The following is a 57,671-nucleotide window of genomic DNA, read 5'->3' on the forward strand; positions in this document are numbered from 1 at the left end:
GGCGGAAAAATGATGTACCTATCGAGCATCCTCGATTTATATAATGGAGAGATCGTAGCTAGCAGTCTATCAGATACGCAAGACACGGCCTTTGTTCTGGATACACTCAATCAATTGCCAGCTGTGCCAGGTGCGATCCTCCATAGCGATCAGGGCAGCGTCTACACGTCGCAGGGGTATCAAGAAGTTGTAAAAGGAAAAGGCATTACCATGAGCATGTCCCGCAAGGGAACGCCCGCTGATAATGCCCCCATTGAATCGTTTCATTCCACACTAAAGTCTGAAACGTTCTACCTCGAAGGGCTAACCCATACAACGACTGCAATCGTTGAACAGACCGTTCGAGACTACATCACTTACTATAACGCAATTCGTATTCAAACGAAACTAAAGAACCAGTCGCCGATTGATTACAGGCGACTGGCCGTTTAAACTTGAAAGGTGTTTTGATCCCTGTCTCACAAAAGGGGGTCAGTCCCCGTGTATACGACCCCGCTGCTGTACCCACACAAAGAAGGCCGGTCTGCCCCCTCCTCGTGGGATTGGCTAACTGGCTCTTATCACTTTTAACGTTTCTTCTTACTCTTTTGTTTTTTGTCTCCATCTCTCACATCAAAGATGTTTATCTTATTCTCTGTTCCATGTCTGGCAATAGCATCATCCAATTCATTGTCTGTCCTAGCAATCATAAATTCCGAAACAGGTCCATCCTATTTATGCTTGTCTTGCTCGATGTTTACTCTTTAATTTTATATCGTGCTGTTTTCTTTGGCAAGCGTTTCAAAGGCCTGTAGACCCTTCCCATACTTCCATTTCCCTCCCATCGCCCACCACACAGGATCTCATCCGAATGCAATGTTACGACGATTGATACTCCTATCGCCTTGAAAGCAGTTTCTAACAAGAGATTTCCTAGACCTCTGAATTTTCTAAAATTTTTAATTGTGAAGAAAATCAACAAGGAGGCTGGCGATTATGCGAGGTTGTATCTCTAAACGAAAGAACGGAACGTACGCCTACACGATAGAAATGGGCAAGCACCCGGAAACAGGGAAAAGACGACAAAAGATGAAGGCGGGTTTTACCTCAAGAAAAGAAGCTGAGGCGGCGCTTGCCCACGCCCTCTCCAAACTCGGGCGTGGTAACTACATTGAGCAGACCAAGGAAACTGTGCAAGAGTATTTTACAAAGTTTCTTGCTATGAAGCGTCCGAACCTTAGACCAGGTACAGTCAAGGTCTACAAGTGGCTGATCAACTATCACATCATCCCAAAACTTGGGCAAATCCCGCTTGTTATGCTTACTCCTCGCCATCTCATCGGCATGTACGAGACACTTCGGGTGGAGAAGCAACTTTCTCCGCAAACAGTAAATCATGTCACAAGGTTATACATGACGGACTCGCTACAGCCGTTCGGCATGAATCGCTACATCGTAACGTTGCCGCACTCGTCCAACCGCCAAAAGTACCAAAAACCAAGATAAACGCGTGGACAGATGAACAACTTGTAGAATTCCTTAACTACGCTAAGCAATATCGCTACTACATGATCATTTTGTTAGCGGCTACTTGCGGTTTACAACGCGACGAAGCTATTGCTTTTCGCTGGGAGGATATAGACCTTGCCAAGGGGACGATCACAGTAGTTCAGTCATACACTCGCGGGGAACGTGGTCATATCTTCCAAGAACCAAAAACAAAGGCGGGAATCCGTACTATCGCCTTGCCACAAATGACGATAGAAGCTCTAAAAAAGCAAAAGGTCCTGCTTGCGCAGGACAAATTTGCCGCTGGAGCAAAGTATCAGGATCATGGGCTGGTTACACAAACCAAGTTTGGCTTCCCAGTAAATCCTTACTATTTTGAATCTCGCTGGCGCGATATGCTTCAGAAGTCTGGACTACCTAAAATTCGGTACCACGATCTTCGCCATACGCACGCGAGCCTTCTGCTCCAGCAGAACGTACACCCTAAGCTGGTTAGTGAGCGGCTCGGTCATTCAAGCATCGGCATTACTTTGGGTAGGTACAGCCATACGTATGGTGTAGACTATAAGGCTGCTAATGAGTTAAACCACTTACTCACCATCAGGCAAAATAGCTAAAAGAACTATCGAATGTAACGGCTTGAGTTGGCGAGCGTAGGCTGATCGTCAAAGCGAAAACGGCCCTTGTACCACTTCGTCCATTGCGGGAGCACCGGACCCAGCTCAAGCTGCGACAACATATACCTTATACCAATGCATTGTTCCTTTTATCAATAGCTTCTCTTATACTTATTGGTAATGAAGAGTAAAGATCATTGATTAAATTGTTCCTAGTTATCCTATCTTCCACTACATAATTTAATAGATGAAATAGAGAATACCCTGTATCAACATCATCCTTTAAATCCATTTTACCAGCATGGACAGCTTGGTTCCCTATTACTCTGAGACTATCTAGTGCCTGCTGTACAAGCTCTGGCAAACCAGCCTTCACCAATTCTTTTATTGCATCATTAATGTTCTCCGAATCTCCAACCAGTTGCTTACAAAGTTTTTCAACACACAATCTCAGCAGAGCAGAAGCACCTCTAGGAGAGATATTCACTATTTTTGATGCCTCAATATAGTCTGCTTTAATATCCTCGGGCATATCTTTGTGAGGTTGTGGCACATTTCCACCCAGAGGGTAAAATAACTCTTTCGATATCCATATCGAAAACTTTTTGCATTTTTGACACAAATTTGACTGCCAATCTTCTAATACCTCTCCCATTTCACTATCAGTATTCCAAGTAAGATTTCCCCATGTTTGCTGTGAGTATGTATTGCAATGGGGACAATTGAATGCGCCACTTTGAAATACAGGTTTATAATAATTATACATTCATCATTCCACCTTAATTGTTATCTTCTACCTTGCCTCAAACGAAGCTTCTTATGTAAGCCAAAGTGCACAATTATTTTTCCATTTGAGTTCCATTTTAAGGTATGATCCTTATATTTAAATGCCCATGTTGTATTACGAACAAGTGTCCCAATGGCCCCAAAGTCAAATAATGTTTCTAATATGTGTTCTTCAGATTTATTGTTATTCTTCATCCAATCACGAATAACTCTATCTTTGCCTAATTCTCTTCTTAAGTCATCAACATTCATCATTCCCTTCCCTACTCTTGTTAAGCAGGATAGTGCTTCTCCCCATACACTTAAATGTGCTTGTATTTCGTCACGCAATTCATTATAAAACCAATCAGAATATTCATTCTCTGCTTCTCTAACAACTTTAAATAATAGTTTTGGGTTTGCATTTTGTATTGAATTACAATACTTTAAAAATTTCAATAAATCACGTGGTCTTTCAAATGTACGATTAGATAAATACTTCCATACTGTGGCAACTGAAGCTGGCAACTCTGAATCACTGTCAACAACTATATCTTTCCAAGAATCATCAGTTACTGTTCCTAGGGAGGCTTTTATACGAGCATTAACAACCGATCGCAAAGAGTAAGCGGCGGTTGGACTCGAATTCCAGCGTAATTTTATTAAAGCATCATCTAATTTATTCAAATCGTTATCTTCTAAGTTTTGATAGATATCAGATCTTAATACTACAAGGAACCTATATGCGGTTTTTATTTCTTCTCTCTGCAAAATTACTGACAGCTCTTCTGTAGATCTTAACAACGCTAATAATATGAGCCTTAAACTACTATCCCCAGCAGAGTAACCCTCATCAAGCTCATCCATCAATATGAAATATTTGGAGTCAGAATTGATTTCTTTTAATTCATCTATCAACCAAGGTATTACTTTCTCGAAACGTACAGAAATCATTTCTTCCCCCAAAGTGGGATTAATTAATGAAGCATTCATAATGATATTCCCATTTTGCTCTTCCAACGACTGCAATGTTTCAGAAAAACTACCGAACGGAAAATTAGAGTAAAGAAATGTCTTTAATCTCACTGTTTGTGTTGAAAGAGTATGCATCGGATCATTTAATACTAATCTTGACATTTCAATAAGCATCAGAAACTTCCATATTGGGACATATTGTGATTTATCTCTAAAGGAACGATTTCTCAAGACTCGAAAAGACCCTATTGGAAATCCTCTTAGTGATAAATTAGCAGTATGCCATTGATGATTTAACTTGCTTTCTATTCTAAGCTTCTCACATATTGCTGTTTTTCCGGTCCCTTTTCTTCCAATTACATATCTTTTATTACCATTTAAAATATCTTCAAAACCGGGTATTGGATAGAAGTATTCACTCAGTTTTTCATCGCCATTTGCCTCATCTTTTCCCCAATCTACATTGTAAAAGGACATTTGAACTCCTCATTTCTTTGATCATTTATACTGTTTCAAGTATATTGTTTGCCCATTTATGATATTAGTAATGATGGAAAGAGTCTACTGCATCTACCTTAATTAACAAATTTATACACACTTACTATACCATAGTTTATCAATATAGTCCTTAAGGAGTAGAATAACAATTCCAAAGTACTATGAATCCCTCTGCCTCATTACAAGGTATACGCGCTTTAGGTTTTCACTTACTTTGTTTGGTTACAGATAACCATTAATATGAAAACTTTTATTTAATGTAATGTTGATTCTATGTTGACTAAATAATCTTTTCATAGCACGTTGATTCAATAAACTTGAAACTATGAATTTTTGCCCACACTAATACAGATGATAAAAGCATCAGCCACTCCCAAGAGGAGGGGCAGACCGGCTTTTTTTGTGTGGGTACAGCAGCGGGGTCGTATGAACGCGAGGGCCTGTACGATACGTGACGAAGCATAGAAACAAGCGCTCGGTGCGGAGCCTTCTGAAAGTGTGTACAGGAAGCAAGCGTTGACTCCGTGCTGACTTTGGGCATAAAAAATACATCGCCCAAGGCACTCGGCCCACATGGCGATGTATTCAAGATCCACATACTATACACAGGTCTAAGCCTTCTCCTCGTCACCGACAGCTACAGGATTCCCCTCAACCGAAATCCAATCGCTCCAGCTCCCTGCATACAAGCGCACTTTCGTGAAGCCTGCTTCCTGTAGCGCAATGACGTTTGGCGTGGCCGTGACGCCGGAGCCGCAATACACGATCAGATCGCCGTTCTTCTCCAGATCATGGAACCGATCAGATTGAGCAGAGACGTCCTTCCACACGCCGGATTCCGTTAGACTGTCTTTCCAGAACCGGTTAATCGCGCCCGGAATGTGGCCTGCGACGCGGTCGATCGGCTCGACCTCGCCGCGGTAGCGAGGTGCTTCGCGCGAGTCGATGAGCGTTACTCCCTCGCTACCCAGCAGTTCCCTGACCTCAGCCATTTCCACCAGCATATTGTGCTGCACCGTTGCAAGGTATGTCGCAGGCTGCACCACTTCCTTCTCAGTTGCTACAGGCAACCCTTGGTTGAGCCAAGCCGAGAAGCCATTGTCTAGCACATAGACCTGCTCATGCCCCATATACTTCAGCAGCCACCACAGCCGGGAAGCCATCGCTCCGCCTTGATCATCATAAGCGACCACAATCGAATCGTTGCTTATGCCAGCCCTGCCGAGCGTCACCGTCATCGCAAAAATATCCGGAAGCGGATGACGTCCGCCATGCTCCTCGACCTCGCCGGACAGGTCCTTCTCCAGGTCCATATAAACAGCCCCCGGAATATGCGACTCCCCGTATGCTCTGAGCCCAGCACCCGGATCGTCCAAGCGAAAACGGCAATCCGCGATGACTAGTTTCGGCTCACCCATTTTCTCCTTCAGCCATTCCAACGACACGATGTTATTCATTACAACTCGCCTCTTTCGTTCATTTATGTAATCCATTCTGGCTTCTTTAACCTGAGATTGCTCCGTTAGCCTTCCTATCTATAGTATATGGTGTGATTCCAATCTTCAATGGATGCTTCAACCTATTATAAAACAAAGACCGGGAGTTTCTCCACTAAGGAGGCTCCCGGCCTGCTATTCCTAATGCTAGATCGCTTAGTTGCAATCGCGATCGTTCTCATCGTCCCGCAGCCTACCCCCACAGAGATCCAGCCGGCGGTTACTATTATTTAATCATCTGAAATACTTGCTCGACATCTTTGTCTCCGCGGCCGGAAAGGTTAATGATCAGGATCTGGTCTTGATCCATCGTCGGCGCCAGCTTCTTGGCATAGGCAACCGCGTGCGCGCTCTCCAAGGCAGGAATAATCCCTTCCGTACGGGAAAGTTCTTGGAACGCTTCCAGCACTTCCTCATTGGTAACCGTCGCATACTCGGCGCGCCCCGTCACTTTCAAGTGGCTATGCTCCGGCCCGATGCCCGGATAATCGAGCCCCGCGGCAATTGAATATGTCTTCCGCGGCTCTCCTTCCTCGTCCAGCAGTACCAAGCACTTGAAGCCGTGAATCATGCCCGGCACGCCTTCCGTTAAGGTCGGGGCTTGATCGGGTTCAACGCCGATCAGGCGAACGCCCGGCTCGTCGATGAAATGAGCGAATGCGCCAATCGCATTACTGCCGCCACCCGCACAGGCTATCACCGCATCTGGCAAACGGCCTTCCTTCTCCAAAATCTGCTGCTTCGACTCTTCGCTGATGACCGCCTGAAAATGCTTGACCATTGTCGGAAACGGATGCGGACCAACCGCGGAACCGAGCAAATAAAACGTATTTTTATAATTGCGAACCAGATCGCCGAGCGCTTCGTCCACGGCGTCCTTCAGTCGTCCCTGCCCCTTATCAACCGGCACGACAGTAGCACCGAGCAGCTCCATCCGGAACACGTTGAGCGCCTGACGGCGCATATCTTCGGCTCCCATATAGATGACGCATTCCATATTAAACATGGCGCAAGCCGTAGCCGTTGCTACCCCATGCTGTCCAGCGCCCGTCTCAGCAATGATCCGCTTGGCGCCCATCCGCTTGGCAAGCAGAATCTGACCAATGGCGTTGTTGATCTTGTGCGCCCCCGTATGGTTCAGGTCTTCGCGCTTCAAGTATATTTTGGGTCCTCCCCACGCTTTGGACAGCCGCTCCGCATACGTCAGCGGGCTCTTGCGGCCAACATATTCACGCAGGTAATAGCTAAGCTCTTCCTGGAATTCCGGATCGTCTTTGAACTTGTAAAATTGCTCGCTCAAATAATTCAGCACTTCCTGCAATTCCGGCGGAACGAAGCTGCCTCCAAACTCCCCGAAGTACCCCTCTTGCTGCAACTGTTGGTCCATAAGTAAGCGCCTCCATAAAATAAGATGGTCAATCTATCAAAACTATATTATCATAAATTCCATTTATATTTTATATACGCGATTTGTTATCCGATAGAGTTATAACAAAGGTCGCAACCGGATTCTCGCTATACCAACTCCAATCACTCCAGCTGTCGGATTCTCCTTGAAAATGCCTTCAGGAAGTACATCGAGACTACCGGAGATGCTGCTCCGGGACACTTGCCATTGTTCCGTTAGACTCATTATGCCGAACGGCGACAAGTGCCGGGGCGTTACTTTGCTCCGGGGAGAGTCATTATCGGGGCGGAGGAGCGTCAGCACCATTGGTTGGCGAAACAGAGAAATGCCGAGAGTGTACAGGCCGAGGATGGATGGATGGGGCCAGCCTACCGACCAACCAAGAAACACCTGACGACCACGCTCTCGTTAATGCAATAGACATAAAATAGCGGAGCATGTCCTGCTCCGCCTAATAAATCATTATGTAACGATGATAATGCCTGCATATATCAACAAACTTCGTAGTTTCAAGTTTAAGAGCACGCGGGACACTTGTACCGTCCTCAAAAAGTTCGAGGTAAAAGGAAGAGCTATCGTTTGGTCGTAGTCGAGGAATGTCTTCAACTTGTAATCTTCCACGTTTTACGGCTTGGAACATCGTAACATCCTTACTCATGAACGAGATGTTCGCCGGAACACTGATGTTGAGGTTTGTCTTAGGACCGTTTGCGTTCTTTTCCATGTTATCTCTAATACGAATGAGTCCAAAATCACTTGTAGCAATAGCGATGTTGTGAATCTGTGTTGGATAGTGAGAAAGGAGTAGGTAGGCAAGAGTCAAAATGGAAACTTCTCCGGCATTTTTCCTCGTCGTTTTTGTTTCTGCTTCTTTCATCGGAAAACCCTCATCGTAAAATTGGTTGATCCAGTCATCCCAATTGATAAGGTCTTTCCTCGACAAGAGGGATAAGAACTTCAAAGCTTCACCATGAGGAGCAGAAAGCTTAAACAGCTCCATCAACCGTCTCGCATCGTATGAGATCATTGCCGGATAGTCTTCTGCCTCTTCAAGAATAATCACATCGATTGGAATGGAAGCTACGTATTCGACCTTGCCCGTATGATGCCCATATTCCGCTTGAACCCATCCAGGGATTAACACTAAATCGTATCCTTCAAATACCTCATCTTGTTTGAGTACATCTTGATGCAGATAAAGGAATTGAAGCTTGCCTGAGTCGAGAATCAAGACTTTCGCTTCTGTCGCGTTTCGAAGCTTGTCCTCTAGTGCTTCGTAGTTAGCCATCGAAACGCTCCTTTACGATTTATTTAATTCACGTTTAAATTCTTTCTCCCATCCTTCAACAACTCGGAGGTTCTCTGCGAATAACTCCACATCGGAATGTTGTTTGATCTCTTCCTTAATGGGTCCTTTTATCGCATTCAAATTTGTGACATTCGAAGGTTTGATTAATGTATCGTCCAAAGAGTATTCTTGAAATAGACTTTCCCATGTTTGAGTCGTCAATTGCTTATCGAAATGAGACTTAATCACTTCTTGAAGAGCCTGATTTTGATTCTTTTTGGCAAGCTGATAGAGCTGAATAAGGACAGCTTTATAGGGAGACTTATATGACTTCATGCAATGAGCAATTTTAACGTAGAAGTCTTCAAATTCCAAGGTGTGATAGTAATCATACAGTTCGCCGTTACCGAAGATCATTTGGCTTGCAAAGTAATCTGCCTTACGCTCGGTTAAATCGAATTCAATGGAAATGTCATATCCATTCCCATGAAGTTTTAACTCTTCACTTTCGGTAAGGTGATAGATTTCATGCCAATAGATAAAGTATTGATACACGCGAGGTTGGGCAGTATTAATAATAGGCACGTTTTGCCCGTTAGGAAACCTGCGAATAGCTCCTCCCCAATTGAGGTCAGGAATAGGGACCTCAATTAATTGATTTAGCTTTAAGATCTCAAACGCTTGTTGCTCAATAGGGAAGGTACGCCATTTAATTAGACGTTTTTCTATATACGCAATATGGTCTTCAACTTCTTTGCTTATTTGAGCATTTAGTTCAACTGTTTCATCCAAGTTTGCACTCGTAATTCTCACTCGATATCACCCTTTCTTATTTCTGGTAAAGGGCATAGATGTCCAGAATATTGTCCAGCCCATCCAACAAATGCTGTGCTCTTTCGCTTCTTGCTTCGCCAATTCCGTGGTCGGAATATGCATATACTGGTTCAGGAGGCGTTATTATAATTCTGCTCTCCAAGAAGTAATTTTCCGGCAAGTCAAACCTTTGATTGATCGTAGCAATTTGGTTATTATAGATGGTGGAGTTTGGGCTTTCTGCTTTCAGGATTAGATCGATGGTTGGTCGCGATATACCTGTTAGTTTAGACAGTGAAATCTTGGTGTAACCTTTGAACCTCATAAACGCCTTGATGTTCTCTGCAATTTGCGTCCGGTGGTCGAAAAAGTTGATCGTCATTATAGCCACCTCTTTTCTAATTTATACATTCATTATACAGGACTTAGGTAAAATGTAAAAGCAATTTTTACACTATGTAAAAATGTTATATTCATTCCCGTATTTTTTATAACTTATACGTCCATTAGACAACATTCCTTCCGTTTAAACCCACATAGGGAATTTGTTCCTTATTAGACGCACACAAACGGCTCCCTTAGCCTTCCCAGGGAGCCGTTTTGTTATTACTCAACCACGATCTTCAAGTCTTTAGAATCGAGGACAAGCGTCTGCCGGACGCATCAACCAAAGCACGGATTGGAGCCATCCAAACGCCATCCTTATTCGTATTTCCGCAAAGAGACTGGCTTCATCTGCATTGTAAGTTACCGTATCTTTGCCGAGTTCATAACTAAGCGTGTGGTTCTTAAATTTGAACAGTCAGCTTGCTGTCGGTAATCGATACAGTGCCACCAAGTTCTTCTTTACTGCAGGTTGACTCCGCGTTGGCTTCGACTCATAAAAAATAAAGAGCAACGGCATGAACTGACCGTACTCTTTATTCCACATGCATACTTGTTGATTTTCTGTTGATCGTTGTTTGCATCTCACAGAATTATTGACTCGTATCAGCAGGCTGGGTTTGCAGCACCGCTATGACTCAGGCCCTTGTCAGTCTGTATCGCGTATTGTGAAGTATATTCGGGTTGACCGTTCTGTAAGTACTTTCAGGAGCCGAATGTTGACTACGTGTTGACTTCGGAGAATAAAAATACATCGCCTGAGCCAACTGGCTACATAGCGATGTATTCATTGTGAAAGTACTACTATATGTCCTTCGGGATTTCCTCATTGCCAACAGCCACCGTATTCCCCTCATAACTACTCCAATCACTCCAGCTGCCTGCATATGTTATAACGTCGGATTATCATGACGCCTATGTTACACTAGGGTGACAAAGGAGGAGGCATTATTGAATAAACAAAAAATCGTGATTATTGGCGCAGGGATTGTCGGGGCGTCCGTCGCCTATCATCTGGCCAAACGAAATCAAGATGTAACAGTTATTGAACGACACTCCTCCGCGGCGCGTGAAGTCACGGAAAAATCTTTTGCCTGGATACATACGACTCATAGGGTGGCTCCCGAATATTGGCATTTGTACGATACGGCTTTGGAAGAATACCATACGCTTCAGCAAGAGCTGTCCGAACTGAAAATTCATTGGCATGGAGCGCTGACTTGGGGTACTCCGCCCCTAAGGGAGCAACTTCACTTTCAAAAATTAAACCGGGAGCAGCTTGAGGCATTGGAGCCGAATCTGAAGGAATATCCGGATGAAGCGATGTTTGTCAGCGAAGAAGGTGCATTGGACCCTATAGGGGTAACGGAGCTGTTGCTCAGCAAAGCGCGGGAGTACGGAGCGAAGGTTCAGTTCGGTACCAACGTTACACAGCTGCAGCAAGAAGATTCCCGTCTAGTCGGCGTCCATACGTCCAATGGTTTTCTGGAGTCTGATGTCGTGGTATTGGCAGCAGGTACAGGCATACCCGAACTTTGCAGCCCGTTAGGTTGTCGCGTGCCGGTAACGTCGTCGCCTTCCATTCTGATTCGGATGAAAACTGCGAATAAACTAATAAGCACATTAATCTCAAATGCGCAATTTGAAGCGCGTCAACTGACAGATCATACGCTGCTGGCTGCGGAAGATTATATCGACGAGTCGGAGGAAAACGGACCAGAGGCGGTCGGTAAGCGAGCGTTCGACACGTTGCGCCGCAGTCTGAAAGACGGGGATCAACTGGAACTGGAAAGCATAAAGGTCGGGATGAGACCAATGCCTGAAGACGGCTATCCGATCGTGGGCTTCCACGATCATATAAAAGGACTTTATCTGGCGGTGATGCATTCTGCAATTACGCTGGCGCCGCTGATTGCGCATCTGGCTGCAAGCGAAATAATCGATCGGGAATCAAGAAGTGAATTAGACCCTTGTCGACTCTCCCGATTTTAGGACTACTCGAGGGATGTTCCCGTTGCTTCTCGCGCGTGAGGTCTTTAATCAGTACGTGAAGTGCTGTAGTGCAATATAAAGCTCCAGCATGACGATGACGGTCGTCCGACCACGAGCAAACCCAACATTACCGTTTTGTAAGCACGTTCACCCCCATTCGTTGACTCCGTGTTGACCTCGATACTCCTTGGAATAACGCAAAAGAGTACATCGCCACATCAACGATGTACTCCAAATTACATACTGTATATCTGCTTAAGCCTTCTACTTTTCCCCAGTCGCAATAGAATTCTTACTGTAAGAAATCCAATCGCTCCTGCTAAAGCTCACTTGAACTACTGCTTTTAGAAGGATCGAGTCATGAAGAACAGTAACGTATGCATTCTTTTACTTTAGGTGCTCATGGCAATCATTTTTGAACGAAAGGAAAATACTTGGACGCCTTTAAGTAAGCTTAGTAGCCTCCAATCCCCCCGCTTACGTTTTTACTTCCTTTAATATTGTCCTTTAATGACAAAAAACGAGCCCCGAATGGTTCCAGCTAGTTTAGACTTCTGCCTAGCAAACTTAAACTTCCCTTCCAACTCCTTTGGTACCTCCATACCCTCAGCAAGCTTAAAACCAACGGCCCGCTTCTTAGGGTCATCAACCGTATACATGACATTAATTCCAAGACCATCCTCATAAAAGACGTAGGTAAATTGGATATTTTCCACTTGAAAACGCGACGTTTCTAAAGGTTTGGCCGTAAACACTATATCACGCTCTTTCAAAATGCGGTTCACATACTCAAGGTTTTCCTGACTTTCGCTTGCGGGTACGATCGTAAATTCATGTTTGTATTTGTTCATAAAGTAACGGGCTTCATTCGCACGTAAACCAGCTAACGCTTCTGCTACAGGTGAAGACTCTAAACCCACCGTAGATACATTTTTGAAATCAACGATATAGGACATTCTCATCTCTCCAATGAATTCGTTTATTTTCTAACAACTGGAATCCATACTTCACCATAGACGAGGCCGTCTCGCTGCCCCATCTCAACCGTTGCATTGGGTCCACCAACATAGGCGAAAATTTGGGCTTCTGGCAAGACTTGACCAAAGGCAATACCTGTAAGCTTATTGCTCATCTCTTCGGCCGTATTTCCTTCGCCTTTAACGACAAGGTATTGCCCCTTCGGGAATTGAATAACTCTGTGCTCTTCCGGTACCGATGCTTCTGTCATCACACCGGCATAATACATCATCCTGTGATTTACAGCTTCGTTCACGGCAAAAATGTAGTCATTCGTGGCAATGGCCTTTAAAGCGTTAAGCCTTCCATCCTGCTCCACTGCCCGCCAAAAGTTTTCCTTTTCCTTATTTATGCCGGCATAATCTGTGTAATCACTCTTCAACTCCGTGCCAATACCTAGAACGATAAAGCTGTCTTTTTCCTCAAGGGTATACACTGCCATGATCAACACTCCTTTTTTTGAATGGATCAAATGATTTGTTTTTCACTTGATGCGTTTATAATAACTATTAATCATGTCAAATTATGAAGCTGTTTAAAGGGCCCGATGACATGTCTGCTATTGCGTCAGATATATCCCGCAACTGAATGTTCTCTTCCACAGCGCCACTTCCTAATATTAGTGCTTTAGGTAGTAGAAGTCTATTGGAGCCATAAATGGGCAGCGTTAATTTTACTACCCATTAAAGTTTGCGGCTTTTCGGACGCAGTGCCCAGGAGGCAATGCCAAGCGCTGCATAGAAAAGCGGAAGAATAATATGGAATCCGTAGTCGCCATAATCATTAGCGAACGCATGAGACAGGGCCGCACCCGTCATTAGAAAAAAGATACCGCTATAAGCCCATTCCTTAAGCCGTGGAAAACCTGGCATTACGATCGCAATGACTCCAAGCAATTTCCAACCTCCGAGAATGTTCGTGACATATAACGGGAATCCAATATCCGTCACTAGATCGGCATTCCCCCCATATCGCATCAGTTGCCCGATACCGCTTAATGCAATTGAGAATGCCAGTATTATTGTGACAGTCCAATAAGCGACCATCCTTCCAATAGGACGGTATCCTGCTTTCGCGATTTTTTCATTTCCCACGATCGTACTCATTTTCATTCCTCGTACATCCTCTTGTGATTTACAGCTTCGTTCACGGCAAAAATGTAGTCATTCGCGGCAATGGCCTTTAAATCGTCAAGTCTTCCATCCTGCTCCACTGCTCGCCAAAAGTTTTCCTTTTCCTTGTTCATACCTTTATAATCCGTGTAATCGCTCTTTAGCTCCGTTCCAATCCCTAGAATAATAAAGCTGTCTTTTTCCTCAAGGGAATACGCTACCATGATCGACACTCCTTTTTTGAATAAATTAAATAATTTGTTATTTCACTTGATACGTTTATAATAGCTATAAATCATGTCAAAATATGATACTGTTTAGAGGGCCACATGAAAAAAGTTGAACGGATTAACATCATCATGCGGTACATCAACAACCGCGCCCACTTTACCATTTCTGAAATCATGCGAGAATTCAACATTTCTCGTTCGACGGCGATTAGAGATGTCAGAGAAATTGAAGCGATGGGAATGCCGCTTGTCGCCGAAGTCGGGAGGGACGGGGGTTATTTTGTCATGAATAGCTCTGTCCTACCCACTGTCCGCTTTACCGATAATGAAATTAAAGCTCTTTTTATTGCCTTTATGGCTACAAGAAATCAACAACTCCCCTATCTTAAAAGTCGCCAATCTTTAGCGGAAAAAATACTCGGCCTCATCTCGAATAACCAGCAGGATGATCTTGTTCTGTTAAATCAAATTTTGCTGTTCGAAGGAACCAACCCCCACAATCCCGACCTGCTTGATCTGACAGATCTGCCCCATCCTATGTTAGAACAACTCATCCAAATCCTTCTTATCGACAGCTATTTAGTGGTTTCCGTCGAAGAAGGAAGAGAAATAAAGTCTTATCCCATTTACCTCATGCATCTATATCGTGAAAAAAGCTCATGGCAAATTGAAGGCTTTGACTTAGATGAGGAAAAGAGGCGGATAATTTCTGTCGATAATCTCACCGATGTCAAACCATACCCTGAGAAAAAAAGAATAAGCAAGAAGAAGATTGTCGAACAATTAAGCAAGCAGGAAGAAGCCATCAACCTAGTCCTCGAACTCGGTCCAAAGGCGATTGCCCAGTACAAAAAATACTATCCTTTACATATTTCCATTTCATACACAAATCCTTATCAAACTACAGCTGTTCTAAAAACATTTATCAATGTTCATCATGCGGAGGAATTGGCTGAAATAACAAATTGGCTGCTTTTTCTAGGTAGTGACATCAAGGTTAGGGAGGTGCCGAAAGAGATTTTGGAGAGTTTGCAGGAGAGGGTGGATGTTTTAGGGAACAGCAAGCGGATAAAGCGCTGGAGTAAAGAGAAGCAAGACCTGGAAGGGGAAAAATTTTGCTGATCGCAAACTCCATCTAACAACGAAACAACACGAGTGCATAGCGTACTACGTGTTGTTTTCTTTATCCACATCGAATAACCCTAACCGATCGTATGGTTAGGCATTTCCAAAAAATTCGCCCTACTTATGATACGGTTCCCGCAATGTATCTAAGCACAAAGTACAATTTGACCATAATATGATAATGGAGTGGTTTCTTTAACAACTTCTCTTTTATTACACTAATGTCTCCGTTACTTTAATGACTTTTCTCTACCTATGATTGCTTCAAATACTTTTTTACCTGTAGCGTCTATCATAATTCCTTGAGAAGGCTCTTTTTTAGTAATCCATTTTATTAATTGAGCAACATAATAATCCATAAGAGAATTCGAGAAAAAAGAATAATTGGATAGCAATACAATTCCTACACGGAGTTCCTTGTTGAAAGCTAGATAACTGTTAAAACCAGCTGAACCCCCGTTATGCCAGAGGATACCTTTATCTAGAAGTTTATCCTCACCCCAGCCAAAATAACGGTTTGAATCTCCGATCCATATAGGGATATGACTTTTTTGCAGTGTAGAGGCTATCGGATTATCATCATTTAGATTGGCTTGGACAAATAAACTCAAATCGTTAACCGATGACTTAATCCCCCCAGCTCCTTCATGTATAGAGAGATCCCAGTGAGGGACTCTCTTCCCAGTTGAAGCATGTCCATTCAAAAACCTTCTATTCTGTTCTGAATCAAGTGTAACGGCTGTCTCATTCATCTTTAATGGGCTCGTTATGTATTTTTTCAACAGTTCATCATACTTGCTTCCTGACACCTTGCATAGAATATTCCCCAGTAAGCCCACACCGATATTGGAATATCCAAATGAACCAATACTATCCGTGTAGTCAGCATTAGATAGAAAAGCAGTTAAATCTTGCTCGGTATACATTGAATAAGGATTCGATCTTTTTTTAGCCAGATTGTGGTTTGTTGCCAATACAGGTAAACCAGAGGTATGAGTAGCAAGGCTTTTCAAGGTAATCTTATTCAAATAATCGTTTTTAACGTTTGGCACAAACTTACCAACCATGTCATCCGAGGAAAGCCGTTTTTCCCGTTCCATTTCTAATAAGAGAATGGATGTGAAAACTTTGGTTATGGAGCCGATTTCAAACAACATATGCTCAGGAGGAATCGTACTTCTCTTTTGATTATTACTGAACGAAAAGTATTCAATACGGCCCTCTCTAATAATCCCGATGGCAAGATGTAAATGTTTCTTATCTTTCGTGTAATCTGAAACAAAATTATGTAAATCCTTCATAGTAACAGCTACTCCTTTTAGTTTTATAATGCTTTCATTACTCGAATGTTGAAATCACGTTAATCAACCAAGTACAGCAGCCAGAGCTTGCGGCTTCGGCAGCGGGTGGCGGCCGCCCTCTCCATTCGGACGCTTCGGCGCTGAAAGATCATGACTTAAACTTACATAATAAGCGCCTGGAATATGCGCTTCCGCATACGCCCTCTCGCCCGCTTCTGAATCGTTTAGCGCGTACCTCGCATCGACGATAACCGCACCTTCTACGCCTAACTGCTCAAGCACCCAATCCGCTTTTTTATAATAAGTCATTACAGCCAGCTTCTCTGCACTTTATTAAATATCAATCGCGAGTTTTCATATCTTTCCTATTATCATTCGCCTGCAGCAGCCCGCTTCAACAACGGAGCAAAAAAAGCGCCCGTCAGCGCAATCGCTCGCTCCAAATCATCGGTCGTCCCAGCAAAAGGATGCACCGCGCCGAATGTATGGGTCGCCCCCTCCAGCGTCGCAAAGCGATGGTGCGGAGCTGCCTTTTGCAAGCTGCGGTAGCCCTCAAGCAGCCGCTCCGAATCCTGCGTGCCTTGAATGAACAACACGGGCGTGCGAAGCGCCGCCGCTTTGGCCGTAATATCGAGCTGCTCCTTATTGCGGTCCAGATCTTCAAAAAATACAGCGCCGATCGGCATCTGCTGCTTCGTCCTCGCATTCTCTACATAGCCGACTCCGTCCTGCAGCACCTGCTCGCGGAACGCCGCTCCGAACAAGTTGACGTCGGCAATTCCGTTCCAAGTCACAACGCCCCGTATTTCGGGATGCTCCGCCGCAAGCAGCACGCTGTTCCCGCCTCCCCGGCTATGCCCAACGATAACAATCTGCTCGTTATCCAGCCGCTCCGCAAGCGGAAGCTTCCCCTCAAGCACTGCTGACAGAACAGCGGACAGATCCTGCTGCTCCTGCGAGTAGGTGTTCTGCCCGAACTTATCGAGCTCGTCAAAATCATGCTCATTTACGCCGTTATGTGAGAAGTTGAACGTAACAACCGCAAAATCCTGCCGCGCGAATCGTTCGGAAGCATATGGAAAGAACGCCCAGTCCTTAAAGCCTTTAAAGCCATGCGCAAAAAGAAGGACAGGCTTGCGCCCTCCCTCCTCCTTCACTCTTACATCGCCTTTAATAAACACGCCCGCGCCCAGCTCTAACGTAAACGGTTGATGTAAAATGCCCAAATGAGTCATCCGCTGCACCTTCCCTATCCCTATTTTTAAAATGAAAGTTGATTGGCTAGCCCTGAAAAATACCTCTGCTGCAATCAGCATAGCATTTATTCATAGTATATTTGTGGGATTAATGTGATATTCGATTCCCATTACACTTTACACCCAAGCATCATTCGCGTAACCGCGAGCTTCCCAATACCCGACATGCTCGCCTTCGATCAGCTCAATTCGATTTAACCATTTGACCGATTTGTAGGCGTACATCTTCGGAACGATAAGACGGACAGGCCCGCCCAGATCGCTCGGAATCGGCTTGCCGTCATGCATAACCGCAACCATGACATCGTCCATGCTGGCTTGCTCAAGCGTTAAAGTATCGGTATATACGCCATCGCCCGAATACAGCTTTACCGTTTGCGCCCCCGATTTCACGCCTGCCATCTTCAGCAGCTCCTTGAGCGGAATGCCTTCCCACGTATTTTTGTACACGGACCAGCCGGTCACGCAGTGAAAATCGCTAACCTGCACCGTTCGCTTCAGCGCGACAAATTGCTTCCAATCCCATTTGAACGTTTTTTCGACCAAACCATCTATCGTAAACGACCAATCCGCATTCGTAAAAGAAGGGATCGGCGTTACCGTGTATACACGAAACTGTCCAACTGCGCCTCCCCCAAGCGGCGGCGCGGACGCAGGCAGAGGCTCCGGTGCCGGCAGCAGCTTGTTGCTGTCGCTCTCAATCAGTTTATCTATGGACTGGCTTCCCCCCACATTTAATAGCGAGTTGCCCAGCCATTTTAGAAAGGAAGGCCCGACGGTAACCGCAAGGCTAATGCCTATGGCTCCGCGAATAAACGCTTTGCGCGTATAGACGGCTTGAGGCGAGCCGGCAGGATGAATAATATCCGTTTCCCGCTCATTTTTGATGGTGCGGCGATTCGGCTCCTTCAGCCACTTAACCCGGGTGATCGAGTGGTAAATGATGTACGGAAGCCCTACCCAAGTCAGCAAATCATGAACGACCAGCGCAACATTGGATACACCCGGGCCGACCGCCCTGAACTGCCATAGCAGCACACCGGATACGAACCAGCCAAGCAATAAACCAAGCACAACAAGCACATTAAATCGCTGCCACGGTTTTTGCTTGAGCTGTTTCCAGTGCTTGCCCGCAAGCAGCAGGTAATAGATAACCGGCAAGATGGATGCAATTCCGACGACAACATGAGCCCACTTGATCCATACTCTGCCTTCACCGAGAATGCCGCGCCAGAAGCCGCCGATCAGTATAAGCCCGGTCAACGCCAAAATCACGACAATCCAGCCGTTCCAAGCATGGAGCGAAACAAGCTTTTTCCCATAGCCCTTGCGTAGCCGTTCCAATAGTCCGCTCATTTACCGTGCCTCCCCTTCTCCGTTAAATCATTAGCCAAAAAGCCCATTCCCGCACCTTCGAGACCGATGGAAAAAGCTCCACAAGCACGACCTCGTATTCACTGGCCTAAGCCTTCTTCCTTCATTATAACGCCGTTCGGACGCGGATACGATCCCAGCTGTTTTTCTCGCCTCTCCCATCTCCATGCATGGTTGGCAAGGCTCACGGCATCTCGCATAAAAAAGACAGACCACCCTCCATGAGGAATGATCTGTCTCCCGAAAATCTCCGAAAAGCCATTCATATAGGCTGCCTCTCCGGCAAATCATCCGCCGTTGAGACAGCCTTCTTCAATCGATTATTTAATTCCTTGCGCCGTTACGTACGCTTGCCATTGCTTCGTGTATTCCGCTTGAATTTTTTCAAGACCGGCTTGCTTCGCTTTTTCCATAAACGTGTTCAAGCCTTCTTCTACGTTTTTCACAAGACCAGCGTTAAGCGGGAACAGGTATTGCTTCTCCACTTGCTCAAGCGCTGCTCTTTCTGCTTGGTATGGGGTGTAATCTTCAGCGAAACCTGTAAATTTATCAGGCACTTGAATTTTATCAAGCTTTTCGAAGATTTCTTTTACGCCGTCATAGTTTTTGTCAAACAGCATGTACTCAGGGTTTCTCCAAGCCCAGCCGTTCATGCCCTCGCGAGGGAAGCCGTTGGAAGTGGAATCGCCAATCATGGAGTAGTAGCCGTCTTTCACTTCATAGTTTTTGCCTTCTACGCCGTATTGCGTAAGCAGGTTGTAGCGTTTGTCCGTAACAAGCTTCTCGTAGAACGCAAGCGCGCGCTCTGCGTTTTTGCTGCTAGCTGGAATTGCAAAGCCGTTGTGGATGGGGTGAACCGGCGTTGCAATGCCGTTTGTTTCCGGGTACGGCGTGTAACCGAGCTTCCAATCCGGGTGAGTCGCTTGAATTTTGATAACCATATCATTGTAGCGAGTTGGGTTGTCGCCAAGAATAGCTGCTGCTTTGCCGCTTGTGATTTGATCCTGAAGCGTATCTTTAACAGCCAGCACGTTTTTCACCATGTAGCCGTTATCCTGCCAGCGCTTCAAGACGGTCAAATCTTCTTTTTGCTCGTCTGAACCCCAGTAGGAGTATACATCGTTAGGCGTTGCATATTTGATGCCGATACCGTATGGAAGCGCGCCGACAGGAGAGTGAGAAATGCCTGTGAAGCGGTCCATTAGGTTTGTTTTTACGTCAGAGTTCATGGAAAGCGGTGTAACTGTAGGCTCGTTTTTCTTGATGCCATCTAGGTATTGCTCGAATGTTGGTATATCTACCGGTGTAGGCAGATTGTACTTCTCGCGAAGATCTTCGCGCCATACAAAGCCGTCTGTTACATACTCTTTGTAAGTAGCTGGTACCGTGTAGATTTTACCGTCGATTTTTACAGCTTCCCACATATCTTTAGGCACGAAAGAGTTCAGCGTAGGCGCAGCTGCCGGAAGTATTTCATCAAGCGCTTGGAAAGCGCCTTTCTTCGCATACGATTGGTATTGCGTCCAATCAGCTGTGAAGATCAAGTCAACCTGTTGGCCTGATCCAAGCAGCAGCTTATACTTTTGATCCCAATCCGTCCAAGACGTGTAATTGAATTTAACTGTAGCATTCAAATCTTCCAATGCCATCTTGTTTACTTGCTCTTGGATGGAAGCAATGTCCTTAGGAGCATCGCCCAGCATATAAAATTGCAATTCCACTTTTTTCGAAGTATCAATTCCCGTTTTTTCCTCAGCGCCCGCATTCGTCGCGCCTTCTGTCTCTTTTGGCGCATTTGTTGCGTCTGCGGCATTGCCTCCGTTATTGTTGTTCGATCCGCAGGCTGCCAGAACCGTAATAAATACGATAATCGATAGTAACATGGAGACGGCTTTTGCTGCTTTCCTTGTCATGTGAATCCTCCCTTAAATAAGTTCTTATCTATGTTAGCTAAACGCGGAATAACCAATCCCTTGTCTAGTTCTAACCTTTAACCGCACCAATCGTCAATCCTTTGACAAAATAACGCTGTACGAACGGATACAGGAACAGGATCGGTCCAGTTACGATGATGGACATCGCCATTTTGGTCGATTCCGTCGGCATGTCGGAGCCTAGCGATACGCCTGTGCCCGAGCCCATCTGCGCAATAAAGCTCATCGCATTAATGACGTTGTACAGATAGTATTGCAACTGGTACTTCGTCGTATCGTTAATGAACAGCGAAGAGGTGAACCAGTCATTCCAATAATGAAGCGCAAGGAACAAACCAACCGTTGCGATGCCGGGCATCGACAGCTGCAGCACGATCCGGCTATAAATCGTAAAGTCGTTGGCTCCGTCGATTTTCGCCGATTCGATCACCTCATCCGGCACGGCGGAGCGAATGAAGTTTTTCATCAATATAATAAGGAAGGGCGTCATGAGGCCGGGGAAAATCAGAACCGTAAGCGTATCGGTCAGCTTCAAATACTTGGTCATCAGGATATACCAAGGAACAAGCCCGCCGCCAAACAAAGTCGTGAAATAGATCATGAAGGCGAAGAAGTTGCGGTATTTAAAATCTTTGCGCTGCAGGACGTAACCTGCCATCGTCATCAGGAACAAACCTAGCGTCGTTCCGATTACGGTCGTAAAGGTCGTAACGCCATATGCCGTTAACACCTGCTTCGGAAAACGGAACACCGTCTCATAACCCTCGAAGGAAAATACGGTCGGGATGAGATGATAGCCATCTCTAATGATCGCCTCGTTCTGCGTAAAGGAAGCGGAGATGATCAGCAGGAACGGAAACAAGCAAGCTACGGTTGAAAGTAGAATGACTACAAATGCGATTAGTCTAAACCACTTCATATAATTGTCGTCTTTGATTTTCATAGGTACCTCCTACTGTGGGCTGTGAGCTGCAAGCTAATCGCTTAGAACAATGCGTATTCGTCGTTGATTTTTTTGATAATGTAGTTGACGGTCATGATCAGGACAAAGCCGAACAACGATTGGTATAGCCCTGCTGCCGTCGACATGCCGATATCAAACGTTACTTTCAGCGAGCGGTACACATACGTATCGAGAATATCTGTCGTATTGTACAGGACGCCGTTGTTGCCGATCAGCTGATAGAACAAGTCGAACTGGCCCTTCATGATGCTGCCGAGTGCAAATAGCAGAAGCATAACAAACGTCGTCTTCAGCATCGGAACCGTAATGTACCAGATGCGCTGGAAAATGTTCGCGCCGTCGATTTTGGCAGCCTCGTAATATTCTTCGCTGATCCCGGTAATTGATGCCAAATAGATGACCATGCTGTAGCCGATATTTTTCCACAGGTAGAAAATGATAATGAGGAATACCCACACCCAAGGCGTATTGTAGACGTCTACCGATTCGTATCCGAATGACTTCAGCGTCGAGTTCAGAAATCCGCTTTCGTAGTTGAACACGTTGTAGACGATAACGCTTAATATAACGAAGGAAACGAAATAAGGCAGGAACATGATGGATTGCGTCAGCTTCTTGAACCACTGCAAGCGCAGTTCGCTCAGCAGGATGGCAAGTGCAATCGCAAGTACGTTGCCAAGTAAAATAAATACAATGTTGTAGCCGACCGTATTTAAGGTTAGCTTAGCGAGAACCCCCGATTGCCACAAAAACTTGAAGTTTTCGAGTCCCACGAACTGGCTATTGAATAAGCTCGTATTGAAGTCGAATCGAGTGAAGGCGTAGTAGACGCCCACCATAGGTACATACGAGTTTACAATAAAGAAGATTAGCGCCGGCATTAACATAAGGAAGAGTAAACGGTTCGTCACCAGTTCCTTTAGCAGCCCATTTTTTTTCAACATGCAGATGATGTCTCCTCTCACAGCGTTCTGTTCTTTTTTTGCGTTGTCTGCTCTGTTCCCACTGTACGTCTCGCCTGATGCTGCGGAAAAGAGTAAGAAAGCAAAGTCAGTGAACGAAATAGCGACTGAACGAGTGAACGATTTAAACTTTTATGCATTAACAAGCCATTTCACCTGATTACGGCCCCAAAAAAACCACGAACCCGCCGGCTCGAGCCTTGCTCGAGTCTTGCGATTTCATGGTTTTTTCATTCGTAACCTTATGCTTTTTGCAAAATCATGACGCCATACGGCTCGATTTCAACCGTCCCGCTCACCTCTCGGCTCGATAACAGGTCGATATAACCGGTTTCTCCTAGTTCGATGGCGGCTAGCGCGCTGTTATGATTGAGCACGAAGGTGTAGGTCTGCCCTTCCTTCACGCGCTGAGCCAATTCAACGCCCGCTCCCGCTCGGAACGGAGCTGCAATCTGCCGCTGCTCGCACAACGTACGGATCAAGTCTCCGAGCAGCTTTTGCTCAGGCGCCGTCGCCACGTAATAAGCTTCGCCTTTGCCATAGGCATTGACCGTCAAAGCTGGCATTCCCGCATAAAAGTCGGTGCCGTATGTCCCAAGCGCCTTCGCGCCCTCCAAATGAAGAAGATCGCAAAGCAATCCGCATTCATACGTTCCTTGCACATGACCGAATGCCTCGCCAATTTCAACGCTGTTGCGCATCTCAGGCAGCAGGCTGTCGATTTCCTCAACCCATAAGCCAAGAAGACTGCGAAGCTTGCCCGGATAGCCGCCCAGCGTTACGAGATCATTTTCGTTGACGATGCCGCTGAAGAAGGTCGTTATAAACGTGCCTCCATCCTGCACAAACGCCGCTATCCGCTCGGCAACGCCCGGCTTGAGCATATAGAGTACGGGAGCGGCCACGATTTTGTATTTCGAGAAATCGCTAAGCGGGCTAAGTACATCCACAGCAACGTTCTGATCGTAGAAGGCTTTGTAATATTTTTGCGCTTGGTCCAAATAGTTCAGATCAACGCTTGGCCCGCTCGTAATCTCAACCGCATTCCATGTGTCGATATCGAATAATAGCGCAGCCTCGGCATGAACCTCGGCATCCAGCAGACGATCGCCAAGCAAGTCCAGCTCCCGTCCCAATGCGGCGCATTCCCGGAATACGCGCGTATCCTCATGGCCGACATGCTCGATGACGGCTCCGTGATATTTCTCGCATGCCCCGAAGGAGCGGCGAAGCTGGAAGAACATTACCGTGTCCGCGCCGTGCGCCACCGCCTGGTAGCTCCACAGCCGCATGACGCCGGGGCGCTTTAAGCTGTTGTAAGGCTGCCAGTTTTGCTGGCTCGGCGTCTGCTCCATCAGCATGAACGGCTTGCCTTCCTTTAAGCCGCGCATATAGTCATGCCGCATCGCAACGTTTCCCATCGGCTCATTCATTTGAGGATAGCTGTCCCAAGAGACGACATCCATCGCATCTCCCCATTTTTGCAGATCAAGCCCGTTAAACAGACCCCATATATTCGTTGTAATCGGAATATCCGGCGTAACGGCCTTCAGCTCGCCATATTCGCGCTGATAACAGCCGAGAATCGAATCGGACATGAACCTTTTGTAGTCGATTGCCATCGGCTGAAAATTGCGGTTATCGCCGTTCAGATTGGATGGCGGCACGATCTCCTCCCATTCATAGACGGTATGGCCCCAGAAGCTCATATTCCATTCGGCGTTCAGCCGCTCGATCGTCCCGTATTTCACCTTCAGCCATTCGCGGAACGCCTCTGCGCAATGGCTGCAATAGCAATGCGTGCCGTACTCGTTATTAATATGCCAAATAAGGAGCGCCGGATGGTCCTTGTAACGCTCGGCCAACTCCCGTGCGAGCTGGCCAGACAAACGGCGGTACGTCTTGCTATTCGGGCAAAAGTTGGTGCGCGCGCCATGCGTGCGCTTCCTGCCGTCAACGTCGACCGGCAGCACATCGTCGTATTTGCGGGACATCCACGCCGGCTGCGCGGCGGTCGAGGTCGCAAGGCAAGCATAGATGCCATTATCCGCAATTAAGTTCAGCAGCTTGTCCAGCCACTCGAAGCTGTATGTATCCTCCGAGGGCTGCAGCTTCGCCCAGCTAAATACAGGAAGCGTCACGACATTGATGCCCGCCTCCTTGAACAAACGCATATCCTCATGCCATATTTCCTCCGGCCATTGATCCGGATTATAGTCTCCCCCGTACCAAATCTGTTTCAGCTTCGAACTAATCATGGTTTCACTGTCCCTTCCGCTATTATCATGGAATTCCGTGACATTCTAACGGATTGAAAAGCGCATTGTCACCTATATTGCGCGGTTTCGCCAATAATTTCACTAGGGTATGGATTGTTCACTTCCGAATATCAGGTTCATTCACCTTCATTTATTTGGTTCATTGCAACCAGCGATTCACGCCGATTATAATGATGAATGTATCAAGCGCCTATGGAGTGAAATATTCAAACTAATGGGCCGAAGCTCCGGGTGAACGGCATTTAAAATTAGGAAGCGCTTACGAAAGTTTTGCCACGGCGTTATCCTAAAGAAGCTTTATATACATAGAGGGGGGCTAGCATGTCAGCAGTTCATTTGAAAAACAACGGAAAATTGTACAGCAAGCTGCTGTTCACGATTACCTTATGCATTGTACTAACGTTATTGGTATCCTCCTTATTTTATTTCTTCACCTATATGCAAATTGATTTGAAGAAGGCATATCAATCCGACGTGAGCAATTTAACCCAAACGAGCAAAGAAGTGATCAGCATGACTGAGAGCGCGCAATCCCTATCCTTCCAAATGTATAGAACCTTCAATGTCGCTAAGCTGATGTTCTACACGGAGCCTAACATCTACGATGTGACCGCTGCGATGAACGAGCTGAACAACTATTTGAACTCGATGCCTTTTATCGAATCCATCTATGTATACAATTCAGCGAATGGCCTCTTCTACACAGCCAGCCGGCAGGGAGAGAGCGGCACGTTCAGCAAAGAGGAGCTTGCGGATAAGGGGATACTCGATATACTCGGCAATTTCCAGCAGTACCGTCCGTTTACGCCAATCCCTAGAACGTACACAACGGTCAGCTTGGCTGGAGAGCAGTTAACGAAGGCGTACACTTATTTAGGGTTTGATGCCATCGGCAAAACGCAAACGGTTAATTCCGCCGTTATCATTAATATTTCATCCGCTTGGATCAATAAGGACATTGGCGTGAATAAGAGCGACAGCGAGGGGAAATCGTTTATATTGGACAATCAGGAGCGTCTTCTGTCAGGCGATTCGCTGCTGCCGAAGCAATTAAGCGATAAGGACAATGCGCTGCTTACCAATAAAATAAGAAATAAGGAATCCGGCTATATCGTTGCGGATTTTGAAGGCAAAAAATCTCTTGTCTCCTATACCTCGCCGGATTCGCTGGACTGGCAATATGTACGCGTTACGCCTTACAAGCAGGTAACCAAAGCGATCTATTCCATCCGCAATATGACGATATTGATCGCTGCGGTTATTTTGGTCATTGGCTTATTCATATCATGGCTGCTCTCTCGCATGCTGTACCGCCCGATCCATCAGATCATGAGCAAAATGAACATTCTGGAGACAGAGAAACGTAACAGCTCCTATACGATCAGGCAAAATATGCTGCGCAGCCTTATCCAAGGCTCGCAGTCGCTGCAGACGAGTACCCAGCTTCAAAGGCTGTCCCATGTAGGGATCACCTTTGATTTCAATTCACGTTACCGGGTCGTCCTGTTAAAAATAGACCAGCTTGCCGCCCTGCGGCAAACGCGCGGCGATGATCTGCATGTCTACAAATTCGCGATTATGAATATCAGCGGGGAAATCGGACTGAAGCATTACCGGGTAGAGACGGTCGATATGGATGCCGATTATGTTATTATGCTTCTTAATCGTCTCGATGATACCGATGAATCTGATGATGAGCTGCTTCGGACGGTGCTCGGCCAAATTCAACAATCGTCGTTGGATTATTTGAAAATTGGCCTCTCCGTTACTTACAGCCCGGAAGCTTACCAAGCGCAGCATCTATCCCATCTCTATAAGCTGGTGAAGGAAGCATCGCAGCATCGCTTATTTTATGGGCATGGCTGCTTGATTGACGCCCAGGATATCATGGGCTTAAAATCAAAGGAGTATATTTTCCCGGTTGACCGTGAACGGAAATTGACGGACGCCTTGATGACCTCCAAGACGGAGGAAGCGAAGAAGCTGTTCGCGGAAATCGTGCAGGAGACAGCGGCGTATCCCATTCATGTCGTGCAGCTTGCCATCTCCCATCTGACGATGACAGTCAACAACATTTTGTTCACGATACAGAAAAATAACTGTCTCGACGTTGAAGCGAGCCTCAGCATCCACATTCCATCGCCTGACCATTTTGAAACGATTAATGAAGTGAATGACATTTTCTTCTCGTTGTTCGACGATATCCAGACGAAGCTGTCAGCGAAGCGCTCGACGAAGCAAAGTGATTTGATCCGCAAGATCAACGAGCTTATTCAACGGGAATACGCCAATCCGAACCTTAGCTTGAACTGGATTGCCGACGAGCTGGATATGTCCTCCATCTACTTAAGCCGGGTTTATAAGCAGCAGACGTTAAGCGCAATCGTTGATGTCATTAATAATGTGCGGCTGGAGCGGGCGCAGGAGCATTTGGAGAATACCGACTGGTCCATCGTCGACATCGCGGTGAAGAGCGGCTATACAAGCAGCTCTTATTTCCATCGCATGTTCAAGAAGAGCTTCGGCGTGACGCCTTCCGACTACCGGAAAATGAAGCTCGGTTAAAGCGTACTTATCATACTAACACGGGGTAGGAGTAGATATTTTGAATAGACAGCAGGTCTTTACCGGCTCGCCTTGGGAGCCTCTTGTAGGATATTGCCGCGCTATACGGGTAGGCAATCGCATCGAAGTAGCGGGAACGACGGCGATGAAGGACGGCGAGGTTGTCGGGATCGGCAATCCATACGAGCAAACGAAATATATTTTGCAAACGATCGAGAAGGCGCTGAATGAGCTGGGGGCTGATATGTCCCATGTCTTACGCACAAGAATGTTTGTAACGGACATCTCCAAGTGGGAAGAGATCGGCAAGGCGCACGGCGAGTTTTTCAAACAGATTCAGCCTGTTGCGACGATGGTGGAGGTAAAAGCGCTGATCGACCCTCTTATGCTCGTTGAAATAGAAGTTGAAGCATCTCTGGATTAAATACGCCTGTTTATCTATTTAAAAAGGCCGTGCAGGTGCAGGCTGGTTATCCTGCGCTCGCTCGGCTTTTTTCGGGCTTGTATAACAATTGGTTTTCCCTCGTTAATCCCAGCGTGTCAATACAATCGGGCCTTCCTTTGTAATCGCTACCGTATGTTCGAATTGTGCTGCCCATGCCCCGTCCCTCGTGCGCGCCGTCCAGCCGTCCTGCGTAATGTATACGTCCGCCCTTCCTGCCGTTATGATGGGCTCTATCGTAATGACCATGCCTTCTTCCAGCTCTATTCCCTGTCCAGGAATGCCTCTGTGCATGACCTCCGGAAATTCGTGCATGCTTCTGCCGATGCCATGGCCAACGAACGCCGTCACAACCTCAAAGCCAGCCCTCTCCGCTCTCGTCTGCACCGCATAACCGATGTCGCCCAGCCGATTGCCAAGCTTAGCTTGCTTTATGCCGTCGAGCAGCGCTTGCTCTGCTGCAAGCAGCAGCTTTTCGGTAGCATAGTTCGTCTTGCCGATCGCGTAAGTCCATGCGGAATCCGCCTTCCAGCCATCCAAGTCAGCAACCATATCAATCGTAACGATATCACCCGCTTCAAGCGGCTCTGAATCAGGAAAGCCATGGCAGACAACCTCATTAACGGAAGCACACGTGGCAAACGGGTATCCCTTATAGCCCTTCTGTGCTGGCGTTGCTCCCCGGTCAAGCATGAACCGTTCAACAAAACGATCAATTTCCTGCGTCGTAACTCCCGGCGCGATCCTCTTCGAGAGCGCCTTGTGACAGGCAGCGACGATACGTCCAGCCTTGCGAATACCCCGAATATGTTCCTTCGTTTTCAAATCCACTGCCATGTGTGTACTAACCTCCTTAAGGTTTTGCGAAGCAAAATCCACTCCGTAAGCTTAGACCTAGGTTTTGAGGTAGCAAAATTCACTTCGTACGATTAACAAACCTGCGATAACGAGTAGATTTGTCTATGTATAACTTATTCGGGAAAAAGGAGCCACATGCCGAACATATATGGCGAAATTATGATTGCGTGGGTTAAATACGAATATTTAACAAGGCGGTCAGCCCTTTAATTCCTAATGTATGGTTTTATGTAAAATAATAACTTTTCTCTGGCGGGCGGGTTACGATTACGACAGCGGGATAAGCTTTTAGAAAATGACCAATAAGGCAGAAGATAAACAAAAAAGGCTTTGTACCCTGCCGGAAGGCAGTTTACAAAGCCGTATTATACATGATGAGTTAGCTGACCGAGGAGTTCATTCTGCCTAATTCATTTTCCACCAATGTCGTCAATTCATCCTCGTAGCCTCCGGTGATCCGGTACTTGCGAATATACTCCTTAACAAATTTACGCGGGTCCTTGGGTTGAAAAATTCTCGTGAGTTCCTTCAGGCTTTCCTTGACTTCATTCTGGCTATGCTTCGCCATGAAATCTCCTCCCCTTTACGTTGGATGGTCGTCCTAAACAGCATAATACGAGACCGCATGCGGCGGTTACACCGCAAGAACCCCCATTCGGTGCAGGTAACTCCATGGCCAATGAGTCACAATGTTCGCATTTTTCTTACTATTATAACATTTTGGTTTCGAATATGAAAGTTAACAATTATTAATCTGGAGGCAAGACATGTTCGGGTTTGCTATCCTTATTATGCCCGTTATCCATTAGCTTTACTGCATTGTTAACGGTTGGAGGCGAGACATCGGCTGCCGGATGTGAAGTGGAAGAGAGCCTGTCTTTACGAAACATTCTTAAATATGCGATCACGCCTATAATGGCAACCACAATTCCGAATGCCAGCACCAACGTTGTAACCCAGCCTTGCACCATGTCCTCGCCTCCTTTCCTCTACTACATTTATCGGTAAAATACGGCTAAATATTAGTCATTTTTAAAGCCTTTATACTTTCCATATATTAGATATTATAGCGAATTGGAAGCGGGCAAGCAAATTGCCCCTTCCAGCCCGCTAAATGATTCGATAAGTGCCCATTCCAAGCCCAAGCAGCTTGCCTCCGTCATCCTTAACCTGCGCTTGCAGCGTCAGCGAACGTTTTGTCCGGTGCACCAGCTCAGCCTCGCATACGATGACGCCGCCTTTGCTGCTGGCAAGAAACTGTGTATTTAAATTCGCCGTAACCGTTCGCTCATCCGGCATCGCCAGCATGACCACGAGTCCCATTGCATTATCCAGCAGAGACATAAGCACGCCGCCGTGAACGATGCCAAGCAAATTCAAATGCCTCTCCGTCGCATCTAAGCAGATGGTTGCCTTATTGCCGCTGGCCTGCACAACCTCACAGCCGAGCACTCCCCAAAACGTTGCCTGCGCCCGCTCCGCAAGCCTTGTCAAGTGACCGGCCTGGTCTGCCTGCTGAATAAACCATTCCTCATCCATGCCGTTCACTCTCCCTTATCCTTGGCGGCCTGCTTCTCCGCTTCCTCCTCCTGCAGCTTCCGGCGGAGCACCTTCCCGACCATTGTCTTTGGAAGCGTTTCCCGAAAGGAATAGTGATGAGGCACTTTGTAAGACGCTAACCGTTCTCTGCACCATCGGTCTAGCTGGCTGCTCGAAACCTGCCAGCCCTCCTTAAACACGATAAATGCTTTCACCGTCTCGCCCCGGTATTCATCCTTCACCCCGATAACGGCTGCTTCACGTACAGCCGGATGCTCGAACAGCACTTCCTCTACCTCGCGCGGATAAATGTTGAATCCCCCTGCGATGATCACATCCTTGATCCGATCCATTACGGTAAAGAAACCGTCTGCATCCATCGTCCCGAGATCGCCTGTATACAGCCAGCCGTCCCGCAGCACCTGTTCGGTTTCCACTGGCTTATTCCAGTAGCCCTGCATAACCTGCGGACCGCGTACAACTAGCTCGCCAAGCTCGCCTATCCCCACCCTTTCACCGGTTTCCGGGCTAATAACCGCTGCATCGGTGTCGGGGAGAGGTATGCCGATCGTGCCGATTTTGCGATGTCCCCATATTGGGTTTGCATGTGTGACGGGTGACGCTTCCGATAGGCCGTAGCCTTCTATCAGCCTGCCTCCGGTCATTGACTCGAACTGCTCCTGCACCTCAAGCGGCAATGCCGACGATCCGCTTATGCACACATTAATAGAAGAAAGATCGGTTTTGGCAGCAGCTTTATGGTGGATAAGCGCCACATACATCGTGGGCGCCCCCGGAAAAATCGTCGGCTTCTGCTGATTGATCGTTTGCAGCACCGTCTCTACCTCAAAACGAGGAAGCAAAATAAGCGTGCCTGCGCGCAGCACCGACATATTCATTAATACCGTTAATCCAAACACGTGAAACAGAGGCAGCGCCGCAAGAAAACGTTCCTTGCCATCCTCCGCCTTGTAGCACCAAGCGGAGATTTGCATCGTGTTGGCGATGAGATTGCCATGCGACAGCATCACGCCCTTTGGCGTGCCTGTCGTGCCTCCCGTGTATTGCAGCACGGCTAGCTCTGCGCTCTTGGCAGGCGCGGGCAGCGGCGTGGACGGCTTCTTCGCGGCCAGCAGCTTCCTGTAGCTGACTACGCCAAAGCTGCCATAAGGAATGTCTGCGCGAAAGCCCTCTTTGCGCTGCTTAAGGGGATAGAGCAAATTTTTCGGAAACGGAAGCCCATCCTTAATCGACGTAATGACGGCATGCCTAAGCTTAGGCAGCGGCCCCTCCTCGGGAAGCTTGCCGCGAACCCGTGACAAACGCGGATAGAGCATATCGACCGTAATAATGGCGACGGCGCCGCTATCATTCAGCTGATGCTCCAGCTCTCGTTCAACGTAAAGCGGATTTGTCTGCACGACGATGCCGCCTGCAAGCAGTACGCCGTAATAGGCTACGACTGCCTGCGGGCAATTCGGAAGCATAATCGCCACGCGGTCTCCTTTGGCGATGCCGAGTGAAAGGAGACCGTATGCGAGGCGGACAGCATCATCATGAAGCTGCCCGTAGGTTAAGATTTTGCCGAGAAAATGAACCGCCGTATGGTTCGGATAACGATTAACCGCATTTAATAAAAATTGGACGATGCTCTGATCGGGATAGCTCTGCGAAGGAGAAACTTCCTTCGGGTAATGACGTAGCCATGGACGCGCGAGCTTTTCAGCTTCGGCGGGCGGTTGTTCGGGCAAAGACGGGTCTTCCGGTCTGAGCGAATCCATTCATGCTCTCCCCCTTCACACGACATAATGCTCACTCCGTATAACACGTGCGGCAATCGTTCGCTTCAAGGCTACCGTATCGGATAGCGGCGCGCGCATTAGCTTTTTCAGAATAGAAAGCTGCATTTGCAGTCCGTCTCCCTGCTCCAGGGAAGCAAGCGCAAGCTTCGCCAGCGACTCCACCTTCTCCATGGATTCCTGCACGAAAACCGTCGTCATCGCAATGACATTGTCCGTTTTCTCCGAGACAGCGCCGCCGCTTTGCTTCCACATTTTTTGCGAGCGCAGCAGCACGCTTTCCATGGCAAATATGTTAATCATGAGATCGGCAAGCGAGCAGAGCACCTCTTGCTCCTGCTCCAGCCGCAGCCCCAGCTTCTGCACGGCAAGCCCGCCTATGGCGAGGAACGTCTTTTTTGCCTGCGCAACGCGGTACGCTTCCTTGCTAAGCGGCTTCTCAAATGGCGGAAGCGGCATCGGCTGCACCAGCTCGGCTTGCAGGGCACGCGCTTTGCGCAGCAGCGGCAGCTCGCCCTTTAGCGCCTTCTTCATCAGCGTGCCGGGAATGAGCATCCGGTTAATTTCGTTCGTCCCTTCAAAAATGCGATTGATCCGCGAATCCCGATAAATGCGTTCAACCTTGTACTCGCGAATATAGCCGTATCCGCCGTGAATTTGCACCCCTTCATCCGCAACAAAATCGAGTGCTTCAGATGCAAACACCTTGACGATCGAGCATTCAATGGCATACTCGCCGATCGCCTTCGCTACCTTCATGCCATCGTCTGCCGCTTCGCCGCCCTGCTCCGTCGTCCTCAGCATCGCATCGATCCAGCCAGCAGTCCGGTAGACCATACTTTCCAGCACATAGGTGCGAATGTTCATGTCAGCCAGCTTAGCGCCAATGAGCGGATACGAGGAGATCGCCCTGCCGAATTGCTTGCGCGTATTGGCATAAGCCGAAGCCAGCTCGATCGTCTCCTTGGATGAGCCAAGGCAGGCTGCCCCAAGCTTGAACCGTCCGATATTCAAAATGTTAAAAGCGATGTGATGCCCTTTGCCAACCTCCCCAAGCACATTTTCTACGGGAACCGCCACGTCTTCAAAAAACAAAGGCCGCGTCGAGGAACCCTTGATGCCCATCTTATGCTCCTCTGGCCCGATACTGAACCCCGGCATTCCTTTCTCGACGATAAACGCGGTAAAATATTCACCGTCAACCTTCGCGTAGACGATAAACAAATCGGCAAAACCCGCGTTTGTAATGTACAGCTTCGAGCCATTCAGCACATAATGCTTGCCGTCTTGCGATAGCCTTGCTGTCGTCTTAGCCCCCAAAGCATCCGAACCAGAGGCAGGCTCGGTTAAGCAATAGGCAGCGATTCTCTCTCCTGTCGCAAGCGCAGGAAGATAGGCTTGTTTTTGCGCTTCCGTTCCGAAAAATACGATAGGCAGCGTGCCAATCCCCGTATGGGCACCTACCGAGAGTGCAAACGACGAAGCGCGCGCGAGCGTCTCTGCCAGCAAAGTCGTGCTCACCTTATCGAGACCTAATCCGCCGTAAGCCTCGGGCACGTCGGCGCCTAGCAGCCCCAGCTCGCCGGCTTTGCGCATCAGCTCCACGGTCAAGTCGTAGTTCAGCGCCTCCAGCTCCGCATCGCGCGGGATAATCTCCGCTTCCAAAAACTGCTGCGCCGCATCCCCCATCATCCGCTGCTCTTCCGTGAAATCCTCGGGCGTCACAACCGATTCCGGCATACTGTCCTCCACGACAAACCGACCGCCAAAACGTATCGTCTCCGTCATGCCGCAGGTCTCCCTTCAGTCTTTCGTTTATTAGGCTCGTAAATCATAATGGCCTTTAAAGATTAATAGAATTAGCTGTTCATGCCATTTAGCTGCCGTATACCTCGATTATGCCTGCCGCACCCATTCCGCCGCCTACACACATCGTCACGACACCGATTCCGCCGCCTCTGCGGCCAAGCTCATGGATGAGCGACACGGTTAGCTTAGTCCCTGTACAGCCCAGCGGATGTCCAAGCGCAATTGCTCCGCCGTTCACATTAACAATTTCCGGGTTGATCCCAAGCTCCCGAATAATCGGTACGCATTGCGCGGCAAAAGCTTCATTCAGCTCGAAGAGATCAACCTGTTCAAGCGTGATCCCTGCTTTGCGCAGCGCCTTCGGCACGGCTTCAATCGGTCCGATGCCCATAACCTCAGGAGCGACGCCAGCCACGCTATAGCTGCGGAATACGGCGAGCGGCCGCAGCCCCAGCTCCGCGGCGCGTGCTCGGCTCATTACGATGACAGCCGCTGCCCCATCGCTCATCTGCGAGGTATTGCCTGCCGTAACCGTGCCCTCCCGGGCAAATGAAGGCTTAAGCGGAGCTAAAGTTTGAACGGTCGTCTCCGGCCGCACTCCTTCGTCCGTATCGAATTGGATTACCTTCGACCAAGGCCGACCGGCGTCGTTCACGCCTGATCGGCTAGTCGTTATCGGCACGATTTCGGCTTGGAAGCGCCCTGCTTCAATCGCTGCCGCCGCCTTGCGGTGGCTCGATGACGCGAAAGCATCCTGCGCCTCGCGCGTCACGCCATAGCGGCGGGCAACCTCTTCCGCGGTATGCCCCATGCCCATATACACTTCAGGCCGCGTATCCACGATGGCAGGATGCGGCGACAGCTTAAAGCCCGTCATCGGCACATGGCTCATGCTCTCGACGCCCCCAGCCGCGATAATATCGGCATCGCCAAGCCGGATGCGCTCCGCTGCATAAGCGATGGCTTGCAGACCCGATGCGCAAAAACGGTTAATGGTAACGGCAGGCGTCGTAACCGGCAAGCCTGCGTATAGCGAGATGGTGCGGGCCATGTTGAGTCCCTGCTCCCCCTCGGGCATCGCGCAGCCGATAATCACATCCTCCACGAGCTCCGGCGACAAGGCGGGCACCCGCGCAAGCGCCCCTTGCAGCACCGCCCGCCCTAGATCCTCCGCCCTCGTCTCCGCCAAGCTCCCCTTCGATGCTTTGCCGACCGCCGTCCTCACCGCAGCAACGATAACGGCATCGCGGTCGTGATCCTCAAACGGTGATGAAGCTGACATTTCGCACTCCCCCTTTAAAAGTTAGTTGCGCAGCGGTTTGCCCGTCGCCAGCATATGGCTCATGCGATCCTGCGTTTTGCGCTCGCCGCAAAGGCTGAGGAACGCTTCGCATTCCAGGTCGAGCAAATATTGCTCGCTCACCTCAGCGCCCGGCTGAATGTCGCCGCCAGCGAGCACAGCGCCAAGCTTGCCGGCTATAAGCGCGTCATGCTCGCTAATATAGCCGCTTAGCTGCATCGCTTGCACCGCCACCTTAAGCACCGCCTTGCCTTCACGTCCGGCAACGCGAATGCGTCCCTCCGCCGGCGGCGCATAACCCGCCCGGTCCAGCTCAAGCACCGCCCGCTTCGCCTCGGCGATGCGCGCCTCCTGCCGCATAATGACCATATCCTGCGGCCGCATCAAGCCAAGCCCTCTAACCTCATAGCCGCTAGAGGAGGTTTTGGCCATCGCAATCGTCTCGAACAGCGCATTCAGATGCGGCTGCAGGTCTCCGCCCGGCTTGCCGCCATTTGCAATAAAAGCCCGTTCAGCTGCCATCGCAGCCGCTTCCTTGCAGCCCCCGCCCGCAGGAATAAGGCCCACTCCCGTTTCCACGAGTCCAAAGTATGTCTCTGGCGAATAAATAATGCGGTCAGCAGGCAAGCAGGCTTCAACCCCGCCGCCAAGCGTCATCCGGTGCGGCGCGGCAACGACAGGCCGATCAAGCCGCTTAAGCTCCAGCATGCTGCCCTGGAAGAAGCGGATAATATCCTCGACCTCATCCCACTCGCCGCTCTGCGCTTCCATCAGCAGCAGCATCAAATTCGCGCCGACGCAAAAATTCCGCCCTTCATTCGCAACCACAAGGCCGCGCCAATTCAGGGATACCTCCTTCGCGCTCTGCTGGATGACGGACAAAATATCCCCGCCGATCGCATTGTTCGCGGAATGGAACTCGAGGAGCACGACGTCATCCCCGATATCGATCAAGCTCGCGCCGGCAGTCGATAGGACGGTTTTTCCCGAAGCCTTTAATGACGCTAAAGAAATCGAGTCAACTTCCGCCTCCTCCTGCTTATAGGCGCCGCTCGCCGAATAAACACGTTCATTGCCCTCGACCTTATAAAAGCTTTCATGCCCTGCTTCGAGCCAAGCACGCACCCAAGCCGGTATATCCTCGCCCTCCTTCTCCATTTGCTGCACCGATTCCCGCAGCCCTATCGCATCCCATAGCTCGAACGGGCCAAGCTCCCAGTTGAAGCCCCAGCGCATCGCTCGGTCAATATCCGAGATCGAATCCGCGATGATTCCGACTTGCGCGGCTGAGTAGAGAAGCGTTTTTTTGATCGTCGACCATGCGAATTTCGCGTAGCGATCACGAGGATCGGTGCGAAGCAGCGCTTTCACCTTTGCCGCCGCGCCTTTCGCCGCTTTGGACGCATCGATGATTGGCGAATTAATGGAGCGCTTCGGCCCGTACTCAAGCGTATCCAGCTTGAGCGATTCAATCTCGCTGCCGCCCTTTCCCTTCACCTTCTTATAAAAGCCGGCTCCCGACTTCTCGCCGAGCCTCCCCGAGGCAACCAGCTGCTCCAGCAGCGGCGGCCTTGCAAAAATCGCCTGCTCCTCAGGGTCGCCGCTTCGCTCCCGCACATTGTCCACGACATGCAGCAGCGTATCGAGCCCAACGAGATCAAGCATGCGCAGCGTCGCCGTCTTTGGCCTGCCCATCGCCGGGCCGGTCAACGCATCTGCCTCTTCTACCGTAAGTCCGAAGCGTATCGTATCCTCGAGCGTGACGAGCATGCCGTAGGTTCCGATCCGGTTCGCAATGAAGTTTGGCGTATCCTTCGCAATGACGACACCTTTGCCGAGCCGTTTCTCGCAAACCTCCTTCAGCAGCGCCACGACATCGGGAGCCGTATCCGCGGTCGGAACAATCTCGACGAGCTTCATATAGCGCGGCGGGTTAAAAAAGTGCGTCACGCCAAAATGCCGCCGAAACTCCTCGCTCCTGCCCTTAACCATAGAAGCCGCCGATAATCCCGACGTATTTGTTGAGACGATGGCTCCCGGCTTGCGAGCCGATTCAATCGCTGCAAGCACCTCGCGCTTAATATCCAGCCTCTCGACAACCGCTTCAACGATCCAATCCGCCTCGCCCAGCGCTTCCAAATGATCGGTTAAATTGCCCGGCGTGATGCGGGATGACCAAGAAGGGTCATAGAGCTGTGCCGGCTGTGCCTTGCCCATCCTGGCAACGGCCGCGCTCGCCAGCCGATTGCGAACCTTGGCGTCAGAGAGCGTCAGCCCCTTCCGCTCCTCCTCTTCCGTCAGCGACCGCGGGACTACGTCCAGCAGCACGACTTGCATGCCCGCATTCGCCAGATGCGCAGCGATGCCGGCGCCCATTACGCCGGAGCCGATGACGGCGGCTCTGCGTATAGAACTGGCGTTTTTTTGCGACGCTTGTAATGTCATAGGCGACCTCCTTCTTTTCTTCCCCTAAATCCGATGCGTCTGCCTTACTCGCCGAATACGCTCTCGGCCAGCAGCTCTGCCACATCGCGCGCGATTACTTTCTCATCAGCAGATAAAGCCTTCAGTCCATCCTCCATCATCGTGAGGCAATACGGGCAGGCCGAGCTAATAACGGACGGCTTTACTTCAAGCGCCTGAGCTGCTCTCGCATGGTTAACCCGGGTGCCTGAATGCTCCTCCATCCACATCAAGCCGCCGCCAGCGCCGCAGCACATGCCGTTCGAGCGCGAGCGCTCCATCTCTTCAATCGTCACGCCCGGGATCGCCCGAAGCAGATTGCGCGGCGCCTCGTAAGTGTCGTTATAACGACTGAGATAACAAGAATCATGCACGGTCACGCGCTCGTCGATCGTATGCACCGGCAGCAGCGAGCCTTCCGCAAGCAAGCGAGCAAGCAGCTCCGTATGATGCTCCACCACGATGTCTGTGCTGAGGCCAAAATCAGGATATTCATTTTTGAACGTGTTATAGGTATGCGGGCAAGCCGTTACGATATGCTTGACGTCATATTTGCTGAGCGTCTCGATATTCTCGCGGCACAGCTCTTGAAAAAGCAGCTCATTGCCGATCCGCCTTGCCGTATCGCCGGAGCTTTTCTCCTCGAGGCCCAGCGTAGCGAAGCTGACGCCCGCCTGAACAAGCAGCCGCACCACATCGTACAACACGCGGCGGCTCCGCATATCGTAGGCTCCCATCGAGCCTGCCCATAGCAGGACGTCGGCTTTTTTGCCCTGCTGCTTCAGCTCCTGCATCGTGTTGACTTTTATGCCGGTGCGGCTCTCGCAATCGGCAATCCATGCAGCCCGTTCCGCGCGCGGCAAGCCCCACGGATTGCTTTGGCGCTCGATGTTTTGAAGCGCTCTCTGCCCATCCGACGGCAGCCTGCCTTCCATTAAGACCAAATAACGGCGCATATCGATGATTTTGTCGACATGCTCATTCCCAACCGGACACTGCTCCTCGCAATTGCGGCAGGTCGTGCACGCCCAAAGCTCCTCCTCGGTCAGCACCTCGCCGATCAGCTCCACCTCCTCCGGCTTAGCGCCCTCTTTCACGCTCCATGCGCCTGCCTGCGCCGCCATCGTCGGCTCAATATTTGTTTCTCCCTCGAAGGCCGCCTCCCAAGCGGGAAGCACCGCTCCCATCACATGGGCGCGAGGAGCATTGCTCTTGGATTGCCAGATGCCGGCAGGCAGCCACGGTGACTTTGACGTAATGGCGGCGCCTTTTTCGGTCAAATGATCCCTTAGCTTCACAATAAGATGCATCGGCGACAACAGCTTCCCGGTGCTCGCTGCCGGACAAACATTCGTACAGCGGCCGCATTCGACGCATGCGTACAAGTCAAGCATCTGCTTTTGCGAGAAATGCTCCACCTTCCCAGCCCCGAACGACTCTGCCTCCTCGTCCTCCAAATCGAGCGGCGCAAGGCGGCCGGGCGGGGTGCTGCGCCGGAACCAAAGATTGACCGGAGCAGACAGCAAGTGAAAATGCTTCGACTGCGGCACATAAACGAGGAAGCTCAGCAGCACAAGAAGATGCAGCCACCAAAACAGTTCAAAGCCCGCATGGGCGGCCGCGCTTTGCGGCTGTACGCCTATGCTTTCAAGGAGATTTGCCAGCTGATTGCTGACCGGCGCATAGCTTGCTTCTACGACAGAGGCACCCGTACCGCTTGCGGCAGACAGCCGCTCGAAGGCTAAGGTGAAAAGAACCGTGAGCATCAAGGAGCCGATAAACCACATGACGAGCGATGGCTTCCAGCCCCTTTTTAGCCGGGGCAGCTTCTCTCCGTAACGGCGAAATGCGCCATAAAGAACGGCTGCAAACACAAGCGTTACCGTCATTTCCTGCGTCAGCGAGAACCCGTTATAGTAGGGCAGCGGAAGCGGCTCGCCTTCGCTTAGCCCTTTCCATATCAAGTCCGCCGCGCCAAACTGAAGCACAATAAAGCCGTAAAAATAAACCAGATGCATGATTCCGCTCCGCACGTCATTAAGCAGCTTGCGATGGCCAAGCACTTGGCCGCTGAAGCTGGTTTTGCTTTTTGGCTTGCGCGCATACCGCTTAAACAGCGTCGGCACTCCAAGCCGCATGTACAAGACGCGCCTCTGCACAACAAGCACGAACATAGAAACAGCAATGAGCACAACCGCCGCAAACAATGTCCATCTTCCCCAGATCAGCCATTGATCGACCTGCTTTAACGCCAAATACGTTGGCATATGCCTCGCCCCCTCATATATGCCGGCTTAAGGAACAAGCACCTCTGCGTGTGAAGTAGTCGGACAAGCTTTGGAACGCTTTCAAAATAGCCGCGGTGCTCCATGTATATGAGCTTTTTGCGTTGAACATGCCGCTCGCAGGGGGAATGCGTACGGTCTATTCATTTGATTAACGTCATATCGTAGCAATGATGGACGTGTTAACCAAATATCGAAATAAGTGAGGGAGCTTCTATGCTGAAAATAGTGGTGCTTCTCAAGCAAACGTTCGATACCGAGGAAAAAATCGTCGTAACAAAGACGGGTGTCGATGAAAGTGAAGCCAAATTTGTCATTAACCCATACGACGAGTATGCGCTCGAGGAAGCGCTTCGCCAGCGCGAGCGGCTCGGCGGCGAGGTCATCGTCATCACCTGCGGGCCCGAGCGGTCGCAAGATGCGCTCCGCACGGCGCTCGCGATTGGAGCGGACGAGGCTGTTCGGCTGGACAGCTCAGCCCTGCCTGATGACGGTACCTCTATCGCCGCTGCCCTGGCTGCCGTGATCAAGCCGCTTGCTCCCGATCTGCTGCTGGCGGGCTTATTCGCAGTCGATAGCGGCGCCGGTAGCGTGGCGCTGCAAGTGGCGCAGCGCCTTTCCTTGCCGCATGCCACCTCCGCCATCAAGCTCACCCTTGTGACTGCTGGCGAGCTAAGCGCTCTGCCTGCGGATGGCGTGCTTAGCGCTCCCGCATCGGTGACCGCCGAGCGTTATGCCTTAGTCGAGCGCGATGTCGAAGGCGATACGGAGACCGTATCGATCCCGCTGCCCGCGCTTATTACGGCGCAGCAGGGACTCAACGAGCCGCGTTATCCGTCGCTGCCGGGCATTATGAAGGCAAAGCGCAAGCCGCTGCGCACCGTAACGCTGGAGGAGCTGATCGGCAGCGGCGCGCTAACGGCTGAGGGCGTCGCACCGCGCACCGCCCGCTCGCAGCTGCTCCCGCCACCGCCGCGCGCAGCGGGCAAGCGCATCCCCGGCGCGCCGGCGGAGCAAGCGACAGCGCTCGTTTCGCTGCTGCGGGAAGAAGCGAAGCTTCTTTGATGGTTGGGCTTTGCGGTGTGTTTGCGAGCGCGGCGCGAAGGTTGCGATGTGTTTGCAGCGTGGCGTGGGAGTTTGTGCAGCTTTGATGAGGAAGCCTGTACGGGGGATCGTGCGTTCATGGCTGAAAGCGTTGCAACGCGGCGGCGCGTTAACTGTAACAGGTAACAGGCGATTGTAACTTCGGTGTACGGTTTGAGTTAGTGGGTGGGATAGCTTGTTGCTGCGGAACTTGAGTTAGCGGGGCGGGATTTCGTACTGCGCTGAGGTGCAGCGTAACCAGCGAATTAAGCTCTGATGTGAGGTTTTTATTGTATAAACCGCAGCGCAGCCACTTGGCATGCCATACTGAGCAGCTATCCAAGATCTGCGCAGCAGCAATAAAAGTTTGTCCAAGGCAATGCCTGGTTTCAGTATAAAAGTTAGGGGAGAGGAGCTGCATCCTATGTCCAAAACCATTCTTGTATTTGCAGAGAGCCGGGACGGCGTACTCCGCCGGGTGGCGCTGGAGGCACTCGGCGCAGCACGGCGGCTCGCAGGCAAGGACGGCGCTGTCCATGCCGTCCTTGCCTGCACCGGCGGCGCGGCGGAAGAAGCCGCCGCGCTGGCAGCGCGGGGGGCGGACGTCGTGCATATCGCCGACGATCCTTCCCTCCGCGCCTTCGCGCCCGAGGCGTACTTCGCCGCCCTCGGCGCAGCCATGGCTGCGGTGCAGCCGGACGCGCTGCTGCTCGGCCACACCGCTATGGGGCGCGAGCTCGCGCCCCGCGTGGCCGCGGCCCATGGCGCCGGCCACATCGCTGACGTCATCGCCATTGAAGCAGATGGCAGCGATGACGTCCTTTTCACCCGCCCGCTCTACGCCGGGAAGGCGTTCGAGCGGCGCAGCTTCGTGCCGGGCCATCCGTGGGTTATCACGGTGCGCCCGAATAACTTGCCGGCGGCGGAGCCGCTGGACGCCGCCGACATATCGGGCACCGTCACGGCTCTGCCGTTCACGGTGCCGCCGCTTTACACCGCCGTGCGCAGCCTTGTGCGCCGCACCGGCGGCCAGCTTGATCTCGCCGAAGCCGACATCGTCGTATCCGGCGGCCGGGGCGTGCGCAGCGCGGCTGGCTTCGAGCCGCTGCAAGCGATGGCTGCCGCGCTCGGCGGCGCTGTCGGCGCCTCGCGCGGCGCCTGCGATGCCGGCTATTGCGATTATGCGCTGCAAATCGGGCAAACCGGCAAGGTGGTTACCCCGCAGCTTTATATCGCCTGCGGCATAAGCGGGGCCATCCAGCATCTTGCCGGCATGAGCCAATCGCGCGTTATTGTCGCCATCAACAAAGATCCGGACGCCCCGATCTTCGGCGTCGCGGATTACGGCATCGTCGGCGATTTGTTCGAGGTCGTGCCATTGCTGACGACAGAGCTGGAGCGCGCTAGAGCCTAGATTTATTTTCACATCAGTACTATTCGCGTCCCTGCCAGCTGCTGCAAGCGGCTCTAGCAGAGGCCTCCCCGACCCCCAAAACCAAAAAAGGCGCTATTTCCTTCGGTTCAGCTTCATTAGAAGCGAGCCAAAAGAAATAACGCCTTTTAACGTTTTCCTTCTTGCTTATGCAAAATCCGGTCGAATCTCACGGATGCAATCCGGCGACTCGTACAAATCATCATGCACCGCATTCGTTACAGGGTAGGCGCGCATGAGATAGGAATCCATCGCTTCCAGGTGCTTGCGCAGGCTGCTAAATTCCGTAAGGCGCGGATTGAGCCAATCCTCGATGCCCTCCTCGTCCAAAATAACCGGAACCCGAGGCTGCCACACCGACATCGCGCCAGTCGAGGCAGCGGTGATCATCGTAAAGGCACGCACCTCTTTGCCGCTCACGTTTTTCCAGCAGTCATAAATGCCTGCGATGCCAAACAGCTGCTGGCTTGGCACGACGATATGCATCGCCCGCGGGTCACGCTCTTTCCCGAACTGCTTTTGCCCAAAAAAGCCGCTGCATGGCAGCACGCATCTTTGTCTCCGCAGCATCCGCTCTAAAAAAGGCTTCTCGGACAGTGTCATATGATCTGCATTGACCGCGTCCTTCGCCCAGAAAGGGAACAAGCCCCATCTCGACTCTTCCATCGTTCTTTGGTCAAAACGGTCATTCATCACGATCGACACCGTCTGAGTCGGCGCTACATTAAAGCGGTTCGTGTGTCCCCGAATCACCTTGCCTACCTGAAACATTTCTACCATATCGCCTAAATCTGCCGTTAACGAAAACCGTTCAATCATCGCGACCACCCTTTTCACGTTGTTGAATCCAGTTTTTGTTAAAGGCAAGAAATTTATGCAAACTTTCTGGTCAAAACGTTCGAACCAGCAGCTGCTGCTTCTGAATCTCGGCTTCTATTCCTCCAACCATGCAGCCGAACCGTCACTTAATTTAAAAGCCTACATCGTAAAGCGTTTCCGGAATTTAAGCGGAGGCATCCCTGTATGCGATGCAAACAGCCTGGAGAAATGCGGCGTCTGCCGGAAACCGGTTTCCTCCGCAACCCGCGCTATCGTCCAATCCGTCTTGATGAGCAGCAGCTTCGCCTGATCAAGCCTGTAATAGAGCAAATATTGCTGCGGCGTGCAATCAAACACCTCTGTCATGCAGCGCGTAATATAGTTGGTATGCAGCTGAAGCACGTCGCTCAGCATCGTATTGCTGATTGGGCTGCGGTAATTCAGCTTCAAATATGCAGCTGCCCGTTCAGCAACCGATACCGCCGCTTTAGCCGCATCCGAGCGCCAGCCCTCATCCAGCATTTGCAGCAAATGCAAAAACCGCTGCTGACGGTCCCAGAACGCGCCATGCGACGAGCTTTTGGCGGCTTCATGAAGCTGTGAGAAAATAAGCTTCGCTTCATCCGGATAGGTAAGCTTCATTTTTTTGGGCAGCCGTATCGCATATGTATAGTAGTCGCCTCTCAGCGAGCCGCTTTGATTGCCTACCGTTTCCTCCCAAGCGCCCACCGTCTGAAAATGAATCCAATCAAACACGGTGTCTTCCTCGCAAGGGCGAGTCGAATAATGCCAGCGGTCCGGCCTTAGAATGAGCACATCGCCCGGTCCAAGCGTCCAGCGGTGATTATCCTCTGCCACATGCAAGCTGCCCTGATTTACAAATAATAGATCAAAAACGCCAAGGTTAGTCCGATTAGGATGCTCCTCGCCGGCGCGGTAGGTTATTCGGTTTGATTCTATGAAAAACGGCAAAGGCGGTGAACGAAATGTAAGCAATAATTCCTCTGACAACCTAATCTCTCTCCTTATTTGTTTTGCGTAGCAAAACATTTTTCGTAAGCATTAACTTTGTTTTGCGAAGCAAAACAGACTTCATGTGTAAATATGCAAAAAATGACTAAAGCCCATGTTACTTGAAAACCGTTTCATTTGTCTACAACAAAACAAAACTCTCATCATTTTCGCATCCGGAAAATGTCTGAGAGCTTCGCAGCGTCTATCCTATTCTTGCAAATTTCACATAACAAGCTGAACCGGCGATCCCGGATTAACCTTAAATACGTCCACGTCCGGCAGCAAGCTTTTGACCAGATACATATAATCATAGGAGCGCTCGAGCGACGCTTCATCCGGTACGAACACTGAAATCTTGCCGCTTTGCAGCGACAGCACCTCAATCCGTGTCGGAAGCTTCTCGAAGGCGCTCATGCAAAACACCGACGTCATGTGAAACAACAGCTCGAGTGAGTCGTGATCGGTATCTATAGCCAGCTTCTGTACAATATAATCTTGAGCGGAGCCTTCCGGGTCGACGGAAACCAAATGAAAGATTTGCGATATTTCCATATCAAGCTCATCCACATAAGCCGTGAGCTGCTCATAAAAAATAATCGGCATGCTTGGGCACGAGCCGCCAAGCAGAAAAGTCGTCAAATGCGCCTTAACCAATTGCTTCATTTGCAAATAATGCTCATCCGAATGAAATTTATAATTCCGATTTGTCCACCATTGCTCCACCGCAGCCTCTATCGCCGCTTGCGTGCGCGCTTCCTCAGGCAGCCTGTAAAAATCATTCACGCTATGGCTTGCCGCGAACTGAACCATTTGCCGCCAATTTACGTCGCTTTCCCGTTTGCCGCCTGATTTCATTTTTGCGAATCTTTCAGGGCAGCGCAGCAGTTCCTCCAGCTTATAGTCTTCTATTCTTAATACCGCTGGCATTTGTTCCATCACAATGGCCGCCCTTCTCGCTAAATTATCCGGTAACCGCTACAAGGCCCGCTATTTGGCGGCCTAAGCTTCTGCCCTGCTCTTTCTCGGCTTCGGATGGATTGTATTCGAACTTAATGCACTCGCCGGCAATTTCCGCGCCAAGCTCCTTCAGCTTCGATTCTATGATATCAACCGCTGCGCAGTAAATCGGATATGACGTGTCGCCCGAGCCAAATACCGCTGCTTTCTTGCCGCTTAGATCAAGCGAATCCATCGCTTCGTAGAAGTCGATAAACTCATCCGGCAGCTCGCCGTCACCCCATGTGTATGCGCCAATAATGATGCCTTCATAATCATTAAGCTCATCAGCGCTCGCGTCAAATGCTTCCTTGGATACAACCTCCGCGCCCGCTTCCTTCGCTCCCTCTACAATAGCCTCGGCCATTTCTTCCGTGTTCCCCGTCATGCTCGCATATACGACAAGTACCTTTGGCATCTGCGATTCCTCCGCTTCCTATATGTTAGTTTTATACGCTTACCGTTTGAATGCCTTGAAAAAGCGTTGCCATATATAAATTGCCGTTCTGCATGTCAATATCGGTTACCGGGCAGCCCAGCTTGACGGATAGCAGCGTAACTTGGTTGCAAATATAAGCAAGCTGAAACAAACCGCGATCCGTACATACATAAATGTCATTTCCTTTGGCGAGCACAGAGAAGATGAACGGCTTGCCGAAGCGAACGCGGTCAAACCTTCCCTTCTTATCGCCAATGAGGAGCTCGCCTTTATCGCTCGTTCCGATTAGATGGCCCTTGAACACCGCTAAGCTCGTAACGCTGGTTTCCAGTTCAAAATGCGCCCAATCATCCATAAAGCGATCATAAAGCGAGACTCCGCTCTCATGCGCCAGAATCAAATATTGAGGCAAATTGATAAAATCGTAAACACGCTTGTCGTTGCAGGCGATCTGCTCCCATCTGGAGCTGGCTTTGGACCAAAGCCCGTATTCCGTCGCAGCGTAGCTGCTTCCGCCAATTTTGCGATATTGGTAGCATGGAATCGTTAAGCCGTCGTTCTCCCACGCATCTCCGTTCCATTCGTATAAGCCGCTATTCGTACAGGCATGCAACAGCTCATGCTGCAGCTGCAGCCGGTTTACGTTCGCATGCTCTTCCATCCCATGGTCGAGCTTCTTCCAATTGCTCTCCGCATCGATTTGATAAATGCCATGGCCTATTGATGCTGCGAACAAGCAGTCGGGTCCTGCCTTTACCGATGAGAAAGGAAAGAGCATCCAATTCCATGGCTTGCTCGTTTCAGTTTGCATGTCTCTTGCTCCTTTTTGAAAAAATAGCTTAGCTCCCAGCCGTTTGCTGGCCCTGCTGTTTTATATGCTTGATTCCTTGCTCCGGCAGCCTCTCTCTTGCAGCATCCTTAATGCGCTGCTTCCAGCCGTGCTGCTTTTGCAGCAGGAATGCTGAGCTGCGTTTTTTTATAACCATTTCATAAAGCAAACCCACAAGTTTTGCCTCCCGCTATATGTAAATATAAGCATTCTCAGTATTGATAATGATTATCACTTTCGTAAATATGATAACCATTCTCAACATGGATGTCAATGTATTTATGCATGAGCTCTTCCTAGCTTCCCTCTTTATAAGGCGTTCCCATAACTGATTAGCAGCCGCTCCCCTGCAAACATACATTTCCGCAAATATAGTTAACGGCCTATGACTATAGCAGATATAAACCCAATCAATAGATAGAGTATAAACGTAGAATAGGAACAAATACCAAGGAGGTGCTTTCACTGAGTTATTCAGATAATCGCAAAAAACGCTGTGTAAGAAAACCGGTTTCAGGCTGCCATCCAAAAAGAAAGAATCATAATGGTAAAGTCATTATCGTCAAGAAGGAACTAATCGTAAATGCCCCGAGAGGCGAACATGGTCGTAGAGGAAGTTCCGGCCGCAGAGGACCTCAAGGTCCTGCCGGGGCAGTAGGTCCCGTTGGACCTGCCGGCACTGGAGCAATCGGCGCTACTGGTCCTGCAGGCGCTGCTGGAGCAGTAGGAGCAGCAGGTCCTGTTGGCGCTACGGGAGCTACTGGCCCGTCATCCGGAGGTGCCATTATTCCTTTTGCGTCAGGCGCCCCTATTACCGCGACTACCGTAATAGGAGGTTCGGTCGGTACAGTAAGTCTAGTGGGCTTCGGACTCGCGCTTCCAGGCGTTGTGCTCACAGGGACATCTATTGATCTTACAGGCACTGTTCTTGGACCTATTCTTGATTTTGCCTTCTCGGTCCCTCGCGATGGAACGATAGATTCACTTTCCGCCTTCTTCAGCAACACGGCAACGGTTAACCTTCTTACAGCATCCGTTACGCTCACTGCACAATTGTACAGCGCTCCTTTGGGAAGCAATACCTTCAACCCCGTTGCTGGCGCTGCCGTCGTATTCGCTCCAATTACAGGCCTCCTTGCCCTTGGAAGCACAAGAACCGGCCTTGCTTCCGCCTTAGCTATTCCTGTAACTGCGGGAACCCGCCTTCTCTTGGTATACTCTGCCGATACAGATGCACTAGAACTTGCCGCTGCCGTAATAGGTTATGCTAGCGCCGGTTTATCTATCATCTAATAAGCGAGCCATTAATATTAAAAATAGCGGTACAGGTTATATACCTCTACCGCTATTTTTCTATACATGGATTTACGCCAATCTTCTAAAAAAAGAACCGTCCCGAAAGGTTATTCCAACCCTTTCCCTTTCGAGACAGCCCCTTTTTCACATGAAGAGCTTCGTTAAAGCGGCAATTGAAGACTCACCTTGAACCGTATTTTGATCTGTCCATTCTCAAATTGCACATCTCTTACCGTGACGATGTCCTGAGCCGGCAGATCAAGCGGGATGATGATCGTTTCCAGCATGCGGATCGGCAAAGCAATCTCCTTTATAGATAGCGACTGGGGCCTTAACGTAATGTTCGGCGACTGCCACTCTAGCGAATATACGGCATCCAGCTCGGCAGGTATACGATTCTTATAGGTTACGTTCATGCGTGCAATCAGCTTATTCTCTTCCAGCTCGAATATAGCGCCATCCAGACGGATATCCTTCTCAAGCGCTAAGAAAGGACCTTCAACGCCTTCAGCCGCATACTTACTTTTCATGTTCATTTTAATCAAATGGTTGATATCCTCTTCCGAGAGGACAAGCTCCGGCTTTAATTTACGGACCATTCCCAGTGCCTTCTCTTTCACGTCGATAGGCGCATAGCTCATGTCCAGCTTCTCATCCGGCGCAATATAGGATAGGAGCCACCAAATTGCTCCGCCAAGCAGTAAAACGATGATAATGATAACCGTCAGAAATCTTTTGAGCCATTTCCCCATATTTGGCTTCCCCTCCATTAGCAATTAATTGATATTCAAATACGTCAACACACAATGATAGTGCTATAATAGATCAAATAATCTATGCTGATGAACTGATAAGCTGAGAGGATGGTCACCCGTGAACACGAACAACGTACCGTTACACCGCATTGGGCTTGAGGAAATCGTCCAAGCGCAAATGCATTTAAAGGATGTCATTACGCGTACACCGCTTCAACATAACCGTGTGCTATCCGAGCGATATGACTGCAACGTACTGCTGAAACGAGAGGATTTGCAAATCGTTCGCTCGTTTAAAATACGCGGCGCCTTTCATTTGATGCGTTCTCTCTCGCCGGAGACGCTTGCTAAAGGGGTTGTCTGCGCTAGCGCCGGCAACCATGCGCAAGGAGTAGCCTACTCCTGCCAAACGCTCGGCATCCCCGGCAAAATATATATGCCAAGCACGACTCCTCGCCAAAAGGTAACGCAGGTAAGCTTCTTTGGCGGATCGTTTGTGGAGGTCATTCTGACAGGCGATACCTTCGATGATGCCTATGACGAGGCTATTGCCGAGAGCAATCGCAGCGGAATGGCATTCATCCACCCCTTCGACGATCCAAAAATCATCGCAGGAAACGGTACGGTTGGCCAAGAGTTTATGGAAGCGGCAGAGAGCGTACCCGATTTCGTGTTCGTAACCGTCGGCGGCGGCGGGCTTGCAGCCGGAGTCTCCTCCTATGTCAAAATCGTCTCTCCTTCAACGAAGGTCATCGGTGTTGAACCGGAAGGCGCGCAGTCGTTAAGGGCTTCACTTGATGCAGGACACGTAACGCCTCTTGACCAAATCGACAAGTTCGTGGACGGCGCAGCCGTCAAACGTATCGGCGATTTGACGTTCGAGCTTTGCAAAGACCTGCTGGACGATGTTATTGCCGTACCTGAAGGAAAAGTGTGTACAACGATGCTCGATTTGTACAACGAGAATGCGATCGTAGCCGAGCCGGCAGGCGCACTGCCGATTGCAGCGCTTGAAGCTTACCGCGAGCAGATCCGAGGCAAGACAGTTGTCTGCGTCGTAAGCGGCGGCAATAACGATGTTGACCGTATGCAAGAAATCAAAGAGCGTTCCCTCATTTATGAAGGCTACAAACATTATTTTATGGTCAGCTTCCCTCAACGCGCCGGAGCGCTTCGAGAGTTTCTCGATCAGGTGCTCGGTCCAAATGATGACATCACCCGCTTCGAATATACGAAGAAGTCGAATAAGGATAACGGCCCCGCGCTTGTCGGAATCGAGCTCAAGCACCGTGAGGACTATGATCCCCTCGTCGACCGCATGACAAAAAAAGGTTTTCAGTTTCTAGAGCTAAATAAGGATCCCGTTCTCTTCAACCTTTTAATTTGATCTTCATCTAAAATAGCATTCGCCCCGTTTCCACATATGGAAACGGGGCGATTTGTTTTTACCAGGCGTATGCGCGAGGCGCGTCTCCGCCAGGGCCAGGGAATATTTCATCAATGCGCTTCAGCGCTGATTCGTCTAATGAAATCTCGACCGCGCGAAGCGAGCGCTCGAACTGATCCAGTGTGCGGACGCCGATGATCGGAGCCGTTACGGCTGGATTGGCAAGCAGCCATGCAAGAGATACAAGATCCTCAGGCTCGCCTAGCTCGTCGCAGAAAGCAGCGTAAGCATCAAGCTGCTCACGGTGCTGCTCAAGCCGCTTGGAATCGCCGCTGCGGCGGCCTCCGTCCTTCCGGCGATGGTTGCCTGCAAGCAAGCCGCCATCGAGCGGGCTCCACGGAATAACGCCCAGGCCTAATTCCTTCGATGCAGGCAATACTTCCAGCTCCGGCAGACGGCATAGCAGATTGTATTTATGCTGCTCGGATACGAGCCCAATCGAGCCTCTCGCTTTTGCTTCGCCCTGTGCAACCGCGATATCCCAGCCTGCAAAGTTGCTTGAGCCTATGTAGTCGACTTTGCCTTGTAATACGGCTGTTTCGAATGCTCCCCACAGTTCGCTCCAATTCACGCTGCGATCCACGTGATGCATTTGATAAAGCTCGATATGATCGGTTTGAAGGCGCTTAAGCGAGCCTTCCAAATGTCTGCGGATTTTATAAGCGGATAAGCCTGCATCACGGTTAGGACCGTCATGAGCATCATGCATATCGCCATATACTTTAGTGGCAAGTACGGTGCGCTCGCGCCGGCCGTCGCCTTGTTTAAACCACTTGCCGATGATTTCCTCTGTGCGGCCCGCATTTTCGCCCCAGCCGTAAATGTTCGCGGTATCAATAAAATTAATGCCTGCATCCAAAGCAGCATCTAAAATACGAAATGATTCCTTCTCGTCGGTGTCCACGCCAAAATTCATTGTACCCAAACATAACCTGCTTACTCTAAGCCCCGATCTTCCTAGCTTCGCATACTGCACTCTAATCATCGCTCCTTCAAATTAGAAATAGGATGGATTACGTATTCATTATACAAAAATTACACAAAGTAACCAAACTGCGTTCATGTTCGCATGACAATCGTCCGCTAAACTAACGGCAGGAGGTGCACACATGATAATGTTCAATAACAATCCACAGCCAAAATTGCTAATTTTATACGCATCTTATGGAGAAGGCCACTTGCAGGTCGCACATGCGATTAAAAGTGCGCTCGAGGAACAAGGCAATTATCGCACCGTAATGGTGGATTTAATGGCAGAGTCCCATCCATGGCTGAATCAGGTAACCCGGTCGTTTTATCTGAAGAGCTATACGCATATGCCTTCGCTCTACGGCTGGATGTATGATTTCACAAGGCTGATGAAGCATGACTCATTGTTCGGCGGCCTGCTGCACTCTTTTGGAAAAGATAAAATCAGGCGTATTCTCAGAGTGGAGCAGCCGGATATCGTGATGCACACCTTTCCAAGCTTCGCCCTGCCGGAGTTAAAACGACGCACGGACTATCACCCGCCCTCCTATGCCGTTATCACCGACTTTGACCTGCACGGCCGCTGGGTGCATCCGAGCATTGAGCGTTACTACGTCGCAACGGAGGACTTGAAGCATGGACTAACGCAGCTTGGCATTCCGAGCAGCGCGATTCAAGTCAGCGGCATCCCCCTCAAGCGCGGCTTCCGCGCAACGACAGCATCGAGCGAGCTCTACGAACGTTATCATTTAAATCCCAATAAACCTGTAATCCTCATTATGGCGGGGGCGCAAGGCGTTATGCCTGACGTATCCCGTATTTGCGGCGGCTTGCTTGAAGACGAACACGTTCAGGTTGCGCTGGTGTGCGGACGCAATCTGCTCTTGAAAGATACGATCGAAAAACATTTTCAAGCTCATCACGGAGCCTCGCGCCTTCATGTTTATGGATTTATCGATCCTATTCATGAGCTTATGGCGCTCGCAGACTGCCTCATTACTAAACCTGGCGGCGTTACGCTATCAGAAGCAATCGCAGCGGGACTCCCGATTTTCATCTATCGGCCGGTACCCGGTCAAGAAAAACAAAACGCGCTGTATCTCGAATCCAAAGGCGCGGCTATTTTAGCGAGTAAAGCGAGTGAGCTGACGGAACAAATTTTGAAACTCGTGCATGATCCGTTGCGTCTTACTATTAGCAAGCTGTCCACCAAGCAGCTTCAAGCCTCGCAAACAGCAGCCGACAGCATTGTTTTGGATATGTTATCCAATACACGTATAATGGAGAGAGCAGCGACTTTATAAATGGATAAGGAGCTTGTCCTTGCGTACAAATCAGAGCGGTTGGTTTGGGGCGGAGATGCGACTCATCTCCGTTATTTTGTTCGTTGTTGAGTTTGTGAGGGGTGCCGTACTCGTCAGTTTATTGCCTATTTACGGCGCTAAATCGTTAGGGCTTTCACCCGATGTTATCGGAGCCGCTATATCCGCGCACTACGTCACCGATACGCTGCTCAAAATGGCGATCGGTTACTTGTTGGATCGATTTTCGATCCGCATCGTCGTGCAAGCCGGGCTGGTTATTTCGCTTATCGGCGTTTATTTGCTGCAATTCGCTGAGATTCCGTGGATGTTCATCGGTACGGCGGCCCTTTATGGCATCGGCATGTCGCCGATTTGGATCGTTTGCCTGACGAAGGTAACCGAGCAGCAGCGCGCCACCCAAATGGGATTGCTTTATACCATATGGATGGTTGGGCTTGGAAGCGGACCGATTGTATGTAATATTTTGCTCGATTACAGCGTATCGTTTACGTACAAGCTGCTTGTCAGCATGTCCGTGGCTGCATGCCTGTTAACGCTCTTCATGAGCAAGGAAAGGGCTGATACGCCAAACCGAATGCCTTTGCGCAAACAGCTTGTCATCCTAAAAGGACGGCTCAGCCAAATGAAGCTGCTGCTTCCGGGCATGATTTTGCAAACGACTGGCGCAAGCATGCTGGTTCCCATTCTGCCGAGCTTCGCCAATCATGAGCTAGCGCTCTCAGGCACGCAATACTCAATTCTCCTTACAGTAGGCGGACTTTGCGCTGCTGCCGGGCTTATCCCGATGGGCAGGCTGTCCGACAAGCTTGGGGGCAAGAAATGGTTTCTCGTTACCGGCTTTTGCATATTTGCTTTAGGCTTATACATGCTGGCTTCGGGCCAGACGTTCTGGTATTGTTTACTTATTGCCGTCGCGTTAGGCTTGTCTTATGCCGCAATTTTGCCCGCATGGAATGCGCTGCTTGCCACTTATGTTCCCCCTAATCAGGAGGGGCTTGGCTGGGGCATCCTCTCTACTGTCGAAGGTGTTGGCGTTATGATTGGACCGATCGTTGGCGGCATGATCGCCGCTTGGAACGGAGAAGTTGCTGTTTTTTGGATAAGCGCCATTCTTTTTGGAGCAATTGGCATGTTTTATTTATGGTTCCCTTTTAAGGCGTTTGCTACAAATGAAAAAGCTACAAATAAATAGATCGGGGTAAAATCTATGGATGATTGGCGCAATTGGCTGGAGTACTTAAAACATTTGGATCTCGATTCCATTCAGTGGACGCTGCAAAGCTATTCGCAGTGGGGCCCTTTGCCCGGGATTTTGCTTCCTTTTACTGAATCGTTCCTCCCTTTTCTTCCGTTAATTCTCATCATAGCCGCTAATGCCAACATATACGGGCTCGGCCTTGGGTTTCTATTCTCCTGGCTAGGCGTAACCGCAGGCGCTGTATGCGTATTTTGGATTAGCAGAACGCTTGGGCGCAACGTTAAGGGAAGGCTGGAGAAACGTTTTCCAAAGTCAGAACGGTTTTTCAACTGGGTCGAGCGCAAAGGGTTCACGCCGCTGTTTCTGCTCGCATGCTTTCCCTTCACTCCTTCTGTCGTCATTACGATTGTTTCCGGCCTCAGCAAAGTTCCCTTTCACACCTTCCTGCTTGCTACTTTGCTTGGGAAGGCCGTCATGATATTTTGCATCTCGCTGATTAGCTTCGACATCGGCAATCTCGTTGATGAGCCTTGGCGTATTTTTGTCTCGATTACCGCCGTTCTGGTCATGTGGTTCGGAGGCAAGCGCCTCGAATCGCGTTATCAGGTGAATGGGTGAGGTGAGCGTAAGTGGCTGCTTGGGGCTTATTACACGATCGGGCGGCGCAGCTTGCGCCGCTCTTATTTACTTGGTTTGACCTTGGCGCAACCGCCATCGTGCTTCTAATAGCGGGAACGCTGCTCGCAGGCATGTTCATGTTCATTCGAATTGCATCGGATGACTCTGACCGGTATAAGGTGCTTAAGGAAATGGTGGAAACCCTCTTCGGCACGCCCGCCCATCTTAGGCAGCAGCCAGAGAATAACGCCGATAAAGCTATTGTAAAAACCGACAAGAGCGCTGAAGCCGCCATTGCGGCTTTCTCCGAGCCTTGTCCGGCTTGCAGCGAAACGGTCACTGAACGTGATTCGACTTGCCCCTCCTGCGGACTTCAACTGTTATAATCTTCCCTTATTCTCTCCGTTGCCTGGACTCATACAATTCCTCCTTTTGTGGCACACTGTTGAGGATCTTCTTGCGAAGATAACGACGAATACCTCAGGAGGGTGACCACATGTCAGGCAAACAGCCATCCGATCAGCAGAAAGCGGCAAGCAAAGCCCAATCCCAAGCAGACCGCAATAAAGCAAGCAAAGAATCAGCTAGCGAGCTGCAATCAGATGCCGATCGCGCAGCGGTGCCGAAGCACGGATTATAAGCATAGGAAGGTTGGATGACACCATATGAGCAATCAAGACAACCATCATGAGATGAATCCCCTATCAGGCGAACCGGTTGAAGTAAAAGGTACCTACCGCAACGAATGGGGCCGTGAGGAACAGCTTGAACGCGGAGACGTGTTCCCGGCAGACCCTATGCTTGGATCAACAGAATGGCAGCTGGTCGAGCTATACTTCAATAACCATCATCAAGGGCATACCGATCCGCGCTTGGTGCCGCATGATGATGACAATAATCCAGAAGCGCATATGCAGCATCCTCGCCGTCACGAGGGCAGCAACAAAACCGACGACGATCAATAACATTATTTCTATAAACAAAACAGCAGGCCGGAGCGCTCAATCGCGATGCTCCCTCCTGCTGTTTTTGTATCTATTATCATGTAATGCAGCCTGCGAATTAAAGCTGCTTCTCCGCAGCTCCCGATTCATCAGCGCCGCGCTTCGCGTTCTCCTCGCGCTGCTGCACTTGGTCGAGCAGCTTCTCCAATCGACGCAGATGATACGCATATTCGAACAGTCCCGAAGCGACAAAGACAAGGCGCTTGTGCTCATCCGGATCTTCCATGATGTATGCCGTCAAATCCTTTACGAACCGAGCCTCGCGCTCTTCCTCCGGCTCGATAAGCGCGTGCGGCTTCATTTTATCCTCTGCTTTGAGCAAAATATGCTCGTGATATTTGGACAACTCCTCAATTTGCCGATCGAAGCGCAGCGCCCACTCGCCTGCGCTTGGCGAAGCAAAATAATGCTCCTCTACCACATCAAGAAGATCGGCTCCTTTTTGCAGCGTCTTAATCATTTGCTTCGATAGGAGAAGCTGCCTGGCATGACTTGTCCTCGCCCGTGCAAGCACCTTGCGCTCCTCTTCGAATACGGCATGGCGCTCCTCCAACTTCCTCAGCGTAATATGAAGCTTGTCCTTTTCCTGGCGGAATACCTGCTCCTTCATCTCGTTGGAAATCGCCGTGCGCAGCAGCAGTGAAAGCTGGGTGTAGGCCTGATGCACCTGCTCCGTGAACTGCCGCCTTGGTCGCGGCGGGAACACCAGCACGTTGACTGCGAATGAAGCGCCGATACCGGTAAGAACCATCAGCAGCCGCCCAACCGCCACATCCCAGCCCTGTCCATTCGCCTCCATGATCGCGACGACCGTCACAAGCGTCAGGCTGATTGTGCTTTCCATTTTGAGACGGATGCTGATTAGAATAACGAGAATACAGACAAGTCCAGCCGCAATCGGCGTATGACCGAATAACCGAACGGCTATGATTGCTATAAAAGCGCCAAGCAGATTCGTTTGCACCTGGTCCGCAACACGCTGCCATGACCGGTAAATCGAGGGCTGAATCGTAAAAATAGCTGCAACAGCAGCAATAAGCGGGGACGCAAAGCCGAACAAGCTGCTTAAGTATATCGCTAACGCGACAGCCATCCCCGTTTTTAAAACTCTTGCGCCAATCGTCATGTTGCTTCAGCCTCCATCACAAGCAGCTCGGATTCGGCCACCTCTCTCCCATTTACCCATAATGTGATGCGATGAAGCCCGCTATAGTGCTTGCGCGTCGTTAAATCGGCAAAGCGATGTACCCTTGTACCTGATGCGGAAGCTCCGCCTGCATATTCGCGATCGGATAGCAAAAACCGCTTTAATGATGTTTTGCCGCCCGATTTCACGAAGGCAATGCCGTATTCGATGCGAAGCTTCGCCGGCGCGCCCTCGCGTACTTGTAAACGATAGCGTAAAGCAACCTCGTCCCCGATCACAATCGTACTCGGCTCTACATCCAGAGCTGCGGTAACGACAAGGGAAGATCCGTCTTCCTCCGTGCTTTCATTTTCAGCATAGCCGAACAAAGCCATAATCTGCGGGTTGGATTGCTTAATCAGCGTGCGGCAGCCATGCCGTATAATCCAATCGGTCTTGGCATCCTTGCCGATCCACGCCGCTGCAAGCTGGGTAACCAGGTCCGGGTGATCCTTGGCGATATCATTCAAATTGTTCGCCACGCTCTTGCGCACATAGAGCGAAGGATCTTGTTTTAGCTTGTCCAAAATGGGAACAATCGGCGATGGGTCACGCTTAAAGAGCGGCAGCGCCTGCGCCCATGGCAGGCGCGGCCTAATGCCTTCACTCGCCAGCCGCCGCACATGCTCATTCGGATGATCCGCCCATTCGAGCATTTGCTGTGCCATACGCTCCGGGTCACTGAGAATAAACGCACGTATGGCGAATTCAGAGGTAGAGCGCTCGGTAAAGCGTTTCAGCGCAGCGAGCGACAGGTCCCAAAGCTGCGGCTCCATGCCGTATACTTCAACGAAATCCGGAAAGAACAAATAGGGAAGTCCCGTGCATTTTTCATCTATTTGATATAAAACAGCCAACGCCTCTTCATAGGATTGCGGCAAAGAGGCGCCAAGCGCTTCCGTAATTTTCCGTGTACGGGCCTT

At 49.8% G+C, this 57,671-nt stretch carries 54 protein-coding genes and 1 pseudogene (1 of these 55 cut by a window edge); 17 read left to right on the forward strand and 38 right to left on the reverse strand.

Annotation, left to right across the window (positions count from 1 at the left end):
* The 3 genes from A7975_RS22715 to A7975_RS34280 all read left to right on the forward strand — a co-directional run.
* Positions 1 to 432: DDE-type integrase/transposase/recombinase (locus A7975_RS22715; RefSeq protein ID WP_141680406.1), on the forward strand; the 432-nt coding region annotated here is incomplete at its 5' end.
* A gap of 543 nt (positions 433 to 975) precedes the next feature.
* A complete protein-coding gene (locus tag A7975_RS33280) occupies positions 976 to 1,485 on the forward strand; it encodes a tyrosine-type recombinase/integrase (RefSeq protein WP_053372905.1) in 510 nt (169 codons plus the stop codon).
* Positions 1,486 to 1,547: 62 nt separating this feature from the next.
* Positions 1,548 to 2,105, forward strand: coding sequence for a site-specific integrase (locus A7975_RS34280; RefSeq protein WP_053372906.1), 558 nt, complete (start codon positions 1,548 to 1,550; stop codon positions 2,103 to 2,105).
* Between the two features lie 127 nt (positions 2,106 to 2,232).
* Here the strand turns inward: A7975_RS34280 and A7975_RS22725 are convergent, their stop codons facing one another.
* From A7975_RS22725 to A7975_RS22755, 7 genes are all read right to left on the reverse strand, one after another.
* Entirely contained in the window at positions 2,233 to 2,871 is a 639-nt protein-coding gene (locus A7975_RS22725; RefSeq protein ID WP_053372907.1) for a DUF4145 domain-containing protein, read from the reverse strand.
* A gap of 20 nt (positions 2,872 to 2,891) precedes the next feature.
* A complete protein-coding gene (locus A7975_RS22730) occupies positions 2,892 to 4,322 on the reverse strand; it encodes a P-loop ATPase, Sll1717 family (RefSeq protein ID WP_053372908.1) in 1,431 nt (476 codons plus the stop codon).
* A gap of 632 nt (positions 4,323 to 4,954) precedes the next feature.
* Positions 4,955 to 5,800 carry a sulfurtransferase gene (locus A7975_RS22735; RefSeq protein WP_065386630.1) on the reverse strand — a complete coding sequence of 282 codons (846 nt, stop codon included), beginning with the start codon at positions 5,798 to 5,800 and terminating at the stop codon, positions 4,955 to 4,957.
* A 265-nt stretch (positions 5,801 to 6,065) separates the two neighbouring features.
* The gene (trpB, locus tag A7975_RS22740) at positions 6,066 to 7,226 is read right to left on the reverse strand and encodes a tryptophan synthase subunit beta (RefSeq protein ID WP_065386631.1); all 1,161 of its coding nucleotides are present in this window, start codon (positions 7,224 to 7,226) and stop codon (positions 6,066 to 6,068) included.
* 472 nt (positions 7,227 to 7,698) lie between these two features.
* Complete coding sequence (locus tag A7975_RS22745) at positions 7,699 to 8,535, reverse strand: hypothetical protein (RefSeq protein ID WP_053372911.1); 837 nt, start codon at positions 8,533 to 8,535, stop codon at positions 7,699 to 7,701.
* A 12-nt stretch (positions 8,536 to 8,547) separates the two neighbouring features.
* Positions 8,548 to 9,348, reverse strand: a complete 801-nt coding sequence (locus A7975_RS22750) for a hypothetical protein (RefSeq protein WP_053372912.1) — start codon at positions 9,346 to 9,348, stop codon at positions 8,548 to 8,550.
* A gap of 16 nt (positions 9,349 to 9,364) precedes the next feature.
* Positions 9,365 to 9,730, reverse strand: a complete 366-nt coding sequence (locus A7975_RS22755) for a helix-turn-helix domain-containing protein (protein ID WP_053372913.1) — start codon at positions 9,728 to 9,730, stop codon at positions 9,365 to 9,367.
* A 953-nt stretch (positions 9,731 to 10,683) separates the two neighbouring features.
* Here A7975_RS22755 and A7975_RS22760 point away from each other — a divergent pair.
* Positions 10,684 to 11,724: an NAD(P)/FAD-dependent oxidoreductase gene (locus A7975_RS22760; protein WP_065386632.1), complete on the forward strand. Its 1,041-nt coding sequence runs from the start codon at positions 10,684 to 10,686 to the stop codon at positions 11,722 to 11,724.
* Between the two features lie 494 nt (positions 11,725 to 12,218).
* Here A7975_RS22760 and A7975_RS22765 read toward each other — a convergent pair whose 3' ends face one another.
* The 4 genes and pseudogenes from A7975_RS22765 to A7975_RS22780 form a co-directional block, all read right to left on the reverse strand.
* The gene (locus A7975_RS22765; protein ID WP_053372915.1) at positions 12,219 to 12,680 is read right to left on the reverse strand and encodes a hypothetical protein; all 462 of its coding nucleotides are present in this window, start codon (positions 12,678 to 12,680) and stop codon (positions 12,219 to 12,221) included.
* Positions 12,681 to 12,703: 23 nt separating this feature from the next.
* Positions 12,704 to 13,183 carry a GyrI-like domain-containing protein gene (locus A7975_RS22770; RefSeq protein ID WP_053372916.1) on the reverse strand — a complete coding sequence of 160 codons (480 nt, stop codon included), beginning with the start codon at positions 13,181 to 13,183 and terminating at the stop codon, positions 12,704 to 12,706.
* A 241-nt stretch (positions 13,184 to 13,424) separates the two neighbouring features.
* Positions 13,425 to 13,847, reverse strand: a complete 423-nt coding sequence (locus A7975_RS22775; RefSeq protein ID WP_065386874.1) for a DoxX family protein — start codon at positions 13,845 to 13,847, stop codon at positions 13,425 to 13,427.
* 11 nt (positions 13,848 to 13,858) lie between these two features.
* A pseudogene (locus A7975_RS22780) lies at positions 13,859 to 14,077 on the reverse strand (effector binding domain-containing protein); the annotation flags it as partial.
* 105 nt (positions 14,078 to 14,182) lie between these two features.
* Between A7975_RS22780 and A7975_RS22785 the strand changes: the two are divergent.
* A complete protein-coding gene (locus A7975_RS22785; RefSeq protein ID WP_065386633.1) occupies positions 14,183 to 15,205 on the forward strand; it encodes a helix-turn-helix transcriptional regulator in 1,023 nt (340 codons plus the stop codon).
* 233 nt (positions 15,206 to 15,438) lie between these two features.
* Here the strand turns inward: A7975_RS22785 and A7975_RS22790 are convergent, their stop codons facing one another.
* The 8 genes from A7975_RS22790 to A7975_RS22830 form a co-directional block, all read right to left on the reverse strand.
* Positions 15,439 to 16,509 (reverse strand): serine hydrolase domain-containing protein, encoded by a 1,071-nt coding sequence (locus tag A7975_RS22790; protein WP_065386634.1) that lies wholly within the window; start codon positions 16,507 to 16,509, stop codon positions 15,439 to 15,441.
* A gap of 63 nt (positions 16,510 to 16,572) precedes the next feature.
* Positions 16,573 to 16,818, reverse strand: coding sequence for a rhodanese-like domain-containing protein (locus A7975_RS22795; RefSeq protein WP_065386635.1), 246 nt, complete (start codon positions 16,816 to 16,818; stop codon positions 16,573 to 16,575).
* Positions 16,819 to 16,880: 62 nt separating this feature from the next.
* Entirely contained in the window at positions 16,881 to 17,744 is an 864-nt protein-coding gene (locus tag A7975_RS22800; protein WP_065386636.1) for an alpha/beta hydrolase family protein, read from the reverse strand.
* A gap of 138 nt (positions 17,745 to 17,882) precedes the next feature.
* Positions 17,883 to 19,121, reverse strand: coding sequence for a molybdopterin-dependent oxidoreductase (locus A7975_RS22805; RefSeq protein WP_065386637.1), 1,239 nt, complete (start codon positions 19,119 to 19,121; stop codon positions 17,883 to 17,885).
* A 338-nt stretch (positions 19,122 to 19,459) separates the two neighbouring features.
* Positions 19,460 to 21,052: an extracellular solute-binding protein gene (locus tag A7975_RS22815; protein WP_065386639.1), complete on the reverse strand. Its 1,593-nt coding sequence runs from the start codon at positions 21,050 to 21,052 to the stop codon at positions 19,460 to 19,462.
* A gap of 70 nt (positions 21,053 to 21,122) precedes the next feature.
* A complete protein-coding gene (locus A7975_RS22820) occupies positions 21,123 to 22,016 on the reverse strand; it encodes a carbohydrate ABC transporter permease (RefSeq protein ID WP_053372924.1) in 894 nt (297 codons plus the stop codon).
* Positions 22,017 to 22,057: 41 nt separating this feature from the next.
* Positions 22,058 to 22,981 carry an ABC transporter permease gene (locus tag A7975_RS22825; protein ID WP_082198389.1) on the reverse strand — a complete coding sequence of 308 codons (924 nt, stop codon included), beginning with the start codon at positions 22,979 to 22,981 and terminating at the stop codon, positions 22,058 to 22,060.
* Between the two features lie 260 nt (positions 22,982 to 23,241).
* The gene (locus A7975_RS22830) at positions 23,242 to 25,257 is read right to left on the reverse strand and encodes a beta-galactosidase (protein WP_065386640.1); all 2,016 of its coding nucleotides are present in this window, start codon (positions 25,255 to 25,257) and stop codon (positions 23,242 to 23,244) included.
* A 342-nt stretch (positions 25,258 to 25,599) separates the two neighbouring features.
* Between A7975_RS22830 and A7975_RS22835 the strand changes: the two genes are divergently transcribed.
* Together A7975_RS22835 and A7975_RS22840 are read left to right on the forward strand one after the other, a co-directional pair.
* On the forward strand, positions 25,600 to 27,843 hold the full coding sequence (locus A7975_RS22835; RefSeq protein ID WP_065386641.1) for an AraC family transcriptional regulator: 2,244 nt from the start codon (positions 25,600 to 25,602) through the stop codon (positions 27,841 to 27,843).
* A 40-nt stretch (positions 27,844 to 27,883) separates the two neighbouring features.
* Positions 27,884 to 28,267: a RidA family protein gene (locus tag A7975_RS22840; RefSeq protein ID WP_053372928.1), complete on the forward strand. Its 384-nt coding sequence runs from the start codon at positions 27,884 to 27,886 to the stop codon at positions 28,265 to 28,267.
* A gap of 102 nt (positions 28,268 to 28,369) precedes the next feature.
* Here A7975_RS22840 and map read toward each other — a convergent pair whose 3' ends face one another.
* The 9 genes from map to A7975_RS22885 form a co-directional block, all read right to left on the reverse strand.
* Positions 28,370 to 29,122 carry a type I methionyl aminopeptidase gene (gene map, locus A7975_RS22845; RefSeq protein WP_053372929.1) on the reverse strand — a complete coding sequence of 251 codons (753 nt, stop codon included), beginning with the start codon at positions 29,120 to 29,122 and terminating at the stop codon, positions 28,370 to 28,372.
* 400 nt (positions 29,123 to 29,522) lie between these two features.
* Complete coding sequence (locus A7975_RS22850) at positions 29,523 to 29,711, reverse strand: hypothetical protein (RefSeq protein ID WP_053372930.1); 189 nt, start codon at positions 29,709 to 29,711, stop codon at positions 29,523 to 29,525.
* 181 nt (positions 29,712 to 29,892) lie between these two features.
* Positions 29,893 to 30,114, reverse strand: a complete 222-nt coding sequence (locus A7975_RS22855; protein WP_053372931.1) for a hypothetical protein — start codon at positions 30,112 to 30,114, stop codon at positions 29,893 to 29,895.
* Positions 30,115 to 30,253: 139 nt separating this feature from the next.
* Positions 30,254 to 30,682, reverse strand: coding sequence for a PaaI family thioesterase (locus tag A7975_RS22860; RefSeq protein WP_065386875.1), 429 nt, complete (start codon positions 30,680 to 30,682; stop codon positions 30,254 to 30,256).
* Between the two features lie 5 nt (positions 30,683 to 30,687).
* Complete coding sequence (locus tag A7975_RS22865) at positions 30,688 to 32,463, reverse strand: long-chain-fatty-acid--CoA ligase (protein ID WP_082198390.1); 1,776 nt, start codon at positions 32,461 to 32,463, stop codon at positions 30,688 to 30,690.
* 15 nt (positions 32,464 to 32,478) lie between these two features.
* A complete protein-coding gene (locus tag A7975_RS22870) occupies positions 32,479 to 34,269 on the reverse strand; it encodes an acyl-CoA dehydrogenase family protein (RefSeq protein WP_065386642.1) in 1,791 nt (596 codons plus the stop codon).
* An 88-nt stretch (positions 34,270 to 34,357) separates the two neighbouring features.
* Positions 34,358 to 35,572 carry an acetyl-CoA C-acyltransferase gene (locus A7975_RS22875; protein ID WP_065386643.1) on the reverse strand — a complete coding sequence of 405 codons (1,215 nt, stop codon included), beginning with the start codon at positions 35,570 to 35,572 and terminating at the stop codon, positions 34,358 to 34,360.
* Between the two features lie 21 nt (positions 35,573 to 35,593).
* Positions 35,594 to 38,035 carry a 3-hydroxyacyl-CoA dehydrogenase/enoyl-CoA hydratase family protein gene (locus A7975_RS22880; protein ID WP_065386644.1) on the reverse strand — a complete coding sequence of 814 codons (2,442 nt, stop codon included), beginning with the start codon at positions 38,033 to 38,035 and terminating at the stop codon, positions 35,594 to 35,596.
* 44 nt (positions 38,036 to 38,079) lie between these two features.
* Positions 38,080 to 40,320, reverse strand: a complete 2,241-nt coding sequence (locus A7975_RS22885) for a (Fe-S)-binding protein (protein WP_082198391.1) — start codon at positions 40,318 to 40,320, stop codon at positions 38,080 to 38,082.
* Between the two features lie 237 nt (positions 40,321 to 40,557).
* Between A7975_RS22885 and A7975_RS22890 the strand changes: the two genes are divergently transcribed.
* Both A7975_RS22890 and A7975_RS22895 read left to right on the forward strand, forming a co-directional pair.
* Positions 40,558 to 41,403, forward strand: a complete 846-nt coding sequence (locus tag A7975_RS22890) for an electron transfer flavoprotein subunit beta/FixA family protein (RefSeq protein WP_053377491.1) — start codon at positions 40,558 to 40,560, stop codon at positions 41,401 to 41,403.
* A 442-nt stretch (positions 41,404 to 41,845) separates the two neighbouring features.
* Positions 41,846 to 42,835: an electron transfer flavoprotein subunit alpha/FixB family protein gene (locus tag A7975_RS22895; RefSeq protein ID WP_065386645.1), complete on the forward strand. Its 990-nt coding sequence runs from the start codon at positions 41,846 to 41,848 to the stop codon at positions 42,833 to 42,835.
* Between the two features lie 165 nt (positions 42,836 to 43,000).
* Here A7975_RS22895 and A7975_RS22900 read toward each other — a convergent pair whose 3' ends face one another.
* The 6 genes from A7975_RS22900 to A7975_RS34285 all read right to left on the reverse strand — a co-directional run bounded on the left by A7975_RS22900 (position 43,001) and on the right by A7975_RS34285 (position 47,125).
* The gene (locus tag A7975_RS22900; protein ID WP_065386646.1) at positions 43,001 to 43,672 is read right to left on the reverse strand and encodes an SOS response-associated peptidase; all 672 of its coding nucleotides are present in this window, start codon (positions 43,670 to 43,672) and stop codon (positions 43,001 to 43,003) included.
* Positions 43,673 to 43,831: 159 nt separating this feature from the next.
* On the reverse strand, positions 43,832 to 44,683 hold the full coding sequence (locus A7975_RS22905; protein WP_053372937.1) for an AraC family transcriptional regulator: 852 nt from the start codon (positions 44,681 to 44,683) through the stop codon (positions 43,832 to 43,834).
* A gap of 225 nt (positions 44,684 to 44,908) precedes the next feature.
* Positions 44,909 to 45,622 carry a hypothetical protein gene (locus A7975_RS22910; protein ID WP_065386647.1) on the reverse strand — a complete coding sequence of 238 codons (714 nt, stop codon included), beginning with the start codon at positions 45,620 to 45,622 and terminating at the stop codon, positions 44,909 to 44,911.
* 25 nt (positions 45,623 to 45,647) lie between these two features.
* Complete coding sequence (locus tag A7975_RS22915; protein ID WP_065386648.1) at positions 45,648 to 46,100, reverse strand: flavodoxin; 453 nt, start codon at positions 46,098 to 46,100, stop codon at positions 45,648 to 45,650.
* 31 nt (positions 46,101 to 46,131) lie between these two features.
* The gene (locus A7975_RS22920; protein ID WP_065386649.1) at positions 46,132 to 46,932 is read right to left on the reverse strand and encodes a hypothetical protein; all 801 of its coding nucleotides are present in this window, start codon (positions 46,930 to 46,932) and stop codon (positions 46,132 to 46,134) included.
* Positions 46,933 to 46,960: 28 nt separating this feature from the next.
* Positions 46,961 to 47,125 (reverse strand): hypothetical protein, encoded by a 165-nt coding sequence (locus tag A7975_RS34285; protein ID WP_176707786.1) that lies wholly within the window; start codon positions 47,123 to 47,125, stop codon positions 46,961 to 46,963.
* 281 nt (positions 47,126 to 47,406) lie between these two features.
* Here A7975_RS34285 and A7975_RS22925 point away from each other — a divergent pair, with 281 nt between their 5' ends.
* A complete protein-coding gene (locus A7975_RS22925; protein WP_176707787.1) occupies positions 47,407 to 48,243 on the forward strand; it encodes an exosporium glycoprotein BclB-related protein in 837 nt (278 codons plus the stop codon).
* Between the two features lie 164 nt (positions 48,244 to 48,407).
* Here the strand turns inward: A7975_RS22925 and A7975_RS22930 are convergent, their stop codons facing one another.
* Entirely contained in the window at positions 48,408 to 48,998 is a 591-nt protein-coding gene (locus A7975_RS22930; protein WP_065386650.1) for a hypothetical protein, read from the reverse strand.
* A 121-nt stretch (positions 48,999 to 49,119) separates the two neighbouring features.
* On the opposite strand from A7975_RS22930, the gene ilvA reads away from it, so the two are divergent.
* Positions 49,120 to 50,388 (forward strand): threonine ammonia-lyase IlvA, encoded by a 1,269-nt coding sequence (gene ilvA, locus A7975_RS22935; RefSeq protein WP_255314465.1) that lies wholly within the window; start codon positions 49,120 to 49,122, stop codon positions 50,386 to 50,388.
* Positions 50,389 to 50,446: 58 nt separating this feature from the next.
* Here the strand turns inward: ilvA and A7975_RS22940 are convergent, their stop codons facing one another.
* Positions 50,447 to 51,424 (reverse strand): aldo/keto reductase, encoded by a 978-nt coding sequence (locus tag A7975_RS22940; protein WP_065386651.1) that lies wholly within the window; start codon positions 51,422 to 51,424, stop codon positions 50,447 to 50,449.
* Positions 51,425 to 51,557: 133 nt separating this feature from the next.
* Between A7975_RS22940 and A7975_RS22945 the strand changes: the two genes are divergently transcribed.
* The 6 genes from A7975_RS22945 (at position 51,558) to A7975_RS22965 (ending at position 55,523) form a co-directional block, all read left to right on the forward strand.
* Positions 51,558 to 52,721: an MGDG synthase family glycosyltransferase gene (locus A7975_RS22945; protein WP_082198392.1), complete on the forward strand. Its 1,164-nt coding sequence runs from the start codon at positions 51,558 to 51,560 to the stop codon at positions 52,719 to 52,721.
* A gap of 19 nt (positions 52,722 to 52,740) precedes the next feature.
* Entirely contained in the window at positions 52,741 to 53,934 is a 1,194-nt protein-coding gene (locus tag A7975_RS22950; RefSeq protein WP_331459224.1) for an MFS transporter, read from the forward strand.
* Between the two features lie 15 nt (positions 53,935 to 53,949).
* On the forward strand, positions 53,950 to 54,558 hold the full coding sequence (locus tag A7975_RS22955; protein WP_053372944.1) for a TVP38/TMEM64 family protein: 609 nt from the start codon (positions 53,950 to 53,952) through the stop codon (positions 54,556 to 54,558).
* An 11-nt stretch (positions 54,559 to 54,569) separates the two neighbouring features.
* Positions 54,570 to 54,944 (forward strand): zinc ribbon domain-containing protein, encoded by a 375-nt coding sequence (locus A7975_RS22960; RefSeq protein WP_065386652.1) that lies wholly within the window; start codon positions 54,570 to 54,572, stop codon positions 54,942 to 54,944.
* Between the two features lie 110 nt (positions 54,945 to 55,054).
* Positions 55,055 to 55,198, forward strand: a complete 144-nt coding sequence (locus A7975_RS34290) for a hypothetical protein (RefSeq protein WP_176707788.1) — start codon at positions 55,055 to 55,057, stop codon at positions 55,196 to 55,198.
* A gap of 25 nt (positions 55,199 to 55,223) precedes the next feature.
* Positions 55,224 to 55,523 carry a hypothetical protein gene (locus tag A7975_RS22965; protein WP_053372946.1) on the forward strand — a complete coding sequence of 100 codons (300 nt, stop codon included), beginning with the start codon at positions 55,224 to 55,226 and terminating at the stop codon, positions 55,521 to 55,523.
* A 97-nt stretch (positions 55,524 to 55,620) separates the two neighbouring features.
* On the opposite strand, the gene A7975_RS22970 is transcribed toward A7975_RS22965, so the two are convergent.
* Together A7975_RS22970 and A7975_RS22975 are read right to left on the reverse strand one after the other, a co-directional pair.
* Positions 55,621 to 56,688, reverse strand: coding sequence for an FUSC family protein (locus tag A7975_RS22970; protein ID WP_053372947.1), 1,068 nt, complete (start codon positions 56,686 to 56,688; stop codon positions 55,621 to 55,623).
* A protein-coding gene (locus tag A7975_RS22975) for a DNA alkylation repair protein (protein WP_065386653.1) crosses the window boundary here: on the reverse strand, positions 56,685 to 57,671 show its 3' portion. It continues 141 nt past the right edge of the window; 987 of the gene's 1,128 nt are visible here — the last part of the coding sequence; the start codon falls outside the window, past its right edge; its stop codon occupies positions 56,685 to 56,687. The genes A7975_RS22970 and A7975_RS22975 overlap by 4 nt, the downstream gene beginning before the upstream one ends.

Origin of the sequence: Bacillus sp. FJAT-26390 (assembly GCF_001682865.1) — a bacterium.
Taxonomy (GTDB): Bacteria; Bacillota; Bacilli; order Paenibacillales; family Paenibacillaceae; genus Pristimantibacillus.

What these genes read in the sequence shown, in the direction of transcription:
- A7975_RS33280 (WP_053372905.1), top strand. Translation starts at nt 976, where the DNA reads ATGCGAGGTTGTATCTCTAAACGAAAGAACGGAACGTACGCCTACACG.
- A7975_RS34280 (WP_053372906.1), top strand. Translation starts at nt 1,548, where the DNA reads ATGATCATTTTGTTAGCGGCTACTTGCGGTTTACAACGCGACGAAGCT.
- A7975_RS22725 (WP_053372907.1), bottom strand. Translation starts at nt 2,871, where the DNA reads ATGTATAATTATTATAAACCTGTATTTCAAAGTGGCGCATTCAATTGT.
- A7975_RS22730 (WP_053372908.1), bottom strand. Translation starts at nt 4,322, where the DNA reads ATGTCCTTTTACAATGTAGATTGGGGAAAAGATGAGGCAAATGGCGAT.
- A7975_RS22735 (WP_065386630.1), bottom strand. Translation starts at nt 5,800, where the DNA reads ATGAATAACATCGTGTCGTTGGAATGGCTGAAGGAGAAAATGGGTGAG.
- trpB (WP_065386631.1), bottom strand. Translation starts at nt 7,226, where the DNA reads ATGGACCAACAGTTGCAGCAAGAGGGGTACTTCGGGGAGTTTGGAGGC.
- A7975_RS22745 (WP_053372911.1), bottom strand. Translation starts at nt 8,535, where the DNA reads ATGGCTAACTACGAAGCACTAGAGGACAAGCTTCGAAACGCGACAGAA.
- A7975_RS22755 (WP_053372913.1), bottom strand. Translation starts at nt 9,730, where the DNA reads ATGACGATCAACTTTTTCGACCACCGGACGCAAATTGCAGAGAACATC.
- A7975_RS22765 (WP_053372915.1), bottom strand. Translation starts at nt 12,680, where the DNA reads ATGTCCTATATCGTTGATTTCAAAAATGTATCTACGGTGGGTTTAGAG.
- A7975_RS22770 (WP_053372916.1), bottom strand. Translation starts at nt 13,183, where the DNA reads ATGGCAGTGTATACCCTTGAGGAAAAAGACAGCTTTATCGTTCTAGGT.
- A7975_RS22775 (WP_065386874.1), bottom strand. Translation starts at nt 13,847, where the DNA reads ATGAGTACGATCGTGGGAAATGAAAAAATCGCGAAAGCAGGATACCGT.
- A7975_RS22785 (WP_065386633.1), top strand. Translation starts at nt 14,183, where the DNA reads ATGAAAAAAGTTGAACGGATTAACATCATCATGCGGTACATCAACAAC.
- A7975_RS22790 (WP_065386634.1), bottom strand. Translation starts at nt 16,509, where the DNA reads ATGAAGGATTTACATAATTTTGTTTCAGATTACACGAAAGATAAGAAA.
- A7975_RS22795 (WP_065386635.1), bottom strand. Translation starts at nt 16,818, where the DNA reads ATGACTTATTATAAAAAAGCGGATTGGGTGCTTGAGCAGTTAGGCGTA.
- A7975_RS22800 (WP_065386636.1), bottom strand. Translation starts at nt 17,744, where the DNA reads ATGACTCATTTGGGCATTTTACATCAACCGTTTACGTTAGAGCTGGGC.
- A7975_RS22805 (WP_065386637.1), bottom strand. Translation starts at nt 19,121, where the DNA reads ATGAGCGGACTATTGGAACGGCTACGCAAGGGCTATGGGAAAAAGCTT.
- A7975_RS22815 (WP_065386639.1), bottom strand. Translation starts at nt 21,052, where the DNA reads ATGACAAGGAAAGCAGCAAAAGCCGTCTCCATGTTACTATCGATTATC.
- A7975_RS22820 (WP_053372924.1), bottom strand. Translation starts at nt 22,016, where the DNA reads ATGAAAATCAAAGACGACAATTATATGAAGTGGTTTAGACTAATCGCA.
- A7975_RS22825 (WP_082198389.1), bottom strand. Translation starts at nt 22,981, where the DNA reads ATGTTGAAAAAAAATGGGCTGCTAAAGGAACTGGTGACGAACCGTTTA.
- A7975_RS22830 (WP_065386640.1), bottom strand. Translation starts at nt 25,257, where the DNA reads ATGATTAGTTCGAAGCTGAAACAGATTTGGTACGGGGGAGACTATAAT.
- A7975_RS22835 (WP_065386641.1), top strand. Translation starts at nt 25,600, where the DNA reads ATGTCAGCAGTTCATTTGAAAAACAACGGAAAATTGTACAGCAAGCTG.
- map (WP_053372929.1), bottom strand. Translation starts at nt 29,122, where the DNA reads ATGGCAGTGGATTTGAAAACGAAGGAACATATTCGGGGTATTCGCAAG.
- A7975_RS22850 (WP_053372930.1), bottom strand. Translation starts at nt 29,711, where the DNA reads ATGGCGAAGCATAGCCAGAATGAAGTCAAGGAAAGCCTGAAGGAACTC.
- A7975_RS22855 (WP_053372931.1), bottom strand. Translation starts at nt 30,114, where the DNA reads ATGGTGCAAGGCTGGGTTACAACGTTGGTGCTGGCATTCGGAATTGTG.
- A7975_RS22860 (WP_065386875.1), bottom strand. Translation starts at nt 30,682, where the DNA reads ATGGATGAGGAATGGTTTATTCAGCAGGCAGACCAGGCCGGTCACTTG.
- A7975_RS22865 (WP_082198390.1), bottom strand. Translation starts at nt 32,463, where the DNA reads ATGGATTCGCTCAGACCGGAAGACCCGTCTTTGCCCGAACAACCGCCC.
- A7975_RS22870 (WP_065386642.1), bottom strand. Translation starts at nt 34,269, where the DNA reads ATGACGGAGACGATACGTTTTGGCGGTCGGTTTGTCGTGGAGGACAGT.
- A7975_RS22875 (WP_065386643.1), bottom strand. Translation starts at nt 35,572, where the DNA reads ATGTCAGCTTCATCACCGTTTGAGGATCACGACCGCGATGCCGTTATC.
- A7975_RS22880 (WP_065386644.1), bottom strand. Translation starts at nt 38,035, where the DNA reads ATGACATTACAAGCGTCGCAAAAAAACGCCAGTTCTATACGCAGAGCC.
- A7975_RS22885 (WP_082198391.1), bottom strand. Translation starts at nt 40,320, where the DNA reads ATGCCAACGTATTTGGCGTTAAAGCAGGTCGATCAATGGCTGATCTGG.
- A7975_RS22895 (WP_065386645.1), top strand. Translation starts at nt 41,846, where the DNA reads ATGTCCAAAACCATTCTTGTATTTGCAGAGAGCCGGGACGGCGTACTC.
- A7975_RS22900 (WP_065386646.1), bottom strand. Translation starts at nt 43,672, where the DNA reads ATGATTGAACGGTTTTCGTTAACGGCAGATTTAGGCGATATGGTAGAA.
- A7975_RS22910 (WP_065386647.1), bottom strand. Translation starts at nt 45,622, where the DNA reads ATGGAACAAATGCCAGCGGTATTAAGAATAGAAGACTATAAGCTGGAG.
- A7975_RS22915 (WP_065386648.1), bottom strand. Translation starts at nt 46,100, where the DNA reads ATGCCAAAGGTACTTGTCGTATATGCGAGCATGACGGGGAACACGGAA.
- A7975_RS22920 (WP_065386649.1), bottom strand. Translation starts at nt 46,932, where the DNA reads ATGCAAACTGAAACGAGCAAGCCATGGAATTGGATGCTCTTTCCTTTC.
- A7975_RS22930 (WP_065386650.1), bottom strand. Translation starts at nt 48,998, where the DNA reads ATGGGGAAATGGCTCAAAAGATTTCTGACGGTTATCATTATCATCGTT.
- A7975_RS22945 (WP_082198392.1), top strand. Translation starts at nt 51,558, where the DNA reads ATGATAATGTTCAATAACAATCCACAGCCAAAATTGCTAATTTTATAC.
- A7975_RS22955 (WP_053372944.1), top strand. Translation starts at nt 53,950, where the DNA reads ATGGATGATTGGCGCAATTGGCTGGAGTACTTAAAACATTTGGATCTC.
- A7975_RS34290 (WP_176707788.1), top strand. Translation starts at nt 55,055, where the DNA reads ATGTCAGGCAAACAGCCATCCGATCAGCAGAAAGCGGCAAGCAAAGCC.
- A7975_RS22965 (WP_053372946.1), top strand. Translation starts at nt 55,224, where the DNA reads ATGAGCAATCAAGACAACCATCATGAGATGAATCCCCTATCAGGCGAA.
- A7975_RS22970 (WP_053372947.1), bottom strand. Translation starts at nt 56,688, where the DNA reads ATGACGATTGGCGCAAGAGTTTTAAAAACGGGGATGGCTGTCGCGTTA.